Below are 57,671 nucleotides of genomic sequence, written 5' to 3' on the forward strand. Positions count from 1 at the left end.
ATCGCCGCCCACTTCGGTGTTTCGTCGAAGACAGTGAGCAGAGCGGTGAACGCGCTCGGACCGATCAGCTCGTGTCCGAATGTCGGACCTGACCCCGGGGGTTAGTGGCCGCCGCCGAGGTAGGCAGCGATCACCTTGGGATCCGTTTTCAGGCTCTCGGCCGGGCCGTGGACGGAGATGCTGCCGTTTTCCAGCACGTAGCCGTAGTCGGCCACGTTCAGCGCGGCGGCGGCGAATTGCTCGACCAGCAGCATCGTCACGCCCTCGGACTTCAGCCGCATAATGATGCGGAAGACCTCCTCGACCAATATCGGCGCCAATCCCATCGACGGCTCGTCGAGCAGCACCACGTCCGGGTTGAGCATGATGGCGCGCGCCATCGCCAGCATTTGCTGCTCGCCGCCGGACAGGGTGCCGGCCAGCTGCCCTTGCCGCTCCTTCAGGCGCGGGAACAGCTCCAGCGCCTTTTCCAGGTCATGTTTGATGAAGCCCTTGGGCCGGGCGCCGGTGAAGCGAGGGAAGGCGCCGAGCAGCAGGTTGTCCGTCACCGTCATCGAGGCGAACACGCGCCGCCCCTCCGGCGAATGCGCCAGGCCGGCGCGGGCGATCCGGTGCGAGTCGAAACCGGTGATGTCCTTGCCGTCCAGCGTGACCTTGCCGCCCTTCGGTTTGATCATGCCGGAGATGGCGCGCATGGTGGTGGTTTTGCCGGCGCCGTTGGAGCCGATCAGGGTCACCAGCTTGCCCTTGGGGACGTCCAGCGAGATGCCGTGCAGGACTTCGACTTTGCCGTAGGCGGCGTGCAGATTGGAGATCGATAGCATGTCTGTCCTCGATTAGTGTACGACCGGTGCCGCCGGCGCCGCCGTGCCGCCGTGTTCTTCGCTGCTGCCGCCCAGGTAGGCCTCGATCACTTTCGGATCGCTTTGCACCGCCGCCGGCGCGCCCTCGGCGATCTTCTGGCCGAAGTCCAGCACCGTGACGGTGTCGGACAGCGCCATCACCACGTCCATGTGGTGCTCGATCAGAATGATGGTGATGCCGTGGTCGCGGATCTTGCGGATGATCGCCATCAGCTCCTTGATGTCCGGCGCGGTCAGGCCGGCGGCCGGTTCGTCCAGCAGCAGCAGGCGCGGACTGAGTCCGAGCGCGCGGCCGATCTCCAGCAGCCGCTGTTTGCCGTAAGGGAGGTTGCGCGCTTCCTCGTTGGCCATCGGCGTCAGGCCGACAAACTCCAATATGCTGGCGGCGCGGTCGCGCGCGGCGCGCTCCTCGCGCTTGTAGCGCGGCGTTTGCAGCATCACATCCAGCACATTCGACTTGAAGGTGTTGTGCAGCCCTACCAGCACGTTCTCGGTGGCCGTCATCTCGCCGAACAGCTGCACGTTCTGGAAGGTGCGCGCGACCCCGCCCAGTGCGATCTGCGACGGCGTGCGGCCCGAGATCACCGCGCCGGAGAACTTCACCTGCCCGGCGGTCGGCTTGTAGATCCCGGTCAGCACGTTCATCATCGTGCTCTTGCCCGAGCCATTGGGGCCGATCAAGCCGTGCACCGAGCCCTGGATCACATGCATGTCGACCTGGTTGAGCGCTTTGAGGCCGCCGAACTGCATCAGGATCTGATTCACGTCGAGCAGCGTTTCGCCGGCGTTGCCGCCCTTGGCGCGCGCGAACGCTTCCGCGCCGCTGGCCTCCACCGCCTTGGCGTGCACCGCTCCCCTGCCCAGCAAGCTTTTGAGGAAGCCGACGATGCCGTCCTGCAGATAGTAGACGACGAACAGCGTCATCAAGCCGAAGATGGTCAGGCGCCAGTCGACGATGTTCTCCAGTTTGAACGAGAAGGCGGCCATGCCGATCGTCGCCACCAGCGGCACCAGCACGCCGCGCAGGGTGGCACGCTTCTTCGCCAGCATGAACGCCGAACCGATCACCCCCAGCACGGCGGCGATGACGGCGATCTTGCGGAACAATTCGATGTCCGCCAAAAGGCTGGGCAGCATGACGACGATCAGCGCGCCGATCAGCGCCCCCGAGCGGGTCTTGCGGCCGCCCATGATCACGGCCAGCAGGAACAGGATGGTCAGTTCGAAGTTGTAGGTATTGGGCGAGATGTACTCCTCCGAGTACGCGTACAGGCTGCCCGCCAGCCCTGCGAATCCGGCGCTGATGATGAAGGCGTAGACCTTGTAGCGGTAGACCGAAACGCCCATGCAGTCCGAGGCGATCGGGCTGTCGCGCAGCGCTTCGAAGGCGCGGCCAAGGTTGGACTTCAATATCCGGTGCACGACGATCAGCGAGACCACCATCAGCGCGGCGCACATGTAGTAATACTCGACTTCATCCAGCTTGTGGCCGAAGATCTCAGGCTTGGACAGCTTTAGTCCCATGGGCCCTTCGGTCAGGAAGGTCATCTCGTTGATCAGGATCTGGATGATGGTGCCGAAGGCCAGCGTCACCATCGCCAGATAAGGTCCCGTCACGCGCAAGGCCGGCAGCGCCAGCACGGCGCCGAACAGCGCCGCTCCCAGCACGCTGGCGGGAATCGCGATCCAGAACGGCGCGCCCAGTTTGAACACCAGCACCCCGGTGACATAGGAGCCGATGCCGAACAAGCCGGCGTGGCCGAGCGACACCTGCCCGGTGTAGCCGACCACGATATCGAGCCCGAACAGCAGGATCGCGTAAATCAAAATGGTTTCAAACAGATGGATGTAGTACGGGTTGGGGATCAGCACCGGATACAGCGCCAGCACCGCCAGACCCACCACGCTTGCCGCGACGATCGTCTTGTTCATGGGTCAGACCTTTTTAATGGCGGCTTTGCCGAACAGGCCGGACGGCTTGATCGCGAGTACAAGGAGCAGCAGCAGCAATCCCGGCACGTCCTTGTAGCCGGTCGAGATGTAGTAGCCGGCCGTCGTTTCCGTGATACCCAACAGGAGGCCGCCGACGATGGCGCCGACACCGGAGGTCAGCCCGCCGATGATGGCGACGGCGAAGGCCTTGAGGCCGAGCGAGGCGCCCATGGTGGCGCCGGTCAGGGTCAGCGGCGCCACCAGCACGCCGGCGAAGGCGGCGGTGGCCGACGACAGCGCGTACGAGAAGGTGATCACCATGCTGGTGTTGATGCCCATCAGCCCGGCCGCGTCGCGGTCGTTGGAGGTGGCGACGACGGCTTTGCCGTAGATCGATTTGCGGTTGAAGATTTCGACCGCCGCCATGATGGCCAGCGCGCCGACGATCACCGCCACCTGCATCGGCTGCACGTTGGCGCCGAAGATCTGGAACGGTGTGGAGCTGAGCGGCGACGGGAACGTGAGGTCGTCCTTGCCCCAGATGTTCTCCGCGACGTTCTTGAAGATGATGGCCAGCGCGATGGTCGACATGATCCAGCCGAATTCCGACTTGATCTTGATTGCCGGCCGCACGCCTATCCATTCGACGAACATGCCTTGCAGGGCGCCGAAGATGATCACCAGGGGGATCATCAGCAGATAACTCATATAAGGACCGCCGTGGATGGTGCCGACCAGGCTAAGGCCGACCAGCGCGCCGAGCATCAGCGATTCACCCTGGCCGAAGTTGAGCGTGCCGGAGGTGGCGAACGTGAGCTGGTAGCCGAACGCGATGACGGCATAGATCATGCCGAGCGCGATGCCGCTGAAGACGAGTTGTAACAGGATTTCCATGATGTCCACCACGGTGAGAACACGAGAAAAAGGCCAGCCTTGAACGCTCAAGACTGGCCGGTGACGATGCGTCGCCTTAATTACCTCACTTGACCGGAATGACTTTGCCGTCCTTGACCTCACCGAAGACGGTGATGTCGGCGGTGATGGCCTCGTGGTTATCCTTGCTGAATGGCTTGCTGTACGACGTGACGACGCCGTCGATCTTCTCGTTGAGGTTTTCCAGCGCGGCCTTGATCTTGGGTCCTTCGGTGGAATTGGCCTGCTTGATGGCGGCGGCCAGCAGGAAGATCGAATCGTAGCCCTGGGCGGCCGACACCGGCGACGGCATGCGCCCGCCCGGTGGATTGTAGGCCTTCACGTAGGCGTCGATGAAGGCTTTGCGCTTGGGCGTGGTGGCCTCCTGGATGAAGGTTTGCGGCATGCGGGTGCCGTTGCCGTTCTTGCCGGCGTTGTCGATGAAGTTCCCCATCGACAGCGTCCAGCTGCCGATCATCGGTACTTTCCAGTTCAGCTTTTCCATGCCGTTGGCGATCTGCGCCAGCTCCGGGCCGATGCCGTAGGTGAGCACCACTTCGGCGCCGGCCTGCTTGGCCTTGAGCAGCTGGGCCGTCATGTCGACGTCCTTGATATTGTATTTTTCGGTGGCGACGGCCTTCATGCCCTTTTTATCGAGCGCCTTCTCCAGATCCTCGCGGCCCAGCTGGCCGTAGTTGGTGGAGTCGGCCAGGATGGCGACCTTCTTGAACTTGCGGTTGTCGACCGCCTCCTGAATGATCATCTGCGACTGGATTTGATCGTTGGCGGCGTTGCGGAAGATGTAGTTCTCGGGCTTGTCGGCGAACTGCTTGGTGATGATCGAGCCGGTGGCGACGTTGTTCATGACCGGGATCTTGGCTTCCTGGTAGAAGCGCTGCGACGCCAGCGCCACACCGGTGTTGATGTAGCCGACGGTGGCGACCACCTTCTCCTTGTTGATCAGTTCCTGGGCGATCTGCACGCCGCGTTCCGGTTTGGCTTCGTCGTCACGCTCGACGATCTGCAACTGGCGGCCCAGCACCCCGCCCTTGGCGTTGATGTCGGCCACGGCCAGCTTGACGCCGTCGCGCATGGAGACGCCCATCGGCGCCGAGCCGCCGGTGAACGGACCGGCCACGCCGATCTTGATGGGGTCCGCCGCCATGGCGGAAGAAGAGAAACCGAGTACCAATGCAGCGGCCAGCAAATTCAGTTTGAAATCCATTTGTCATCTCCTGTTACAACGTTTTTATAGTAGTCGTACGCTGGAAAACGGGCTGGAAAGTTGCCCCCATCGATGAGGCATTGTAGGGGAGACAACGGGGGCCAGCAACAGATACATGTGCGGCATTGCAGCACGCGCGCCGCGATGCGCGGGGCACGCCGCGTGTAAGCAAGCAGTAAGGAAGGATGGGAAGAAGGTGACGGCGAAAAGCGATAGACAGGCCGCACCGCCGGATGCTACATGCCGCCGGTAGACTTCTGCTTCAAGGCGCGGTTGGCGAACCGCATCTGGGTCTCGGCCAGCGCTTCGTTACGCTCGAAGCCCATGGAGCCGTCGCGCAGGCCGATGGCCATCGCCATCACCGCGTCCGGATACTCGAGATCGGCGGCCTTTTCGATCAGACGGCGCGCGGCCTGCTCGTCGCGTTTGACGCCATCGCCACTCAGATACAGATTCGCCAGCGCGAACATCGCCGCCGGCATCTGGCGGTTGGCGGCGAACTGCAGCCAGTGCGCGGCGGCCTTGGCGTCGCGCGGGACGGACATGCCGTTCTGGTACATCATGCCAAGATAATAAGCGGCTTGCGGATCGCCGGCCTTGGCCGCGCCGGAGAACAGCGAGAACGCCTTCGACAGGTCGACACCGGCGCCCTGGCCGCCGCGCAGGTACGACCGCGCCTCGTCGACCGGAGCGGCGCACGCCGGGCCCGCGCCCGCCACCAGCAAAGTCAGGACAGCACAAATTTTTCGCATGACAGGCACCATGGGTCCTCCGCTCATTTCGACAAGTCGATGGCGTACAGGGCAAAGCCCTTGCCGCCGCCATCATCCGGTTTAATCTGCGAGACCGACGTCACGCCGGCCTCCCTCGCCAATTCGATCATATTCGGCGGCGCGTGGAACACCACCGCTCCATTGGTCGCCACCGGGACGAAACGCCAGCTGCGCGTCGACCCGTTGCGCGCGCGGGTCAGGGTCTTGACCTGCTTGATATAAGAGATCAGCACATCGCGGCTGCTGTCCGGCGCCGAGATTACCGTCTTGCCGCCATCGAGGCCGGGGAAATTGCCGCCGCCGCTGGCGCGGTAGTTGTTGGTCGCGACCAGGAATTCCTGCGACGGTGCGACCGGCGCACCTTTATAGTGCAGCGCGACGATGCGCTGGCCGGCCGGCTTGGTCACGTCGATCCGGTAACTGACATCGGCGCTGGTCAGCATGTCGAAGTTAAAGCTCGAGAACGAGGAATTGACCAGCTCCTGCTGCGCGCCGCTGGCGGGATCGATGCGGTTGAAGCGCTCGGCGGCTTTCTCCAGCCATGCTTTGAGTCCCGCGCCGTCCAGCTTCACCGCGTGCAGCGCGTTCGGATACAGATACAGGTCGGCCGCGTTGTTAAGCGCCACGCCGCCCGCCTTGACGTCGGTGTAGTCGCCCACGCCCGCCGCGCCGGCCTTGAACGGCGACGCCATCGACAGCACCGGCAAGCCCGCGTACTTTGGCATGCTGGCCTTGACGTAGTTCACCACATAATCGGTCTGCGCCTGGTTCACCAGCTCGATGGCGCTGACGTCGCCGACATCGGCGAAATAGGACGACATGCGGAAGTCGCTGGTCCCGATCGGCGCCTTCACGTAACGGATGGTGGCCTCGTGCTCGGCGGCGATCAGCGCGCCGACCGCCGGATCGGCGGCGACGTAGCTGCGGTCGGCGTTGCGCGTGCCGCGCGCTTCGACCGTGGTGCGGGTCTTATCGACGATCCAGGCCTTGCCGTCATACTTCAACCGCAGGCCGATCACGCCCAGATGCTTGCCCCACAGGCTGGCCATCACGGCCGGCACGCCTTGCACGGTACCCGCCGCCTTGTCCACGCCGGGCAGATTGAACGAATCGGCGGTGCTGGCCGCGTCGGGGAACTGCTGGTGCGCATGGCCGATCAGCATCGCGTCGACGCCCGGCACCTGCGCCAGGTAGTAATTGGCGTTTTCCATCTCCGGCGTGTACGGCGCGCCATCAAGGCCGCCGTGCGAGATCGCCACCACCAGATCGGCGCCCTGCGCGCGCATTTGCGGAATGTACTTCAGCGCCGTTTCGCGCACGCCTTCGGCATAGACTTTACCTTCCAGCCAATGCTGGTCCCACGACAGGATGCCCGGCGGCGCGAAGCCGATGATGCCGACCTTGATGGTGGCGGTCACCGGTTTGCCGTCCGGGCCTGTGGCGGCGATTTGGCGCGTGAGGATGCTGTACGGCGCGAACAACGGCTGTTTGGTGCGGGCGCTGTAGATATTGGCCAGCACGATCGGGAAGGCGGGACCGGCGCAGCGCGGCGCGTCGGCGGCGACACCGTCGACATCGAAATGGCTGCCGGTGACCTGGTTCAGGTACGCCAGGCCGTAATTGAATTCGTGGTTGCCGATGCCGGCGCCGTCGACGCCCAGCAGATTCATGGCCTTGTAGATCGCCGGCGGCTGGTCGCAGCCGACCGGAGAGACCAGCGCCTGATAGTCGGCCAGCGCCGTGCCTTGCAGGGCGTCGCCGTTATCGAGCAGCAGGTTGTTGGGGAATTCGGCGCGCGCCTGCTTGATCAAGGTGGCGGTGCGCTCCAGCCCTATCGATGGATCGGCCTTGAGCTTGTAGTAATCGTAACCGAGCACGTTCGCGTGCAGGTCCGTCGTCTCCAGCAGCGCCAAAGTCGCCTCGGTGCCCGCCGGCGTCGAGCCGGAATGCGGCAGGCTGGCGCAGCCGGTCAGCAAAATGGGCAGGACGAGGGACGCGCGCATAGATGTCAATGGTTGGACTGGCAGTGTTTTGGGCCGGAATTCGGATGCAAAGCGGGACGCGGACTGCATTTCCTTACGTCAACAAAAGCCACCGAATGGGTGCATATTTTATACTGCCTGTGACTGAAATGTCAGTATTTTACAACTTGACCTCGACTGCCGGCATGCAAGAGCCGTGCCCACAAGCATTTTACGAGGCGCTTTTCCGGGACGCGGACAGACAGGCGCCCGGCAACACCCCTCATCCGGTATAATCCAAGGTTTGATTTCAGCCTAGAAAAGAAGAAAACATGGAAGCCGAACGCATCAACGCCCTCTCCGCCCTGCTCGCCGATCTGACCACGCGCGAAGCCGAACTACGGAGGTATCTTTGACTTCGATAAAAAGTCAGAGAAACTCGAACAAGTAAACGAAGAACTGGAAGACCCGACGGTCTGGAACGACCCGAAAAAGGCCCAGGATCTCGGTAAAGAGAAAAAGTCGCTGGAGGCGATCGTCAGCGCGCTGACCAAGGCCGACACCGACCTCAAAGACATGAGCGACCTGTTCGCCATGGCCAAGGAGGAAGGCGACGACGACACGCTCGAAGCGCTGATCGCCGACGCCGAGGACGTGCGCAAGGTCATCGAAGGCATGGAGTTCCGCCGGATGTTCAACAATCCGATGGACCCGAACAACTGCTTCATCGATATCCAGGCCGGCGCCGGCGGCACCGAAGCCCAGGACTGGGCCTCGATGCTGCTGCGCCAGTACCTGCGCTATTCGGAACGCAAAGGCTTCAAGGTCGAAATCATGGAGCAGTCCGACGGCGAGGTGGCCGGCATCAAGACCGCCACCATCAAGGTCGAAGGCGACTACGCCTATGGCTTCCTGCGCACCGAGACCGGCGTGCACCGCCTGGTGCGCAAATCGCCGTTCGACTCGGCCAACGGCCGCCACACGTCGTTCACGTCCTTGTTCGTCTATCCGGAAGTGGATGACTCGATCGATATCGAGATCAATCCGGCCGACCTGCGCATCGACACCTACCGCGCGTCCGGCGCCGGTGGTCAGCACATTAACAAGACCGATTCCGCCGTCCGTCTGACGCACGGCCCTTCCGGTATCGTGGTGCAGTGCCAGAACGACCGCTCGCAGCACCGCAACAAGGCCGAGGCGATGGAAATGCTGAAGGCGAAGCTGTACGAGATGGAGCTGCGCAAGCGCATGAGCGAGCAGCAGAAACTGGAAGACTCCAAGACCGACGTCGGCTGGGGTCATCAGATCCGTTCCTACGTGCTCGATCAGTCGCGCATCAAGGATTTGCGCACCAACTTCGAGACCGGTAACACCAAGGGCGTGCTGGACGGCGACCTGGACGACTTCATCTCTGCTTCGCTCAAACAAGGCGTTTGAATTTAATGACATCAATGACATTATCATCATCGCGCGCGTTCATCTTCGATATGGACGGCACCATCGTCGACAACATGGCCTTCCACACCAAATCGTGGCTGGCCTTCTTCGAGCGTCGCGGCCACACGCTGGACCCGGATGCGTTTTTCCGTGACACGGCCGGCCGCCAGGGCCATGAAATCATGCGCACCTACCTGGGCAACCACCTGACCAAGGAAGAAAGCGCGGCGCTCGATTTTGAGAAGGAATCGCTGTACCGCGATCTGTACGCGCCGCACCTGGCCGTGACCAAGGGTTTCGACCTGTTTATCGCCAGCGCCAAAAGCGCCGGCATCAAGCTGGCCGTGGCCACCGCCGCGCCGAACGAGAACATCGCCTTCACGCTCGACGGCCTGGATCTGCGCAAGCAGTTCGACGCCATCGCCGGCGCGGCCGATGTCGCGCGCGGCAAACCGAATCCGGACGTGTTCCTGCTGGCCGCCGAGCGCGCAGGCGCCCTGCCCGCCAACAGCATCGTCTTCGAGGACGCGCCGCTGGGCGTGGAGGCGGCCCGCCGCGCCGGCATGCGCGCGGTGGTGCTCACCACCACCCTGCCGGCCGAAGCCTTCGCCGAATACGACAACGTCATCGCCGTGGCGCGCGACTTCAGCGAGCTCGATATCGAGGCGCTGTTCGCCTCCGAGCCGTATGTGGACACTGCGGCCACCAACTAATCATCACCTCAACCTAGAAACAGACCATGACTACGGATCTTCAAGAACAAGCAGGATCGGCCACGCCGCCCGACGAAAACAAGATCATCGCCGAGCGCCGCGCCAAGCTGGCCGCGCTGCGCGAACAGGGTATCGCCTTCCCGAACGACTTCAAACCCGAGCACAAGGCGGCCGACCTGCACGCCCAATACGGCGAGAAGTCGCGCGAAGAGCTGGAAGCCAATCCGGTCTCCGTCGTCCTGGCAGGCCGCATGATGCTCAAGCGCGAAGCCGGCAAGAAGGCCGCTTTCGCCACCTTGCAGGATTCGTCCGGCGCCAAGGCCGATGGCCGCATCCAGATCTACGCGACACTGGACCTGACCGGCGAAGCCGCGATGGCCGCGCTGCACCACTACGACCTGGGCGACATCCTGGGCGTGGTCGGCACGCTGTTCAAGACCAAGACCGATGAACTGACCATCAAGGTCAGCGAACTGCGTCTGATCACCAAGTCGCTGCGTCCGCTGCCGGACAAATTCCACGGCCTGGCCGACCAGGAAACCAAGTACCGCCAGCGCTACGTCGATCTGATCATGAACGAGGAAACGCGCCGCACCTTCAAGGCGCGCACCGCCGCGATTTCGTCGATGCGCCGCTTTATGGAAAAGAACGAATTCATGGAGGTGGAAACGCCGATGTTGCACGCCATTCCGGGCGGCGCGGCGGCCAAGCCATTCATCACCCACCACAACGCGCTGGACATGCAGATGTTCCTGCGTATCGCGCCGGAGCTGTACCTGAAGCGCCTGGTGGTGGGCGGCTTCGACCGCGTGTTCGAGATCAACCGCAACTTCCGTAACGAAGGCGTGTCGATCCGTCACAATCCTGAATTCACGATGATGGAGTTCTACGCGGCCTACACCGACTACAAGTGGATCATGAACTTCACCGAGGAGATCATTCGCCAGGCCGCCATCGACGCCCACGGCACCGCCACCCTGACCTACGGCGGCAAGGAACTGGACTTGGCCAAGGCCTTCCACCGCCTGACCATCGTCGAAGCGATCAACAAGTACGCGCCGGGCTACACGCCGGAGCAGCTGAAGGACGCTGAGTTCATCAAGAAGGAACTGTTGAAATTCGGCGTCAAGCCGTTCGCCACCGCCGGCCTGGGCGCGCTGCAACTGGCGCTGTTCGAAGAAACCGCCGAAGCGCAGCTGTGGGAACCGACCTTCATCATCGACTACCCGGCCGAAGTATCGCCGCTGGCGCGCGCCTCCGACACGGAAGCGGGCATCACCGAGCGCTTCGAGTTGTTCATGGTTGGCCGCGAGATCGCCAACGGCTTCTCGGAGTTGAACGACGCCGAAGACCAGTCGGCCCGCTTCCTGGCCCAGGTGGCCGCCAAGGACGCCGGCGATGAAGAGGCGATGTTCTATGACGCCGACTACATCCGCGCGCTGGAATACGGCATGCCGCCGGCCGGCGGTTGCGGCATCGGCATCGATCGCTTGATGATGATCATCACCGACTCGCCGAACATCCGCGACGTGCTGCTGTTCCCGCACCTGCGCCGCGAAGAGTAATCGCTCCGCAAAAACCGCCTCCGGGCGGTTTTTTTTCGCCTGCACGCTTGCGAAACCCGCACTGCCGGGCGGGGTCGTACCCCACGGGTACGACCCCTAAAAGGTAACACACGCGTATCGCTAAAAGCCGGCGGGTTTTGCGCCATTACGTGCGGTGGGAGCGTTACTAAATGATAGGCGCGCGGCAGAAATTGCCGGGCAGGCCTAGAATGGGCCAATATCGTCGCAAGGAGCCCATCATGCACCTCACGCTGCAAAACCAGACCGCCGTCGTCACCGGCGCCAATTCCGGACTTGGACGCGGCATCGCGCTGGCATTCGCCAAGGCCGGCGCCAACGTCGTCGTCAACTATCACAGCCACAAGGACCAGGCCGACGAAGTGGTCGCCCTGATCGCCGCAGACGGCGGACAGGCCATCGCGGTGCAGGCGGACGTCGGCGAGGAGCCGGACGTGCTGGCCCTGTTCGACGCCGCCGTCAAGCGCTTCGGCGCCGTCGATATCGTCGTGGCCAACTCCGGCCGCCAGGACGACGCGCCCAGCGCCGACATGACCTTGGCCCAATGGGAAGGCGTCCTGAAAACCAACCTGACCGGCCAGTTCCTGTGCATGCGCGAGGCGGTGCGCCTGTTCCGAAAACAGGGCCAGCGCGAGGTCTCCCGTGCGCTCGGCAAGATCATCTGCATGAGTTCAGTCCACCAGCGCATACCGTGGGCCGGCCATGTCAACTACGCGGCATCCAAGGGCGGCGTGCACCTGTTGATGGAGACGATGGCGCAGGAAGTGGCGCCCGAAAAAATCCGCATCAACGCCATCGCGCCGGGCGCCATCAAGACTCCGATCAACGCCGAGGTGACCGCCGGCGGCGGCAGCCCGGAACTGCTTAAACTGATCCCGTATGGCCGCGTGGGCAAGCCGGAGGATGTCGCCAACGCGGCGCTGTTCCTGGCCTCCGACCTGGCGGACTACGTGGTCGGCAGCACGCTGTTCGTCGACGGCGGCATGTCGCTGTACCCGGGCTTCGAGGACAACGGCTGATGGCCGCCGGCGCCAAGGGCAAATCGGCCGCCAAAGTCAAACCAAAAACCAGGGAACGCGCCGAACGTGACATCGCCGACCACGGCGTGATCGGCAACCTTGGCACCATCGCGCTGGTGGCCTGTGACGGCGCCATCGACTACATGTGCTGGCCGAACCTCGACAGTCCCAGCATCTTCGCCGCGCTGCTCGATGCGGAAAAAGGCGGCGTGTTCGAACTGACGCCGGAGATCGACGATCCGCGCATCGTGCAAATGTACCTGCCCGACACCAACGTACTGCTGACCCGCTGGATGGGCAGCGATGCCAGCGCCGAAATCACAGACCTGATGATCGACACGGCCGACGTCGGCGAGGCCCCTACCCGGCTGGTGCGGCGCGTGACCGCCACCCGTGGCACGGTCACCATCCGCATGCGCTGCGCGCCGCGCTACGACTACGCGCGCGTGGTGCCGTCGGTCGCGATCAAAAAGGGAAGCGTGATCTTTTCGGGCAAAGGCAATCCATCGATTCGCCTGAGCGGCGACGCCGATTTCGTCAAGGGCGACGGCGAGGCCAGCGCCAACGTGGTGCTGCGCGCCGGCCAGAGCGTGACCTTCATGCTCGACGAGCCGGATGAAGACCTGGCCGACGCCGACCTAATCGGCCAGCTGATCGACGCCACCATCGTCCGCTGGCGCGCGTGGGCGGCGCAATCGACGTACAAGGGCCGCTGGCGTGACGCCGTCACCCGCTCGGCGCTGGTGCTCAAGCTATTGACCTCGCGCCGCCATGGTTCCATCGCCGCCGCAGCGACCTTCGCGCTGCCGGAGGCCAAAGGCGGTGTGCGCAACTGGGACTACCGCGCCGCGTGGATACGCGACTCGTCGTTCTCGATCTACGCGTTGATGCGGCTCGGCTATCACAACGAAGCCAAGGACTTCTACCGCTGGCTGGGCGACCGCGCGCTCCACTCCAGCAAAGGCGGGCAGCTGCAGGTGATGTATGCGCTCGACGGCGGAGAGATCGCGCCGGAGAGGTCGCTGGATCACCTGTCCGGCTATGGCGGCGCGGCGCCGGTCCGCATCGGCAACGACGCCGTCACCCAACTGCAGCTCGATATCTACGGCGAGTTGATGGACTCGATCTACCTCAGTAACAAGTACGGCGAAGCGATTTCGCACGACCGCTGGCTGGGTGCGTGCCGAGTGATCGACTATGTGTGCCGACACTGGAACGAGGCCGACGCTGGGATTTGGGAGGTGCGCGGCCCGCCAAGCCATCACCTGCACTCGCGCTTGATGTGCTGGGTGGCGATCGACCGGGCGATACGGCTGGCCAGCAAACGCTCGCTGGCGGCGCCGTTCACGCGCTGGATCAAAGTGCGCAACGCGATCCACGACGACATCTGGTCCAATTTCTGGAACGAGAAGCTCGGGCATTTCGTCGAGGAGCGCGGCGGGAAGGACTTGGACGCGGCGTTGTTGTTGATGCCTTTGGTGCGATTCGTCGGCGCCACCGATCCGCGCTGGCTGGCGACACTGGACGCGATCGGCAAGCGGCTTACCGATGACGGCATGGTCTATCGCTACAAGCGCGACGACGGCCTGCCGGGCAAGGAAGGCGCGTTCTCGGCGTGTTCGTTCTGGTATGTGGAATGCCTGGCGCGCGCCGGGCGGATGGACGAGGCACGGATGATCTTCGAAAAGCTGCTCAAGTACGCGAATCACCTGCAGTTGTACGCGGAGGAATTCGACGAGCGCGCCAAGTTGACCGGCAATTTCCCGCAGGGGTTCACGCATCTCGCCCTGGTCAGCGCCGCGTTCTATATCGATCGCGAAATGGAGGGGCGCGGCCAACGGGATTGGCCGGCGTGAAGAACCCCGAACCGTAAAAGGGGTCGTACCCCGTACGGGGTACGACCCCACCACCAGGCACACGCGACATCACGCGCGCAAGCTGTTGGGTTTACTGGATCACGCGATAGCACGGCGTGTAAGCCTTGCCCGCCAACTTCATCCGGCTTTGCTCGACGAATGACGCCAGCAGCGCGTCCATCGGCCCCATGATCTCCTTGTCGCCGTGGATCTCGAAGTGGCCGAACTTTTCGATCGCGCGGATGCCTTCGTCCTTGACGTTACCCGCGACCACACCCGAAAACGCCCGGCGCAGATTCGCTGCCAGCAGATGCACTTCCTGGTTCTTGTGCAGACTCAGATTGCGCATGTTCTCGTGCGTCGGCGCGAACGGCTTCTGGAACTCGCGGTCGATCTTCAGACCCCAGTTGTAGTAATAGGCGTCGCTGCGGCTCTTGCGGAACTCGCGCACCTGCTTGATCCCGGCCTGCATCTCGCGCGCCACCAGTTCCGGATCGTCGATGATGATCTTGTAGCGCTGCTGCGCCTCCGGCCCCAAGGTATCGAGGATGAACTGGTTGATCTGCACGAAGTACTCTCGCGACGTCTCCGGTCCGGTGAACACCAGCGGGAATGGAATCTCCGCGTTATCGGGATGCAGCAGGATGCCCAGGATGTAGAGTATCTCCTCGGCGGTGCCGGCGCCGCCCGGGAACACGACGATGCCGTGACCCGTGCGCACAAACGCCTCCAGGCGCTTTTCGATGTCCGGCATGATCACCAGTTCATTGACGATCGGGTTCGGCGATTCGGCGGCGATGATGCCCGGCTCCGTGATGCCCAGGTAGCGGCCGTGGGACAGGCGCTGTTTTGCATGGCCGATGGTGGCGCCCTTCATGGGGCCTTTCATCGCGCCCGGGCCGCAGCCGGTGCAGATGTCCAGGTCGCGCAGGCCCATTTGATAGCCCACTTCCTTCGAATAGTTATACTCGGCGCGGTTGATCGAGTGTCCGCCCCAGCACACCACCAGGTTCGGATTGAGCATCGGCTTGAGGACGCCGGCGTTGCGCAGGATGTGGAAGACCGCGTCGGTGATGTCCTCGGTGCGGTTCATGTCGAACTTCTGCGTATCGGTCACCTCGTTGCTGACGAAGACGATATCGCGCAGCACCGCGAACAGGTGTTCGTGAATGCCCTTGATCATTTTGCCGTCGACGAAGGCGATCGCCGGCGCGCCCTTGATATCGAGCTTGATGCCGCGCTCGCGCTGCACGATGCTGATCGAGAAGGACTCGTAACGCTCCAGCAGCTCCTTGCCATCGTCGATGGTGCTGCCGCAATTGAGCACGGCCAGTGCGCAGTTGCGGAAGACGTTATATAGGCCGCCCTGGCTAGTGTCGAGCAGCTTGTTCACTTCCGCCTTCGAAAGGATCTCCAGCTGTCCTTCGGGCGAAATCAAAGTATCGATAACGTCATGTTCCATGTTGCGTAAATCCTTATTCAGATTCGATGTCACGTAGTAGGCCTGCAATGCCAATATACGACAACTCGGCAATCTGTGGGGGCGGAGATTGTGCGCCGCATATAAACTTCGCCGTTTCGGGATTTATTATCACAAATGTCACGATCTTGCAGCGAGCGCTACAAAAAGTGCGTCACGCCGCGTTTGTAGATTAAAATGGCGCCCAATTTGGCCCCCCACAAGGGGGCTGGAGACACTTTTCATCGATCATAAATTAGGAGAAGCCGCATGAGCGGTGCTACCACCACCAACACGGAAGTCGCTATTCCCGAGTTCAAACAGATCATGGGCCACCCCGCCCCGCTCTGGATGTTGTTCATGACCGAATTCTGGGAGCGTTTCGCTTTCTACGGCATCCGTTGGGCGCTCGTGCTCTACGTCGTCGCACAATTCTATAACGGCGATTCGTCCGGCGAATCGGCCGCCAATCTGGTCTACGGCTCCTACCTCGCGCTGGTCTACGCCGCCGCGCTGTTCGGCGGCTATGTCGCCGACCGCGTGCTGGGATACCAGCGTTCCATCCTGGTCGGCGCGGCCTTCATGGCCGCCGGCCTGTTCATGATCGCCTTCCCCGACGAGACGGTGTTCAAGTTCGGCCTGGCCACCATCATCGTCGGCAACGGCATGTTCAAGCCGAACATCTCGACCATGGTCGGTAAGCTGTATTCGACCGGCGACACCCGCCGCGACTCGGGCTTCACCATTTTCTACATGGGCATCAACGCCGGCGCGATGGTCGCCCCGGTATTGACCGAGTGGCTCGCCACGGCGATCTTCGGCACCAACGGCATGCCCGCTTACAAAGTGGTGTTCATTTCGGCCGGCGCCGGCATGCTGATTAGCCTGGTGTGGTTCTTCATCGGCCGCCGCAACCTGCAGGGCATCGGCGCGCCAGATGCGCAAACCAGCGATCCGAAACGCCTGCTGTATGTGATCATCGGCTCGCTGTGCGTGATCCCGGTGGTCTACATGCTGCTCGCGGCAGGCGCCAAGAGCCTGCAGGCCGTGCTGACGGTGCTGTTCATCCTGCTGGCGGTCATGCTGATGGTCGAAGGCATCAAAAACGGCAAGGTCGCGCGCGACCGCGTCATCGCCATGCTGCTGATCTTCTTCTTCAATATCATGTTCTGGATGTTCTTCGAACAGGCGGGCAGCTCGTTCACCTTCCTGGCCGAGAAAATCGTCGACCGCGAAATGTTCAACTGGACCTTCCCGGTGGCCTGGTTCCAGACCGTGAACTCGCTGGCGATTATCGCCTTCGCGCCGCTGATCGCCTTTATCTGGGTCGCCATGCGCAACAAGAACCCGTCGATTCCGCGCAAGTTCGGTCTGGGCCTGCTGTTCAACGGCGCCGCCTTCGGCCTGCTGATGTACGCGCTGTCGATGCTGGTCGATATCGACAACAAGATCCCGTTCTGGACCCTGTTCATGGTCTACGTGCTGCAATCGATCGGTGAGCTGTGCCTGTCGCCGATCGGCCTCTCCATGGTGACCAAGCTGGCGCCTACGCGCCTGGTCGGCCTGGGCATGGGCGGCTGGTTCCTGTCGACCGGTATCGGCAACAACCTGTCGGGCATCTTCGCGTCGGCGGTGTCCGGCGAAAGCGGCATGTCGGTGACGTCGGCGCTGTCCGGGTACACCTTCGGCTTCTACTCGCTGATGGCCGGCGGCGTGCTGCTGTTCCTGATCGCGCCGCTGATTCAAAAGCTGATGCACGGCGTGAAATAAGCCGCACGCCCCTTTAACCCGCTCCCGCCACGGAGCGCGATGCCGCCCAGGTAACACCGGGCGGCATTTTTTTTGCTCTTCATCGTTTTTACCACGTTATTGCGCCGCGTCATGCTTTCCCCGAATAACGGTGCTACATTCCATTACCGAGCGCTTGCTTTGTTTTCGATCATGGCGCCGGCCACAGCTTCTCATTTCCTAAAAAATAACAAACGGAGACAAAATGAAGAATCACTTCTGGAAATACGTATCAATCGCCCTTATCGCCATCACCGCCCTGCCCGCGCCGTCCTGGGCGGCCGGCTACACGCAGACCAAGTACCCCATCGTGCTGGTGCACGGCTTTTTGGGCTTCGAAAGCGTCGGCCCCCTTGAGTACTTTTACGGCGTCACCTCCGCCTTGCGCAGCGGCGGCGCCAATGTGTATGTGACAACCGTCTCGGCCGCCAACAGCACCGAGGTGCGCGGTGAGCAGATGCTCACCCAGGTCAAGCAAATCCTGGCGGTGACCGGCGCCGCCAAGGTCAATCTGATCGGCCATAGCCACGGCGGCCCGACGGCGCGCTACGTCGCCTCGGTCAGGCCGGACCTGGTGGCCTCCGTGACCAGCGTGGGCGGCGTGAACAAGGGCTCGGTGGTGGCCGACGTGCTGATGGGTAATGCTCCCGGCGCCAGCACTGTGGTGCTGGGCGCGGTCGCGGAGCTGATGAGCCTCGTCTCCAATAACACCGGCAAGCCGCAGGACGCCACAGCGGCCATGATGTCGCTCACCACGGCCGGCTCGCTCGCGTTCAACAGCCGCCATCCGGAAGGCGTGCCGTTGTCGGCCTGCGGCGAAGGCGCCTACCAGGCGCGCGGCGTCTACTACTTCTCATGGAGCGGCGGCAAACAGATCACCAATCTGCTTGATCCGCTCGATGCGCCGCTGGCGCTGACCGCGTTGGCCTTTAACGGCGAGAAGAACGATGGCTTGGTCGGCAGCTGCTCCAGCCATCTTGGCCGCGTGATCCGCGACGACTACGCGATGAACCACCTCGACGAGATCAACCAGACGGCCGGCCTCGTCAGCCTGTTCGAAACCAGTCCGGTGACGGTGTTCCGCCAGCAGGCCAACCGCCTGCAGGGCCTGGGCCTCTAGGAGCGCGGCATGCACACGAACGTGAAGAGAGCCGGGCTGGCCGCCCTGCTGCTGGCCGGCTGCGCGCTGTATTTCAGCCGGGGCGCAGAGGCGCCGCCGGTGCAAATCAGCGAAAACGGTTCCGGCCCGGGCCCCGGCCACCTCGCGTTCGTGCCGTCGATGGAAGGCACGCGCCCGGACGGCGACGTCAAGACGCTGGCCGGCGACCAGTTGGTGGTCGACGCGGAACTCGGGCATTTGTTCGACTACTATCTGGCGGGGCTGGGCGAGAAGGACCTGGACGCGATCCGAACAGAGATCGAACGGGAGCTCGATCGACGCCTCAAGCCAGGGCCGGCGCGGCAGGCCAAACAGCTGCTATCAAGTTACCTCGCCTACAAACAGGCGCTGGCGGGCATCGAAGCGACGCTGGCGCCGTCGGGCAACGTGGCGCAATCGGCGCGCGCGCGGCTGGCGGCGATGCGCGGTTTGCGTTCGACGTATTTCACGCCGGAGCAAAGCGCGGGTCTGTTCGGCGCGACCGATATCGCGGACGACGACGCGGTGGCGCGGCTGGAGGTGGCTGTCGACAAGACCTTGAGCGCGGAGCAGAAACAGGCCAAAGTGGCGGAGCTGGACCGGCGCGTGCCGGCGGCGTTGCGCGAGGAGCGCGAGGCGCCGGCCAGAATCATAAGGCTGGAGGAATCGGTGGCGCGGCTGCGGGCCGGCGGCGCGGGCGACAATGAAATCTACAGCGTGCGCGCGGCGGCGTTCTCGCCGGAGGCAGCCGCCCGTTTGGCCGACGTCGACCGCGACGAGGCGGCGTGGAAAGCCCGCATCGGCGCCTATCAAACTCAGCGCGCGGCGTTGACGGCGCAACCCGCACAGCAAAAGGACGCCGCCTTAAAACAACTGCGCGACCAGAGTTTCACCGTTGAGGAGCAACGCCGCCTGGGTGCCTATGAATGACTAAGCGTAGCTCTAAATCACGTAGGGCGGATTAGCGAAGCGTAATCGGCCATGTATGCGCCGCCAGCGACGCATACATGATCAGGTGCGCTGCATGGGATTGGCGTTCAACCAGTCCTGCAACTTGTCGGCGGTATCCGCCGGCAGATGCAAACCGAGTTTCGAGCGCCGCCATAGAATATCCTGTGCCGTGCGCGCCCACTCGTAACGGCGCAGGTATTCGACCTCCGTCGCGAACAACCCCGGCGCGATCTGCTCGCCCATGTCCGCCACATCGTTGCGATCGCACAGCAGCGTATGAATCCGCGTGCCATACGCGCGCGCATAGCGCAGCACCAGCAGCGGCGGCAGCCACGCATAGCGCGCCTGCATGGAGCGCACCCACGCGTCGAATTGCAGCACCGATTTGTTCTGCGGCTCGGCGCCGTACACGTCCCCTCCCGGCAGGCAGGCGTTGTGCGTCCATCCGCCGTGGCGGTTATCCAGCGACTTGGCGATCAAATCGACCGCCTCCTCGGCCAGCTTGCGGAAGGTGGTGATCTTGCCGCCGAAAACACTGAGCATCGGCGGCCCGTCGCTATCGACCTCCAGCCGGTAATCGCGCGTGACGGCCTTGGCGTCGGCGCCATCCTCCACCAACGGCCGCACGCCCGAGTAGGTCCACACCACATCGGCCGGCACGATAGGCTTGACGAAATACTGGCTGGCCAACTCGCACAGATACGCGATTTCGTCCTCGCCGATGGCGACCTGGTTGGCGTCGCCGTGGTAATCGAGGTCGGTGGTGCCGATCAGCGTGAAATCGCGCTCATACGGAATGGCGAAGACGATCCGCCCGTCCGGATGCTGGAAGATATAGGCATTGTCATGCTCGAAGATGCGCTTGACGACGATATGGCTGCCCTTGATCAGGCGCAGGTTGCCGCCGCCCTCCTTGGGCAGCGCCGCGTGCAGCAGGTCGGCGGTCCAGGGGCCGGCGGCGTTGACCACGTAGCGGGCGTTGACGCGGATATTGCCGCAACTGGGCTTGTACAGGGTCGCCTCCCAGTCGGCCGCCTTGCGCACCAGCGAATTACACACCGCCTGCGTCAGGATGGTGGCGCCCTTCTCGCAGGCGTCGATGGCGTTCAGCACCACCAGCCGCGAGTCGTCCACCCAGCCATCCGAATAGATAAACCCGCGCTGGAACTCCGGTTTGAGCGGCTTGCCGGCCGCGTGGCAGCGCAGGTTGACGCCGGACGACGCGGGCAGCAGCTCGCGCTTGGCCAGCAGGTCGTAGAGCATCAAGCCCGCCCGGATCAACAGCGCCGGACGCTGTCCTTTCGCATGCGGCATCACGAAACGCATTGGCCACATGATGTGCGGGGCGGCGCGCAGCAGCGTTTCGCGCTCGATCAGCGCCTTGCGCACCAGGTTGAATTCGTAGTATTCCAGATAACGCAGGCCGCCGTGTATCAGCTTCGTCGACGCCGACGAAGTATGCGACGCCAGGTCGTCCTTCTCGCACAAGACCACCGAAAGTCCCCGCCCCGCCGCGTCGCGCGCGATGCCGGCGCCATTGATGCCGCCGCCCACTATCAGGACATCGCAATCGAGTGTGTGCTGCGGTTCCGCCATGTCTTCCCCGGTTGTATAGCCAAATTAACGAGATACCCTCTAAGTTACTCTACGTTACGTGAAATTTGCCATTCCTCATAGGGTACGACACCCATTCCACCCAAAAAAGCCACGTTCCGTTAAGGGAGATCAAATTCGGAGCGCAAATTTGATGGTCTATAATCGGGCCAACAGTTACCTCATGAGATCAAGCTTTGACCGCTTCCCCTACCGCACTGCCCAAATGGATGACCCGCCGTAACGCCATCCGAGGTTTTATCGTCGCCGGCGCGGCCGCCCTGATCGCCGGCGGCCTGCTGCTGGCCTACCTGTTGCTGATCGTGGCCCCCAATCTGCCCGCGCTCGACGCCGTGACCGACTACCGGCCCAAGATCCCGCTGCGCATCTACACCGCCGATAACGCCCTGATCGGCGAATTCGGCGAGGAACACCGCGATTTCGTGCCGATCAAGGACATGCCGGAACTGATGAAGAAAGCGGTGCTGGCCATCGAGGACAAGCGTTTCTATGATCATAATGGCATCGACTGGCGCCGCGCGCTGGGCGCCGCGCGCGCCAATGTCGGTGGCGGGTCCCGCCGCCAGGGCGGCTCCACCATCACCATGCAGGTGGCGCGGAACTTCTTCCTCACTCGCGACAAATTCTACGGCCGCAAGCTCAACGAGGTCATGCTGGCCCTGAAGATCGAGGCGGCGCTGAGCAAGGACGAGATCCTGGAACTGTACATGAACCAGATCTACCTGGGCCAGCGCTCGTATGGCTTTGGCAGCGCGGCGCAGACCTACTTCGGCAAATCGCTCAAGGACCTCGATGTTGCAGAAATGGCCATGCTGGCCGGCCTGCCGCAAAATCCGGCCCGCCACAACCCGGCGGTCAATCCGAAACGCGCCAAACAACGCCAGCGCGTGGTGCTCACGTCGATGCGCGACCTCGAATACATCACCGAGGACCAGTACCAGAAGGCGCTGCACCAGACCTTGCGCGTGAGTACCCGCGGCCAGCAGTTCGACACCCACGCCGAATACGTGGCCGAACTCGCGCGCCAGGCCGTCTACGCCCAGTTCAAGGAAGACTCGTACACCAAGGGCATCAGCGTCTACACCACCATTCTCAAGGCGGACCAGGACGCGGCCTATGAATCGGTGCGCCGCAATGTGCTCAACTACGACCAGCGCCACGGCTATCGCGGCCCGGAGGCCTTCATCACCTTGCCGGCCGACGAAGAGGAACGCGACGACGCCATCGAGGAAGCGCTGCAGAAGCGCCCGAGCAGCGACCGCCTGATTCCGGCCGTCGTGCTGGAGGCGGGTCCGAAGTCGGTCAAGGTGCAGAACCCCGCCGGCGAGGAAATCACCATCACCGGCGACGGCCTGCGCCTGGCCGCCAACGCCCTCACCGACAAGGCCAAGGACGCCGTGCGCCTGCGTCCCGGCGCGGTGATCCGCATCATGCAGGGCAATAAGAGCGCCTGGTCGATCTCGCAGGTGCCGCTGGTGGCGGCGGCTTTCGTGTCCATCGACGCCGTCAGCGGCGGCTACCACGCCCTGGTGGGCGGCTTCGATTACAACCTGCAGAAGTTCAACCACGTCACGCAGGCGTGGCGCCAGCCCGGTTCCGCGATCAAGCCGTTCGTCTATTCGGCGTCGCTGGAAAAAGGCTTTTCTCCGGCCACGCTGCTGAACGACGCGCCGCTCGAACTGACCAGCGCCGAAACGGGCAACGAGCCGTGGAGCCCACGCAACGACGACGGCAAATTCGACGGCCCGATCACCATGCGCTACGCGCTGGCCGAGTCCAAGAACGTGGTGTCGGTGCGCATCCTGCGCTCGATCACGGTGCCTTACGCGCACAACTACCTGGGCAAGTTCGGTTTCGACCTGGCCAAGCATCCGAAGAACCTGACCATGGCGCTGGGTACCGGCTCGGTCACGCCGGCGCAGATGGCCGGCGCCTACTCGGTGTTCGCCAATGGCGGCTACGCGGTCGAACCGTACCTGATCGCCAAAATCGTCGACGGCGAGGGCAAGATCATCAGCGAAACCAAGCCGCGCACCACCCTGCCCGACGACGCCCGCGTGATCGATCCGCGCAACGCCTTCGTCACCGACAGCATGATGCGCGAAGTCACGCGTACCGGCACCGGCGGCGCGGTGGCGCGCCTGGGCCGTCACGACATGGCCGGCAAGACCGGCACCTCCAGCGAAGCGGTCGATGGCTGGTTCGCCGGCTACGGCGGCGGCATCGTGGCGGTATCGTGGATGGGTTACGACGATTCGAAATCGTTGGGCGGCAAGGAGTTCGGCGCGACTGTGGCGCTGCCGATCTGGATCGATTACATGAAGGTGGCGATGAAGGACCGTCCGGCGCAGGACCGCCCGGTCCCGGCGGGCATGACCCAGGTCAGCGGCGAGTGGCTGTACGACGAATTCACCGGCGACGCGGCGCGCACCACGCTGGATATCGAGGAAACGCCCCCAGGCGCCGAGAACATGGTGCCGATGTCGACGGGCGCGGAGAACATCGCGCCGGTGCCGGTGCCGGTGCCAGCGCCGCCGCCGCGCGGCCAATAGGCCCGGCGATACGGCAGGTCAGGCCGACAGATAGCCGCGCATCATCCGCACGGCGCTGTCGGCGAACATGTCGGGGGTGACATTGGCTGCGCGGTACTTCCAGCGCTTGACGTACCAGTCCTGGAAGGTGGCCATGATGTGGGCCGCGACCAGGTCCGCGCTGCCCGGCGGACGGCCGGGAATGCGCGCGATGACGTCGGCGAACAGCGACTGCACGTACAGCTCCGACGCCTTGGCGGTGTGCCGGTGCTGCGCCTGCAGCACCCGCGAATCCATGAAGACGAAATAAAACCACGGCTGCAAGATCTCTGACACGTAGATCGACGCGCGGATCAGCGCCTCGAGCTTGTCGAGCGGCTCGACCAGGTCGTCGAACAGGCGCGGCATCTCGTGGGTCGCGTGGCGCACCACGTCCTCGATCATCTCCGCCAGTTGATCCTTGTTGCTGATATAGCCATACAGGCCGCCCATCGACAGGCCCGTCTCGTGGCACAGGTCGCGCAGGTTCATCGCGCGGAAACCGACCTCGTTGGCCAGCTTGAAGGTGGCGTTGAAGATCCGTTCGAGGTTTTCCAGCGCCGGCTTGCGGCGCTTTACCGTGATGCGCTCGGCATTGCGGTCCAGCAGATAAGACCAGATGTTGACGCCGTCGAGCGGCGTCATGCTCTGGAATTGTTCCAAGTCGAATTGTGCCCGCAAGATAGTCTCTGATGTGGTTTTATTAATAACGTATTCGTTCATCTTAGCACAGGCCTCCCGCGCCCCCTCCCTACAAATTGCTGCTCTACCCATATTTCACTTGTTTTTCGGACACAATAACAGCAAAATTCCACCTTCACTCCACCCCGACGATCCGGCCTCCTTGCAACTCCTCCGCCCCCTTCCCGTCCGTCGCCTCTTGATCGCGGTCATGTCGGCGGTGCTGCCTCAACTGCCGGGGCCGGCGCTGGCGCAGAACACCGCCAACGTCGACGAGCTGGCCGATCTGGTGCTGGGCATCGTCCAATACACCCGCTGGCCGGGCGCGCCCGAACCGATCACGCTGTGCCTGGGCGACAACGACGCCGGCGCCGCCGCGCTGGCCGCGTCCTTCGCCGCCATGACGCCGGCGCCGCCGCTCAAAGTCGCCATGCGCCGCATGGAGCCGGCGCTGGCCGCCGAGCTGTTCGGCTGCCAGGCGGTGCTGTTCCCGGACATGCCCACGGCCACCCAGCAAGGACTGTTGTTAAAATTGAATAAACGCCCCATCCTGACCCTGGGCCGGGGCGAGAATTTTTGTTCCTACTCCGGCCAGATCTGCCTCATTGACGGGGCGAAGGGACTGCGCTTTCGCGCCAACCTCGACGCCATCGCCTTCAGCGGCCTGCGCCTCAATCCGCGCATGTTGCAGCTGGGTGTGCGCGACGGAGCGGCGCGATGACGCCGGCACCGCAAAGCATTGCCGCGCTGGTGCGGCGCGGCCAATGGCGCAGCGTGCTGGTGGCGCTGGGCTGCGCGACCGCCCTGATGGGCGGCGTGGCGCTGTATAGCCTGCAGCAGCAGGCCACCCATGCGCTGTCGCTGGCGGCGCGCTCGCTGGCCTACGCCGGCGAGCCGGCGCTGCGTTTCAAGGACACCGACGCCCTGATGGAGCTGGTCAAACCGCTGGCCGACAGCGAGCAACTGGCCACGGTCGAGGTGCTGGACCGGCGCGGCGACGTGCTGCTGCACTACCGCCGTCCGCCGGCCGGCCAGCACGACGCGCTGGCGCGCCGGGTCGCCGCGTGGCTGCTGCCGATGTCGGTGTCGGCCCCTGTCGCCGCCGGCGCGCGGCCGCTGGGCGAGGTGCGCCTCAGTTCCGACGGCCGCGTCCTGCTCAATTCGCTGGCCGGCCTGCTGGCGGCGGTACTGTCGTCGCTGGCACTGAGCACGGTGGCGGCGTGGTGGTGGTCGCACCGGCTGGCGCGGCTGATCGTCGAACCGGTATCCGCGCTGGTGCGCCTGACCAAGGAGTTGCGCGAACACCGCCGCTTCGACTCGCGGGCCGACATCGGCACGGTGGTGGAAATCAATACGCTGGCCGAGGATTTCAACCACCTGCTGACGGAGCTGCAATCGCACCAGCACGAAATCGCCGAGCGCCATGAGGAACTGAGCAGCGCCAACCTGCGCCTGCGCCATACCAGCCTGCATGACGGCCTGACCGGCCTGCCCAACCGCCGCTATCTGGTCGAGCACCTGCGCGAGATGCTGGCGCGCTGCCGCAGCATGGACGAACGCGCCGCCGTGCTGTTCATCGACATGGATCGCTTCAAGCAGGTCAACGATTCGATGGGTCACGCCGTCGGCGACGTCCTGCTCGAAACGCTGGCGCAGCGTCTGCGCGCCTCGGTGCGGGAAACGGACTTCGTGGCGCGCCAGGGCGGCGACGAGTTCGTCGTGCTGCTGTATCCCATCGGCCACTCGAACGACGTGCTGTCGTCGATCTCGCGCATCCGGCAATCGTTGCTGCAGCCGCTAAGGCTGGAAGACGGCCAGATCCTGCCGCTGGGCGTGACCATCGGCGGCGCCATCTACCCGGACCACGGCGACAGCATCGACGCCCTGGTCAGCTCGGCGGACTCGGCCATGTACGTGGCCAAAAGCCGCGCGCGCGGCAGCGACGCACTTTTTCAACCACAAGTTATAGATTAATCGACACCATGACCGCATTCCACCGCCGGGCTTCGGCAACCCTGTTCAACCTCGTGGCCGTGGCGCTCGCCGCCGGCCTGCTGGGCGCCTGCGCCACCCCCAAACCGGTTGAGCCGGCCGCGCCCGTCATCAGTGCGCGCCAGGCGGCGCTGCAGTCGCTGGGCTTCAAGCCGACCACGCGCGGCTGGGAAAAAAGCCTGAGCACCGACGGCGGCGGCGAGGTCGGCGCACGCGTCACGTTCGGCTTCGACAGCGACAAGCTGACCGACGAGGGAATGAAGGACATCGCCGCCACGGCCGCCGTGCTGTTGTCGGTCGGCGTCAGCGAGCTCGATGTCGAAGGCCACACCGACAACCGGGGCGCAGCAGCCTACAACAAGGCGCTGTCGGAGCGCCGCGCGGCGGCGGCCGCGCAAGTCTTCGTCACGGCGGGTTTCAAGGAAAGTAATATCCGCCGCGTCGGCTACGGCGACGCGCGACCGATCGACGACAACGCCACCGAGGCCGGGCGCGCGCAGAACCGCCGCGTGACCATCATCGTCAGCGCGTTGTGATAGCTGCTCAATCGACGTAGCGGGCGATGAAGTAGACGCCGGTCATCAGCAGCGTGGCGAAGCCGTACAGTTTCCACATGTAGGACGCGTGCATTTTATATAGTTCAATCCGCTGCTCGACCAACGCGTCCTTGAATTCCTCGCGCTGCTTGGCCAGCGCGATGTTGAATTCCAGCTTCTGCTCGTGGAGCAACCCCATGATCCGCTCCGTGGATGCATGGATCTCATTGCGCAATGAAGCAACGTCCTCTTTTGTCGCAAAGCTGGTTCGTATCACCGCCACATCCACCTCCACCGCCGACATGCGTTTCTCGACCACTGCGAGACGTACTTCGACACGTCCATCATAGGCGCCACGGGACGCGTTTTCAATCGGATTTTCGTCGTTGTTGGCAGGCATGATCGCTCCTCGTTGGGCGGGCGGAACGACCAAGTTAACACACGCTACCCGCGCTTCGATTGAGGCGCATCAGACAAAAAAAAGCAGCCACGGGGGCTGCTTCACTGTACCGCTACGCCACGAGGTGGCTTGCTTATTGTTCGAATCACACACAATATGCGGGTCGGCGGATTGCACGTCAACAGTTATCGCACACAGTGTGGCGCGCCGGGAACAATCGCAACCGGCGCATCAGCGCGACAAGTTAACCGGCGGTCACGCAGTTCCGCCCCGCCCGCTTGGCCGCATACAGGGCCGCGTCCCCAGCCGAAATCAGCCGAATCAGGTCGTAACCATGCTGGTCCGAGCACGCCACGCCAAGGCTGGCGGTGAAACGCACCGTCACATCGCCCATCGACGCCACGGTCTGCTCGATGCCGGCCCGCAAACGCTCGGCCAGCCGCAACGCGTCGGGCAGGTTCAAATCGTCCAGCACCAGAACGAACTCCTCGCCGCCGAAGCGCGCCAGCACGTCGTGCGGACGCAACTCCAGCCTCAGCAATGCCGACAGATGGCGCAACACCTCGTCGCCAACCAGATGGCCATGGCTATCGTTGATCGCCTTGAAATGATCGACGTCGATCATCACCACCGCCAGGCTGCGTCCGCCGCGCTGGGCCCGCAGCCCCACCCGCTTGCCCTGCAACTCCAGGCCGGCGCGGTTGAGCGTGCCGGTCAAGGTGTCAAGCGTCGACAGCCTGCGCAGGCGCTCGGCGTAGCGCCACATCACCATCACGATGAGCCCGAACGAGATGCAGATTTGCGCCAGCGGAATCACCAATGCCGTCACGCCCATCATCAGCGCGTTGGCCGGATCGGACAAATCGGTATCGAGCAGCATGCGCGTGCCGCGCAGCAGCAGCGCGCCCCCGAGCGCGATGAACCCGGTCACGCCGATGCAAGTGCCTGTTCCGTTGCGGCGCCATCCGCCATGCCGCGCGATGGCGGCGGCGCACCACAAATTGAGCACGCCGAAATAGAAACCGCTGAACACCAGCCGCGCGCCACGGCTGGGCTCGACCAGGGTGTAGTAACAAGGAACCAGCAGCGCGATGCCGGTGATCACCGCGATCATCGGCCACGACAAGGTGGCAGCGCCATACACACGCAGGCCGCGCAGCACCAACGCCAGCCCGAAGGCGACGATGCCGTAGCCGGCGACGCTGGTGAGCAACGGCGGCAAGGTCTCCACCAGGGTCATGACCACGCCCGCCGACACGCAGACATTGCCCACCGCCCACCAGCGCAGTTCGGGCGGGCTGTCCGCGTAGTTCGCGGACGCGGCCACGAGCGCCGTGGTCAGCAGGGTCACGCACAAGTGAACCAGTAACAGGGTTTCGAGATGGAGCACGCCGGATGTCCGCGATGAGCGCGGGTTGGTCAAAAACAGCGCAGTATAGAACCAATCGACAGTTGCTGCGATGAAATTTCTGATAGGTCCGCCGTTGACCGCATGAATCGGGTAGAGTGGCAGTTCTAGCAACCCGGCACAGCAACCTTTCCACTGTAACCATGGCTTACCCAATTGAGCACAAACTGGTCATCGGCATCGCGTCCAGCGCGCTGTTCGACCTGACCGAATCCCACAAGATCTACCTGGAAGGCGGCGCCGAGGAATACCGAAAGTATCAGGAGCAGCATATCGACGTGATACTGGGCAAGGGTGTGGCTTTTCCGTTCATCCGCCGCTTCCTCGGCATCAACAAGCACTACGCGCAATCGTCGCCGGTCGAGGTGGTGCTGCTATCGCGCAACTCGCCCGAAACCGGCCTGCGCGTGATGAATTCGATCGCCCACTATAACCTCGACATCTCGCGCGCCTGCTTCGTCACCGGCAAGTCCCCATACACCTACCTGCCCGCCTTCAATACCTCACTGTTTCTTAGCGCCAACGAGGAAGACGTGCGCAACGCGCTCGATGCCAATTATCCAGCTGGCCTGGTGCTGCCCTCGCGCACCGAGGACGACGATGACGACACCGAGCTGCGCGTGGCCTTCGACTTCGACGGCGTGATCGCCGACGACGAATCCGAAACCGTCTTCAAGCGCAACAACGACGTCGACGAATTCCACGCCCACGAACGCGAACGGGTGGCGATCCCGCACCAGCCAGGGCCGCTGGCCGACCTGTTCCAGAAGCTGTCGCTGATGCAGCGGCTGGAGGAGCGCGCGCAGCGGCGCGACCCGGGCTACAAAAAGATCCTGCGCATCGCCATCATCACGGCGCGCAGCGCGCCCTCGCACGAGCGCGTCGTCACCACGCTCAAAAGCTGGGGCGTGTCCGCCAACGAGACGTTTTTTCTGGGCGGTATGGAGAAATCGCGGGTGCTGGCCATCTTCAAGCCGCACATCTTCTTCGACGACCAGCTTAGTCATTTGAAGTCGGTCGGCGGTAACATCCCGATGGTGCACGTGCCGTTCGGCGTGGCCAACCGGCCGCTGATCCCGGCTTGAACCCGCACGGCGGCATGCCGGGGTCGGACCCCAGCGGGGTCCGACCCCATTGGGTGCGGGTTGGGGGCTTGCGCTCAGTCGAGCGCCCCACCGCCCTGCGACGCATCGTCTATAATGTCGGCATCGGCGTTGCCACGGCGGCGCCCTCTGACCGTTGACTAACCACCCGTAACCGTTAAATCTGCGTCGCCCCTATTGTGCCCTTAGTCTTAGCCAAATCGATTCCCAAACCAGGTAACCGCTTCGCCCTGCCCACCTTGCACGGCTCGTCGGATGCCTACGCGCTCGCGCTCACCGCGCTCGAACTGAAGTCGCAGGGCCAGATGCTGGCCGTGATCGTCGCCAACGCCAGCGACGCCCAACGCCTGCTCGACGAGATTCCATGGTTCGGCGGCGACAAGCTGCGCTGCCACCTGCTGCCGGACTGGGAAACGCTGCCCTACGACGCCTTCTCGCCGCACCAGGACCTGGTGTCCGAGCGCCTGGCCACCTTGCACGAAATCTCCAGCGGCCAGTGCGACGTGATGCTGGTGCCGGCCACCACGGCGCTGGTGCGCATGGCGCCGCCGTCGTTCCTGGCGGGGTACACCTTCTTCTTCAAAAAAGGCGAGTCGCTCGACGAGGGGCGCCTCAAGTCGCAACTGACCCTGGCCGGCTACACCCACGTGACGCAGGTGATGTCGCCCGGCGAATACTCGGTGCGCGGCGGCCTGATCGACCTGTTCCCGATGGGATCGGCGCTGCCGTACCGCCTCGACCTGTTCGGCGACACCATCGAAACCATCCGCACCTTCGACGCCGACACCCAGCGCTCGCTGTACCCGGTCAACGAGGTGCGCCTGCTGCCGGGCCGCGAGTTCCCGATGGACGAAGCGGCGCGCACCACCTTCCGCAGCCGCTGGCGCGAACAGTTCGAGGGCGATCCTTCGCGCTCGGTGGTCTACAAGGACATCAGCAGCGGCATCGCCTCGGCCGGCATCGAATATTATCTGCCGCTGTTTTTCGAAGACACGGCCACCTTGTTCGACTACCTGCCGCAAGGCGCCGCGCTGGCACTGGTGGGCGACATCGACGCCGCCATCAAGCGCTTCTGGACCGACACCGGCTCGCGCTACCGTTTCCTGAAGGCCGACCGCGAACGCCCGATCCTGTCGCCGGAGGCACTGTTCCTGTCGGACGAGCAGTTCTTCACCCTGGCCAAGCCATATGCGCGGCTGGCGATCTCCAAAGATGCGGACAGCGGCGCCTCCGAGCTGTCGGCGCCGGTGCCCAACATCGCCGTCAACCGCCACAGCGACGACCCGCTGACCAACCTGCGCGCCTACCTGCTGCAAGCGGGCCGCCGCGTGATGATTTGCGCCGAATCGAACGGCCGCCGCGAAACGCTGCAGCAGTACTTCACCGAATACGACCTGGCGTTGACGCCCGTCGAGGGCTTCGAGGGCTTCGCCACCTCGGACGCCAAACTGGCCCTGGGCGTGGCGCCGTTGCACGCCGGCTTCGAGCTGTCGACGCCGAACGAGAATTTGATCTTCATCACCGAGACCGAGCTGTATGCGGGCTCGGGCCGCCGCGTCGGCAAGAAGAAGCAGGAAGCCGTCACCCAGGTCGAGTCGATGGTGCGCGACCTGTCGGAGCTGAAAATCGGCGATCCGGTGGTCCACATCAACCACGGCATCGGGCGCTACATGGGCCTGACCAGCATGGACCTGGGCGAAGGCGAAACCGAATTCCTGCACCTGGAATACGCCAAGGACACCAAGCTGTATGTGCCGGTGTCGCAGCTGCACGTGATCTCGCGCTACTCCGGCGCCTCGCCGGAGGACGCGCCGCTGCATTCGCTCGGCTCGGGCCAATGGGAAAAGGCCAAGCGCAAGGCCGCCGAGCAGGTGCGCGACACCGCCGCCGAGCTATTGAACCTGTACGCCCGCCGCGCGCTGCGCGAAGGCCACGCGTTCGAATATTCCGCGCACGACTACGAGCGCTTCGCCGACAGCTTCGGCTTCGACGAAACGCCGGACCAGCAGGAAGCGATCAACAACGTCATCAAGGATATGACGTCGGGCAAGCCGATGGACCGGCTGGTGTGCGGCGACGTCGGCTTCGGCAAGACCGAGGTCGCCCTGCGCGCCGCCTTCATCGCCGTCATGGGCGGCCGGCAGGTCGCCATCCTGGCGCCGACCACGCTGCTGGCGGAACAGCACGCGCAAACCTTCGCCGACCGCTTCGCCGACTGGCCGGTGCGCATCGCCGAAATGTCGCGCTTCCGCACCGGCAAGGAGATCACGCAGGCGATCAAGGGCATGGCCGACGGCACGCTGGACATCGTCATCGGCACCCACAAGCTGCTGTCGGACGACGTCAAGTTCACCCGACTGGGCCTGGTCATCATCGACGAGGAGCACCGCTTCGGCGTGCGTCAGAAGGAGGCGCTCAAGTCCTTGCGCGCCGAGGTCGACGTGCTGACCCTGACCGCGACGCCGATTCCGCGCACCCTGGGCATGGCGCTCGAAGGCCTGCGCGACTTCTCGGTCATCGCCACGGCGCCGCAAAAGCGGCTGGCGATCAAGACCTTCGTGCGCAGCGAGGGCGAGTCGATCATCCGCGAAGCCTGCCTGCGCGAACTGAAACGCGGCGGCCAGGTGTACTTCCTGCACAACGAGGTCGAGACCATCCAGAACCGCATGGCGATGCTCACCGAACTGCTGCCGGAGGCCCGCATCGCCGTCGCCCACGGCCAGATGCACGAACGCGACCTGGAAAAGGTCATGCGCGACTTCGTGGCCCAGCGCTTCAACATCCTGCTGTGCACCACGATTATCGAAACCGGTATCGACGTGCCGACCGCGAACACCATCATCATGCACCGCGCCGACAAGTTCGGCCTGGCGCAGCTGCACCAACTGCGCGGGCGCGTGGGCCGTTCGCACCACCAGGCGTACGCCTACCTGCTGGTGACGGACGTGCAGTCGCTGACCAAACAGGCGCAGCGCCGCCTCGACGCCATCCAGCAGATGGAAGAACTGGGCAGCGGCTTCTATCTTGCGATGCACGACTTGGAGATCCGCGGCGCCGGCGAGGTGCTGGGCGACAGCCAGTCCGGCGAGATGACCGAGATCGGCTTCCAGCTGTATTCGGACATGCTCAACGAAGCGGTGCGCTCGCTCAAGGCCGGCAAGGAGCCCGACCTGGCCGCGCCGCTGGCCACCACCACCGAGATCAACCTGCACGTGCCGGCGCTGCTGCCGGCCGGCTTCTGTGGCGACGTGCACGAACGCTTGTCCATTTATAAGCGCATGGCCAACTGTAACGTGCAGGAGAAGATCGACGACATGCAGGAAGAGATGATCGACCGCTTCGGCAAGCTGCCGGACGCCGTCAAGGCGCTGATCGAAACGCACCGCCTGCGCATCGCCGCCAAGACGGTGGGCATCATCAAGATCGACGCGCATGGCGAGGCGGCCACCCTGCAGTTCATGGCCAAGCCGCCGATCGATCCAATGCGCATCATCGAGCTGATACAAAAAAACCGCCAGATCAAGCTCAATGGCCAGGACAAACTCAAGATCACCGCCAACATGCCGGATCTCGCCGCGCGCGTGGCTCAGATCAAAGGCGCCATCAAACAGTTGACCGCCTGAGGCAGGCATCGTACCTTTGATGCATTAGCCCAAACAACGCTAAATTTTATGAAAAACGCAAAAGACACCATGAACCTGGTTTTACAGGGGCTCGACGATTGTAAAGCCCGACTCGAACGCATCGCCGCCCTCACCGCACCGAAAACCGTCACCTGGATCAACGAGCGCGCGCTGCGCTGCGAAGGCATCACCTTTTCGCCGGCGCTGCGCCAGACCATCGAGGTGGCCGCCCAGGCAGCGCAACTCGACGCCACGTACTCGATCGGCATGCACAAGATGAGCGACTTCAAACTGGTCGCCATGGATATGGATTCGACGTTGATCACCATCGAGTGCATCGACGAAATCGCCGACATGCAGGGTTTAAAGCCGCAAGTGTCCGAGATCACCGAGGCGGCCATGCGCGGCGAACTCGATTTCGCCGAAAGCCTCAAGCGCCGCGTCGCGCTGCTCGAAGGGCTGGACGCGTCGGCGCTGGAGCGCGTCTACGACGAACGGCTGCAATTGTCGCCTGGCGCGGAAAACATGCTCGCGACGGTGCGGCAGGCCGGCCTGAAAACGTTGCTGGTGTCGGGCGGTTTCACCTTCTTCACCGAACGCCTGAAAACGCGCCTGGGCCTCGACTACACCAACGCCAACGAACTGGAAGTGGCCGACGGCAGGCTGACCGGCAAAGTACTCGGCACCATCGTAGACGCCGAGGAAAAGAAGCGCACCGTGGAACGCGTCTGCGCGGAACTGGGCATCACGCCGTCGCAGGCGATCGTTATGGGCGACGGCGCCAACGACCTGAAAATGATGGGCATCTCGGGCATGTCGGTGGCGTTCCGCGCCAAGCCGGTGGTGCGCGAGCAAGCCAACGTCGCGCTCAACTTCGTCGGCCTGGACGGCATCCTGCCCCTGTTAACCTGACTGTTGGCACGCCGCCCCGGCATCCCCCGGGGCGGCGCGCCAATGCGGTGCCAAATTAGCGTGGATGTTGGTCGCCGCCACCGCGCCCTGCCCCATCGCCACGCTAATCTGGTTCAATCCCTTGACCACGTCGCCGACCGCGTACAGCCCCGGCACGCTGGTGCGCTGATATTCATCGACCAGCAACTCGCCGCATTCCGGCTCCATTTGCGCGCCCAATGCCGTCGCCAGCTCCGAGCGCGCCGCCTCGCCCAGCATCGGATACAGAACATCGAAGTGATGCTCGGCGCCGTCGCCGGTGTGCAGCACGGGCGTCATCCGCGCCGTCATACCCACCCCTTTGACCGGCGCCTGCACATAGCGCACGCCCGCCTGCTGCAGGCGAATACGCTGCTCGGCGTCCAGCGGCGTGGCGTCGTCTCGCTCGAACAACGTCACATCGGCCGAGAAGGTCCGCATGAAAACAGCATGGCCGACCGGATTGGCGGGCGACGTGATCACCGCGATCTTCTTGTCCAACACGTCGTAGCCATCGCAAACGGGACATAGACGCACAGCGCCGCTGCGCACCGCCTCGCGCCAGTTTTCTATTGGCAGGCCGGCGTCGGCCACGCCGGTGGCCAGGATCACCATGCGCGCGTGCACCCGCGTGTCGTTGAAATCGGCGGCAAAGCCCTCACCATCGTTCGCGAGGCGGGTCACCTCGCCCGAGGTCACGTGGGTATCGTAGCGCGCCAGTTGATCGCGCAAACGCTGCTGCAACTGGTGTCCCGGTATGCCTTCCGGGAAGCCGCCGTAGTTGTGCGTGACCGGGATCAGCGACAGGCGGCTGTGGCCCTTATCGATAATCACGACGTTACGCTGGAAGCGACGCAGGTAGATCGCGGCCTGAAGCCCGCCAGGGCCGCCGCCGACAATCAGGACATCGCAGGAAAATGGGCCGCCGGGGCTGATCGCATTCATGGTGACAGTATCCAACGGACAGGCCGGGCGTCAAATCGGAGCGCGGCCCACATCGGCGTGGGATTTAACCGACATCACGCCGGCAGCAACGAATACATCGCCGCCGGTATCGCCACGCCGCGTATGACCAGGCGGTTGTGCAGGATGCCTTCGAAGCGCGCGCCTGCCTTCTCGGCCACCTTGCGGCTGCGCTCATTTTGCTCGGCGGCGACGATCTCCAGCCGTGTCAGGCCAAGTTTGGAGAAACCATAGGCGGCCATCAGGCGCGCCGCGCGCGGCGCGATCCTCTCGCCCTGGCGCGATTGCCGCACCCAGAAACCCAGGTTGGCAAAATCATGTTCGCGATTGATATGGTTGATGCCGATGCCGCCGAGGTAATCGCCGCCATCGGCGTCGAAGATCCCCACGCTGAAGGCGCTGCCCTCGGCGCGATCGGCGTCGCAGGTTTGCACCCAGTGCTCGGCGTCTTCGAGCTTGAAGGAAGCGTCGCACCACGGCAGCCAGACGCCGACGGTCGCCACCGATTCCAGCGCGGCCCGCGTCAACGCCGGCGCGTCCGCCAGCAGCAGCGGACGCAGACAAAGGCCGTCGCCGGTCAGCACCGCCATGCTACTTCGCCCGCAGCAGTGCGATCAGGCCGTCCGAGGCGTCCTCGATATAGTCGAGCACCAGATCGAAACCGCGCCCGCCGCCGTAGTAGGGATCGGGGACGACATCCGATCCGCTGCGGCTGGCGTGCGCCATGAACAGCCCCAGTTTATGCCGGTGTTGCGGCGGGCAGGCCGCCTCCAGCAAGCGCAGATTGTCGTGGTCCATCGCCAGCACATGGTCGAAGGCCTCGAAATCCGCAGCCGCCACCTTGCGCGACCGCTGGGCCGACAAGTCGTAGCCGCGCTTGGCGGCGAACTCCATCGAGCGCGTGTCCGGCGGTTCGCCGACGTGGTAGCCGTGGGTGCCGGCGGAGTCGATGACGAACCGCCCGCCCAGGCCGGCGGCCTCCACGCGATGACGGAACACGCCTTCCGCCGTGGGCGAACGGCAGATATTACCCATGCAAACGAACAGCACCGAAACAGCTTTACTCATGACGACACTCGGAAAAAACCACAGAAGCGGCTACTTTACGCCAGCCGCGAAGGGAATGCCATCGCATTGCTATAATTAACATATGACCAACACTTCCCCTCCCTCGCCGCGCGCCGAATACACGCGGCGCATGAACCGCGTGCTCAACTATATTGACCAACACTTGGACCAGCCGCTCGACCTGCGGCATCTGGCCGAGGTGGCGAACTTCTCGCCCTACCATTTTCACCGCGTGTTCGCCGCGTGGATGGGCGAAACCCTGGGCGACTACGCGCGCCGCCGGCGGCTGGAGAAGGCGGCCTTTCAGCTCAGCTGCAAGCCGGCCGTATCGGTGCTGGAAACGGCGCTGGCCACCGGCTTCGGCTCGGGCGAAGCGTTCTCGCGCGCCTTCAAGCTCAAGTTCGGCTGCACGCCGACCGAATGGCGCGTGGACACGCGCCAACGCCTGGCGGCGCAGGCGCTGCCGACCGGCGGCGGCCCTGCGGACAGCAATCTGGATCAGGTCCTCCGCAAGTTCGATCAGACACCGCAAGGCCGCATCGACGACGATGACGTCTCCAGCAACGACCAAGGAGATTTCCACATGAACTCGCAGATGAACGTGAACGTCATCGACCTGCCCGCCGCGCGTGTGGCCTACCATCGCTACATCGGCCCATACGGGCCCGGCATCGGCACGTTCTGGCGTGCCACGGTTGCGCCATGGATACAGTCGCACGGCATGGGACAGCAGACCTGCTACGGTGTCGGCCTCGACGATCCCAGCATCACGCCGCCCGACAAGTGCCGTTACGACGCCTGTGTTGTGGTGCCGGACAACTTCGCCGCCGCAGGCTCGGCCGACATCGCCACCCTGCCCGGCGGCCGGTACGCCGTTGCCCGCTTCGAAGGCCCGCCGACCGGCATCGCCGACGCCTGGACTTGGCTCACGCGCAACTGGCTGCCCGAAAGCGGCCTGCAATGCGACGACCGGCCATGCTTCGAAATGTTCAGGCAAGACACCGTGACCAATCCTCAAAACGGCCGGATGGTGTGCGATATCTGCATCCCGGTACGGCCCCTGTAACCCCCGGGACACCGGCCGGCAAGTGTGCGGCGCCGCACGTTTGCCGGCTTCGCCGGGACTTTTCACGTAATTTCTACGCCCAAGCCGAAATCACGTTGCTATACTCTGTATCAGATACATCAACTTTAAAGGAAATACCATGTCGCAGGAATTGGTTCTGGATAGCCGGGTCGGCTCCGCTAAGACCACCGCATGGTGGCTCTACGTGGTCCATGCCGTGAGCTTCGTCTTTTCGCTGGGCTTGTTCTCCGTGATCCCGCTGATCATTAACTACGTGCAACGTCCGGGCACCGAGGGCACCTTCGTGCACAGTCACCACACGTGGATGATCCGCTCGTTCTGGTGGTACGCGGTCTGGATGGCCTTTGGGTGGCTGCTCATGGTCACCATCATCGGTATTCCGATCGCCTGGCTGGTTTTGATCGGCGCCTGGGTCTGGAAAGCCTACCGTCTGATCATCGGCTTCATCCGCCTGAACGAAAACTCGGCGGCGCCGATCTAGTCTTCCAGCAGGCGCTTCGCCTGCCGCAGGCCTTCGACGATCACCTCGTAGGCCTGCTTGCGCGTGGCCTCGTCCGGCGCGCGCAGCACATACGACGGATGGTACACCGTCACCACCCAACGGCCGTCGTGCTGAACCGGCGCGTCCATCACCGACTTCATCGTTACGCTGCCGTCCTGCAGCACCGACTTCAGCGCCGTGCTGCCGAGCGCCACCACCACCTCCGGGCGCACGCGCGCCAGCTCTTCCTCCAGCCACAGATGGCAAGCGGAGATTTCCTTTTGCGCCGGCGTCTTGTGCAGGCGGCGTTTGCCGCGCAGCTCCCATTTGAAGTGTTTGACCGCGTTGGTCAGGTAGATACTGTCGCGCTCCATGCCAGCCTGCGCCATGGCTTTTTCCAGCACCGCCCCGGCCGGGCCGACGAACGGCAAGCCCTGCAAATCCTCCTGGTCGCCCGGCTGCTCGCCGACCAGCATGATGCGCGCCCGCTTGGGCCCGACACCGGGCACCGCCTGCGTGGCGTTTTCCCACAGGTCGCAGCGGCGGCATTGGTCGAGCGTGGTCGGCTGCTCGCGCTGCGGTTGCGCGCGTTCCGGCGCGATCGGGATCGTGGTCGCGCCGCCGCGCCGGCCCACGGCGCCGGTCTGGCCGGTGCGCCGCTCGCCATTGGCCGCCGCGCTGACCATCGCCGGCACGATCGCCCCTTCAGGCAGATTCTTCCAGAAACGCGACGGGATATGGCTGCGCAGCAGATCGGCGTTCAGGCGCGCCGGGTTGAAGATGCTGCGGTAGTATGTCAGCCACAAGGCCTCGCCGGCGTCCTCGATATCGGCGGCGCTGCGCATCAGCGACGGCGCCTCGTGCAGGTGCTCGCCGTCCCACAGCACGGCGGCTGCCGGCGTGGCGATCATCCACGTGACGTTGCCCATGCGCCGGGCGAAATGCCGCGCGACCTGCGGCAGCACCTCGTGGGTGGGTTCGAACCAGGCGACAAAGCGCGGCGCGCCATCCTCCTCCTTGCGCTCGCGAAAACGTACGTATGCGTGCATGTCATGCTCCTCCCGATGAACAGCCTTGACCATCCCGTGCAGCCGCGCGCCATCCGGATCGGCCGGCGAGATCACATCGCGCTCGCCCAGGTGCCAGCGCCACACCACCTTGTGCAGAAAGGACCAGCGGTCCGGGGCGCTGAAACAGGCTGCGCTGACGAGTAGCTCCATCAACTGGCGCGGCAGCCGAAGGGGACTTGTCAGCTTGACCCCGTCTACCTTTGCCGGAACGCAAGTGCCACCGCTTAGGGGTCGTACCCCTTCCGGGGTACGACCCCGCCCGGCCATGCGGGTTGGCGGCATGCAATCCTCATCCACCGGTGCGGTGGAGAATAAATCACCACCCCCGGGCTGCGATAACCATTCTACGAATTCAGGCGCGACGTGGCGCGCGATTAGCTCGCGTGCCGCGTCGCGCCACTCGTCGAACGACCGGACCACCCGCCGCATCATGCCGCCTGCAACTCCGGCCACAAATTCATCTGCTGGGGCGCGTCGGCCATGGCGCGGCGCAGGTGCTCGGACGGGCCGGCGTCGTTGGACGGAAAATAGTCGGCCGTGATGATAAAGGGCGAAATCTTCTTCATACTGCAGCGCAGCCGCGACAGATCGGCGTAGCGGATTTGCCGCAGCCGCCGCAGATCGATCAGCCGCTGCGCGTTGCGCAAGCCGATGCCCGGGATGCGCGCGATCATATGCGGCTCCGCGCGGTTCAAGTCCATCGGAAAATGCTCGCGATGCTCGAGCGCCCACGCCAGCTTGGGATCGATGTCGAGCGCCAGGTTGCCGGTCGCCGGCAGCAGCTCCTTGACCTGGAAGCCGTAACTGCGCAGCAGGAAATCGGCCTGGTACAAACGATGCTCGCGCAGCATCGGCGGCGGCGCCAACGGCACGCTTTTCGGGCTTTGCGGAATCGGGCTGAAGGCCGAGTAGTACACGCGTTTGAGCTTGTAGCTGCCGTACAGCGTCTCGGCCGTGGTCAATATCTGCTGGTCGTCGCTGGCGTCGGCGCCGACGATCATCTGCGTGCTTTGCCCGGCCGGCGCGAAGCGCGGCGACTTCGGCTCCTCGGCCTTTTCATCGAGCTTGCGGCGGATGGAACCCATCGCCAGCTTGATCGTGTGAACGCTTTTTTCCGGCGCCAGCTTCTGCACACTGTCCTGCGTCGGCAGCTCGATATTGACGCTCAAGCGGTCGGCATAGCGGCCGGCCGCGGCGATCAACGCCGGGTCGGCGTCCGGGATGGTCTTCAGATGGATATAGCCGCGAAACTGGTGCACCTCGCGCAGTTCGCGCGCCACCTGCACCAACTGTTCCATAGTGTAGTCGGCCGACTGGATGATGCCGGAACTGAGAAACAGCCCGTCGATGTAATTGCGAAGGTAGAAATCGGTGGTCAGTTTGACCACCTCGGCGACCGTGAAACGGGCACGCGGCACGTTCGAGGTGCGGCGGTTGACGCAGTACTGGCAGTCGTACAGACAGTAATTGGTCAGCAGAACCTTCAGCAGCGACACGCAGCGACCATCCGGCGTATAGCTGTGGCAGATGCCCATGCCGGTGGTCGCGCCGAAACCATCCTTGCCGATCGAGTTGCGCTTCGGCGCCCCGCTGCTGGCGCAGGAGGCGTCGTACTTGGCCGCATCGGCCAGGATCTCCAGCTTATCCGTCAACTCCATGCTTGCCTCGATCTGTCGATGCTGTATAAAAACACAGTATAACAATGATCGAGGTCAAAAGGGGCTTGCGTGCGCGCTTGTCCAAACTTTGACCCGGTATTTACGTAGGGCGGATTAGGCGGAACGCCGTAATCGGCCATCGATGCGCCGCCGACGGCGCACGCGTGGCCGATTACGCTTCGCTAATCCGCCCTACGTGATTTAGAAAACTATCGCTTTTAACGCATCAATCAGCGCCGCACACTCCTCGTCGGTGCCGATTGAAATCCGCAGGAACTGGTCGATGCGCGGCTGTTTAAAATGCCGCACCAGGATGGCCCGCTCGCGCAGCGCCGCCGCGATGGCCGCGCCGTCGTGTCCCGGATGACGGGCGAAGACGAAGTTGGCATGCGACGGCAGCACCTCGAACCCCAGCTCCACCATGCGCGCCGTCAACCAGGCGCGCGTGGCGATGATGGCTTGCGACGTCTGCTCCATATACGCGGTGTCCTCGATCGCCGCCACCGCGCCGGCCTGCGCCACCTGGCCCAGCGGATAACAGTTAAAACTGTTCTTCACCCGCTCAAGCCCGGCGATCAGGTCCGGATGGCCGACCGCGAAGCCGACCCGCAGCCCCGCCAGCGAACGGGATTTGGACAAGGTCTGCACCACCAGCAGATTGTCGTAGCGGTCCAGCAGCGCGATCGCGCTGTCGGCGCCGAAGTCCACATAGGCTTCGTCGATCACGACCACCTGGTCCGGATGCGCGGCCAGCAGCGCATCGATCCGGTCCAGCGGCAACGCGATGCCGGTCGGCGCGTTCGGATTGGCGATGATGATCGCGCCGCACGGCTGCGCGTAGTCGGCGACGTCGATCTGGAATTGCGCGTTCAGCGGCACCTGGCGCGCTTCGATGCCGTACAGGCTGCAATAGGTCGGATAAAAACTGTAGCTGATGTCCGGGCAAAGCAGCGGCTTGTCGTGCTTGAGCAGCGCGTGGAAGGTATGCGCCAGCACCTCGTCCGAGCTGTTGCCGACGAAGACGTGCGCGCGCGTCATGCCGAAGCGCTTGGCCACGGCATCCTTGACCGCCGTGCTGGCGGGATCGGAATACAGCCGCAGCGAGTCGCCCACGGCCGCCTGCATCGCCGCCACCGCCTTTGGCGACGGACCGTAGGGATTCTCGTTGGTGTTCAATTTAATCAGGTTGGGCATGCGAACCTGCTCGCCCGGCGTGTACGGCGTCAGTTCATGAACGATGTCACTCCAAAAACGGCTCACAGCATTGCTCCCATCGCGCGTTCGATATCCGCGATCAAATCGTTGACGTCTTCGAGGCCGACGTTGAAGCGCACAAGAATACCCCGGTCGTTCCAGTCCTTGCGCATGTGTTGTATTCGATACGGCATCACCAGGCTGTTGGCGCCGCCCCAGCTGTAACCGATCTTGAACAGTTCCAGCGCATCGACGAAGCGGTCGGTCTGTTCTTCCGTGAAGCGAGGATCGAACAACACCGAGAACAAGCCGCCCGCTCCGCTGAAATCGCGCTTCCAGATGTCATGGCCCGGGCAGTCGGTGAAGGCCGGATGCAGCACCTTGGTGATCTCGGGACGCGCCTGCAGCCACGCCGCCAGCTTGCGCGCGGCCGCGTCGTGGGCGTCGAAGCGCAGGCGCATCGTCGGCAGGCCGCGCAGCACGAGATAGGCGTCGTCCGCGCCCACGCCCATGCCGAGCCGCATGTGCGCCAGGCTCAAACGCTCGCTGAGCGCGGCGTCGCGCGTGATGACGGCGCCCATCAGCACATCCGAGCCGCCGGACTGGTACTTGGTCAGCGCCTGCATGATGATGTCGACGCCCAGGTCGAAACCGCGCAGCGCCAGGCCGGCCGACCAGGTATTGTCCAGCGCGACCAGCACGCCGCGCGCATGCGCCGCCGCGCAAATGGCCGGCAGGTCCGGCACCTCCATCGACACCGATCCCGGCGCCTCGGTCCAGATCAGCTTTGTGTTGGGCTGGATCAGCGCGGCGATGCCGGCGCCGATCAGCGGATCGTAGTAGCGCGCGGTGATGCCGAAATCGGCCGACAGCCAGCGTCCCAGTTCCCGATTCGGGTTGTAGACGTTATCGGGCAGCAGCACATCGTCGCCCGCCTTGAGCAGCGCGAAATCGACCATCGCGATGGCCGCCAGGCCGCTCGGCGCCAGCAGGCAATGCGTGCCGTCTTCGATTTCAGCCAGCCGCGCCTCCAGGGTGAAGGTGGTCGGCGTGCCATGCAGGCCGTAGGTATAGGCGTTCTTCTCTTTCCAGTCGCCGGAGCGCATGGCGGCGACATTCTCGAACAGCACCGTCGACGCGTGATGGATCGCGCTGGGGAACGCGGCGAAACCTTCCGGCGCCTGGTAGTCGGAGTGGATCAATGCCGTTTGCGGGGATTTTTTTGTGGCCATCGTTGTAAGCTAACTTTCTGCGTGCCGCCAACCCGCACTGCGGCCAAATGGGGTCGGACCCCTTGGGGTCCGACCCCGGCGTCCGGGTTGCGGTTAACGCTCAATAAAAAAAAGGCGGACCACAGCGGGTCCGCCTTCATGCTGATTACTGCGCCTCGCCCCACAGGTCGTGGGCGTCGGAGGTGGTGATCTTGACGTCGATGAACTGGCCGACCACCAGTTTCTTGTGTGGCTCGTACGGCGGTTTGACGTAGACGACGCCGTCGATTTCCGGCGCGTCGGCGCTGGAGCGGCCGATGCCGCCACTGCGGTTGACTTCATCGATCAACACGCGCACCGTCTTGCCGACCTTGGCCTTCAGGCGGTTCTTCGAAATCTCTTCCTGCAGCAGCATCACGCGGCCACGGCGCTCTTCGCGCAGTTCTTCGGGCACCGGGTTGGCCAGTTGGTTGGCGGTGGCGCCTTCGACCGGCGAGTAGGCGAAGCACCCCAGGCGGTCGATCTGCGCTTCCTTGAGGAAGTCCAGCAGGTACTCGAATTCGGCGTCGGTCTCGCCCGGGAAGCCGGCGATGAAGGTCGAGCGGATCGTCAGGTCCGGATTCATCTTGCGCCATGCCTGGATGCGGTCGAGGTTTTTCTCGCCGCTGGCCGGACGCTTCATGCGCTTCAACACGTCTGGATGCGCGTGCTGCATCGGGATATCCAGGTAAGGCAGGATATGGCCGTCGCCCATCATCGGAATGACCTGGTCGACGTGCGGGTAAGGATAGACGTAGTGCAAACGCACCCAGGCGCCGTACGACTTGGCCAGCTCGCCCAACGCTTCGGTCAGTTGCGTCATGTGCGTTTTGAGCGGACGGCCGTTCCAGAAGCCGGTGCGGAACTTGACGTCGACGCCGTAGGCCGAGGTGTCCTGCGAGATGACCAGCAGTTCCTTCACGCCCGACTTGAACAGGTTTTCCGCCTCCAGCATCAGGTCCGCGATGGGACGCGACACCAGGTCGCCGCGCATCGAAGGGATGATGCAGAAGCTGCAGCGGTGGTTGCAGCCTTCCGAGATTTTCAGGTAGGCGTAGTGCTTCGGCGTCAGCTTGATGCCCTGCGCCGGCACCAGGTCGATGAACGGCTCGTGCGGCTTGGGCAGGTGGAAGTGGACCGAGTCCATCACCTCGGCCAGCGCGTGCGGGCCGGTCACGGCCAGCACCTTCGGGTGCACCTTCATGATGATGTCGTCGCCGGCGGCGTCTTTTTTCGCGCCCAGGCAGCCGGTGACGATCACCCGGCCGTTTTCGGCCAGCGCTTCGCCGATGGCGTCGAGCGATTCCTGCACGGCGGCGTCGATGAAGCCGCAGGTGTTGACGATCACCAGATCGGCGCCATCATACGACTTGGCCGTCTCGTAGCCTTCGGCACGCAGCTGGGTGAGGATCTGTTCGGAGTCGACCAGCGCCTTGGGGCAGCCGAGCGAGACGAAGCCGACCTTCGGTGCGGCACCCGTCACGGAGGTGCTGGCGGCGGCGGGCTTGGTGATGCGGGAGAGTGGTTGCGATTGCATGATAGGTTGCCTGGGGTTGCTAAATGCGCCATGAAAATTACGAGCAATCGACGATTATACCCTATTCTCATAGGGAGATCATGCTAGGATAGCGCTTCACCAATATACATTGACTAAGCTCGGGAGAACACGTGGCAACGCTGAAAGACGTCGCAATGCTGGCCGGTGTGGGCATGTCGACGGCATCGCGCGCCATTTCGGGCGCCGGTCCGGTGTCCGCCGAGTCGATGAAGAAGGTCCAGGCGGCGATCGAGCAGCTCAACTTTCGCCCCTCCTCCATCGGCCGCTCGCTGTCTGCGCAGTCGCTGGGCATCATCGGCATCTACGTGCCGTCGTTCTTCGGCGCGTACTACGGCACCATCCTCAAACAGACCGACATCGAACTGCGCGCCGTGCGCCGCCACGTGGTGGTGGCCACCGGCTGCGGCGACGGCACGCCGCGCGACGAGGCGATCGAAGCGGTCAAGTTCCTGATCGGCCGCGATTGCGACGGCATCGTCGTGCTGGGGCACGACCTGCACGACGAGGACATGCTGGCGTTGCGCAAAATGCATCCCAAGCTGGCTTTCCTCAACCGCCACAACGCGCAGCTGGAGGAAGCCTCGTTCTGTCCCGACCACCGCCACGGCGGCGCGCTGGCGGCGCGCACCCTGTTCGACGCCGGGCACCGCCAACTGGCTGTGATCTCCGGCCCGGCCGGCACTTCGGACAACCAGGCCCGCATCGAGGGCTTCTTCGAAGAGCTGGAGCGCCATGGCATCGGGCGCTTCGCTGTGCAACTGATCGAATCGGATTTCTCCCGTGAAGGCGGTTTCAGCGCCACGCGTCGCCTGATCGAGGCGCGCCGCGCCGGCGAGGAAAGCCATCGGTTCACCGGCCTGTTCTGCGCCAACGACGAGATGGCGGTCGGCGCGATGGCGGCCTTCCACCGCGCCGGCATCAACGTCCCGGACGAGGTCTCCATCGTCGGCTACGATGACGACTATTCGGCCGAATACTCGTCGCCCGGCTTGACGTCGGTGCACATACCGATGCAGCAGCTGACCCAGAACGCCGTGCGCTGGCTACTCAATCAATGCTACGGCACCAAGCACGCCATCGCGCGCGATTTTCCTGTCACCGTGTCGAAGCGCGGCTCGGTCGCCAACCGCGCCTGAACCTTGGCGAGCCGGGAGCCGCGCCCGATGCCGTGGTACTCGAATCCGTACGCGTCCATCGCCTCCGGCTCGAACAGATTGCGCCCATCGAAGATGACCGGCTGTTTCAGCGCCGCCTTGATCTTGCCGAAATCGGGGCTTCGAAACGCCTTCCACTCGGTGACGATCGCCAGCGCGTCGGCGCCGGCCAGGGCGTCGAGCGGCGCGGCGGCGAAGCGTACCCGTGCCAGTTCATCGGCGCGCAGATCCAGCGCCAACGTCCGCGCGGCCTCGGCCATCGCGACCGGGTCGTACACGGCCACGGTCGCGCCCGCGCGCAGCAACTGGCGCAGCAGCACGCGCGCCGGCGCCTCCCGCATGTCGTCGGTGTTCGGTTTGAACGCCAGTCCCCACACCGCGAAATGCATGCCGTCCAGATCGTCGCCGTAGCACCCGAGGATCTTGCGGCCCAGCAGCTGCTGCTGGTGCTCATTGACCGCCTCCACCGCGCGCAGGATCAACAGCTCCTGGCCGAAGCGCCCGGCGGTGCGCGCGAGCGCCCGCACGTCCTTGGGAAAGCACGAGCCGCCGTAGCCGGCGCCGGCGTACAGGAAGCCGTGGCCGATACGCGGATCGGAGCCGATGCCGCGCCGCACCGCCTCGATATCGACGCCGACGCAATCGGCCAGGTTGGCCAGTTCGTTCATCAACGAGATGCGCGTGGCCAGCATGGCGTTGGCGGCATATTTGGTGAACTCCGCCGAGCGCACATCCATCCAGTGGGTGCGTTCGTGATTGCGGTTGAAAGGCTTGTAGAGCGCGCGCAGCAGGTCACGCGCGCGCTCGCCGTCGGGCGTGCCGTCGCAGCCGATGACGATGCGGTCGGGCCGCATGAAATCCTCGACCGCCGCGCCCTCCTTGAGGAACTCGGGGTTGGAGACGACCGAGAAAGCGGCATCGGACGCGCGCCTGCCCAGCTCCTCGCGCAGCACGGCGGCCACGCGCTCGCCGGTGCCGACCGGCACGGTCGACTTGTCGACCACCACCTTGAAGCCGCGCATGTGGCGACCGATCGCGCGCGCGGCGGCCAGCACGTGCCGCAGGTCGGCGGCGCCGTCCTCGTCGCCCGGCGTGCCTACCGCGATGAACTGCAAGTCGCCGTGCTCCACGGCGGCGGCGACGTCGGTACTAAAGTGCAGCCGTCCGGCGTCGCGGTTGCGTTCGACGATCTCTTCCAGCCCCGGTTCGTGGATCGGCATGCCGCCGCCGTTGAGCAGCGCGATCTTGCCCGCGTCGAGGTCCAGGCAGACGACATCGTTGCCCAGTTCGGCCAGGCAGGCGCCCGTCACCAGGCCGACGTAGCCCGTTCCGATGATGGTGATTTTCATGCCGGCGCCCCGCTTGGTTGGAACGAATCGAGAAATTGCGACATTGGATACTCCTCAAAATAAACGGAAGGAAAGGCCACGCTACGGCGCCCCGTCCTGCATGATCACGCGCCCGGACCGTCCGGGCAGCTCGCCCCAGCCCAGCGGCGACGTCGGCAGCGGCCCGTGCCGGACTTTTTCGTAGTAGTCGGCCATTGCGCCGAACCGGTAGCCCTGCGCGCGCCAGCCGAGCAGCAACTGCTCGAACACCGGCGCCAGCTTTTGTCCCTCCAATTCGGCGTGCAGCGTGTAGACATGGTCGCGCGGGGCGCCTGCGGTCAGCGACAACAGGTGCGCCGCGACGTTGTCCGCCGTGATCGTCCTGCCGTCGATCGCGCGCCCGAGCAGTTCGTCGAGCGTGGGCAGCGTCGTGGGCAACTGGACGCAGTCGATCAAACGGGCGCCGTCCACCACCCGGTGCGGTCCGCTGGCCGGGTCGCGCAGCGCGCCCCGGTCGTCCAGCGCCGCGCGCCCGTCCGAGACGTAGCGGTAGCCGGCCGCCTCGTGTTCGGCGAAGGCGGCGGCGTTCATCTGCCAGCCGGCCGCGCCGTGCGTGCGCGTGGCCACGCCGAACACGTCGACATAGCGGCGCGCGGCCTTGCGCATCATCTCGCGCGTCCAGTCGGCGCCGCGCGCGGCCACGTTGTCCTGCCAGCGCACGTGGTCCCAGGTGTGGATGCCGCATTCGAAACCGGCGTCGCGCACCGCGCGCAGCTGCGCCGCGCAGCGCCGGCCGATGTCGGGACCGGGCAGCAAGGTGCCGTACATCAGCGTCTTCAAGCCGTAGTGCTCCACCACCGACGTGCGCGCGACCTTGTTGAAAAAACCGGGTCGCAGCGCACGCCGCAGCGCCCAGCCGGTATGATCCGGGCCAAGCGAAAACAGGAAGGTGGCCTTGGCCCCGTGTGCGCGCAGCATACGCACCAGGTTACCCACGCCCAGACGGGTGCCGCGATAAGTGTCGACGTCAATCTTGAGCGTCAACAGCGGTGGAATGGCCGCCATCAGTCGATCAACGCCTGCGCCTGCGCGACCTGGCCGCGATAGGCGTCGAAGATGCGCCGCAGCGCGTCGGCCATGCCGGTGACCGGCTTCCAGCCCAGGTCCGCGCTGGTGTTGGTGATCTTCGGCACGCGGTTCTGCACGTCCTGGTAACCCTCGCCGTAGTAGGCGCCGGACGTGGTCTCGACGATCTTCACGCGCCGCGCCGCTTCCGCGTACTCCGGATAGTCGGCGGCCAGCGCCATCATCATGTGGGCCAGCTCCCGGATCGAATAATTGTTGACCGGATTGCCGATGTTGTAGATTTTTCCACTGGCGACGCCGTCGACGTTGGCGATGATGCGCACCAGTGCGTCGATGCCATCGTCGATGTAGGTGAAGGCGCGTTTCTGCGCGCCGCCGTCGACCAGCGAGATGGCCTCGCCGCGCACGATGTGGCCGAAGAACTGCGTCACCACCCGCGACGAGCCCTCCTTGGCGGTGTGGATCGAATCGAGTCCCGCGCCGATCCAGTTGAAGGGCCGGAACAGCGTGAAGTTCAGGCCCTCCATGCCGTAGCCCCAGATCACCCGGTCCATCAGCTGCTTGGCGTTGGAATAGATCCAGCGCGGCTTGTTGATCGGGCCGCACACCAGTTCGGAGTGTTCAGGATCGAATTCCTCGTCGTGACACATGCCGTACACCTCCGACGTCGACGGGAACACCAGGTGCTTGCCGTATTTGGCGGCCGAGCGCACGATCGGCAGGTTGGCCTCGAAATCGAGTTCGAACACGCGCAAGGGTTCCTTGACGTACGTCGACGGCGTGGCGATGGCCACCAGCGGCACGATCACGTCGCATTTCTTGACGTGGTATTCGATCCACTCCTTGTTGATCGTGATGTCACCCTCGTAGAAATGCATGCGCGACTTGTAGGCCGGGTTCTCCAGCAATGCCGTGATGCGGTCGGTGTGCATGTCCATGCCGAACACCTCCCAGTCGGTGGTTTCGAGGATGCGCTTGGACAGGTGATGGCCGATAAAGCCGTTGACGCCAAGGATGAGGACTTTTTTCATGGTTTTACTCGGGTGATGTCGATCTGCGCCGCCGAACTGGCCAGCATGGTTTGTAACTGTTGTGGCGATACTTCGGCCGCGCCGTCCAGCAAGGAGGAGATGGCGAGCATGCGGCCGTCGCCGCACACGCCGACGATCCCGCCGTCGAGCACTGCCAGGCCGGAGGCCATACCGGACGTTAGACCTCCCGGCAGCAAGCGCGCCCGCGCCAGTGTCAGGCACACGCCGCCCACCTCCGTGTGGGCGCCGGGATAAGGCGGCGCCACAGCGCGGTACAGGTTGTAGACGGTTTGCGCGTCGGCGCGCCAGTCGATGCGGCCGTCGGCCGCCGTGCGCGCGCCGAAGTAGCTGCCCTGCCGCAGGTCGTTGCGGCGGCGCGGCGCATCGCCCGCCAGCAGCGCCGGCAGCACGCCCCACAAAGTCTGCTCGGCCGCCACGGTGACCTTGGCGAACACTTCGAACGCGGTGTCGTCGGGCAGGATGGGCACCGCCGTCTGCGCCACGATGGCGCCGGCGTCAGGCTTGACGGTCATCTCGTGCAAGGTGGCGCCGGTGCGGTCGGCGCCATGCAGCACGGCCCAGTTGACCGGCGCGCGGCCGCGAAACTTCGGCAGCAGCGAGCCATGCATGTTGTAGGCCGGCGCCACCGCCAGCACGGCGGCCGGCAGCATATGGCGGTAGTAAAAACTGAACAGGAAATCCGGCCGGGCCGCGCGCACGGCGGCCAGCAGCGCCGGATCGGCGGGATCGGCGTGTACTGCGGTAGCGATGCCGTGTTCGCGGCACACCGCCCGCACCGAGCCGTACCAAATGTTCTCGGCCGGATCGTCGTCGTGCGTAACCACGAGCGCGACGTCCACGCCGCCGGCCAGCAGCACCCGCAGGCAGCGCACGCCGACCTCGTGGTAGGCGAACACCACGGCGCGCGCCGTCACCGCCCCACCCCGCGCTTTTCCGGCGGCGCGGCGTCCGCCGCCGGCTGCTCGTCGAACGCGGAAGGCTCCTGCAGAATCGTTTGCACCACGTAGCGCGGCCGCGCGCGCACCTGCTGGTAGATGCGGCCGATGTACTCGCCCAGCAGGCCAATGCCGAACAGGATCACCCCCATCAGAAAAAACACCAGCGCGAACAGGGTGAACACGCCTTCGGCTTCGGCCCCCAGCAGCACGCGGCGCCCCACCAGCCCGAGCACCAGCAGGCCGGACGCGCCGGACAACGCCATGCCCAGCATCGAAAACATCTGCAGCGGAATCAGCGAGAAGCCGGTCACCAGGTCGAAATTGAGCCGGATCAGGCTATAGAGCGAATACTTGGATTCGCCGGCCGCGCGCTCCTCGTGCTCGACCACCACCTCGGTCGGATTGCGCGAGAAGGTGTAGGCCAGCGCCGGCACGAAGGTATTGACCTCGGCGCACTGGTTGATCAGGTCGATGAGATTGCGGCCGTAAGCGCGCAGCATATTGCCCTGGTCGGTGATGCGCACGTGCGTGATGCGCTCGCGCAGACGGTTCATCGCCTTCGACGCCAGGGTGCGCCAGGCCGTGTCGCGGCGCACGCGCCGGATCGAGCCGACGTAGTCGTGTCCTTCGCGGATCTTGTCGACCAGCTTGCCGATTTCCTCGGGCGGGTTTTGCAGGTCGGCGTCGAGCGTGACCATGATCTGCCCGCGCGAGGACTGGAAGCCGGCCAGGATGGCCATATGCTGGCCGTAATTGCCGTTGAATAGCACCACCCGCGTGACTTCCGGACGCCGGCGGAACTGGTCGGCCAGCAGCGCCACCGACGCGTCGCGGCTGCCGTCGTTGACGAACACGATCTCGTAACTGCTGCCGAGCGCGTCGAGCGCCGGATACAGGCGTTCGAACAGGCGCGGCAAAGCCTCTTGCTCGTTATACACCGGTATCACGATCGACAATTCGGGGCGCGCCGCCGCGCCGGCGGACAACGGTAAAACACTGGAGACACTCATGGCCTTCCCTTCGACAACTGGTTGGATATCACTAGCCGGCGCCGGTCTTGCGCCACCACGCGCATCGGCACGCCGCGCGCCAGCAGCCCGGCATACGGCAGCGGGCCGATGATGGCCATGGCCGGCACGTCGGCGGTGGCGTCGCGCCGCCATTGGGCGACGAAATCATCGACATGGCGCAGCGCCAGTCCCGGCTCCTGCGCCAGGCCGAACGTGAACTCGTCGGCGTAGTCGACCAGCGTCACCGGCCGTTCAAGATAAAAGGTCAGCGATTGCTCGTAGCCGCCGACCGAGTACAGCCTGGTTTGCGGAGTGAGCTCGGCGCGCATCGCCGGCAGCACGCCGGTGCCGGCGCGCTCCTTGCCATAGACCTCGAAGCCGGCGACGACCAGATGGGTAGCGACGAAACCCGCGACGGCCATCGCCAACACCGCCAGGTCGCGCCGCGAGGTCCATGCGGCGCGCCAGGCGGCCGCGCCACCGGCCAGCAGGATGGCGCCGGCGCACAACAGCCATGGCTGGTATTCGCGCAACTGGGCGCCGCCGTGTCCCTTTGCCACGGCGACCGCCACGCCGACCAGCAGCAGCGCCCCCAGCAGGGCTGGCAGGCCGGCCGCCCACAGCAGCGAACGGCGCCCCGCAGCCTCCAGATGGACCGCCATGAGCAGCGCCAGCGCCGGGAACACCGGGACGATGTAGCCGGGCAGCTTGGAGCTCGAACTGCTGAAAAAAACGAAGATGAACACCACCCAGATCAGCAGCAGCAAACGTGGCTGGAACCGGCCCGGCCGGCGTTTGACACCGGCCGCCAGACCTTGGGGCAACAGCCCCAGCCAAGGCAGCACACCCGGCAGCAGCAGCGGAACGAAGTACCACCAGGCGCCCTCGCGCCGATGGCCGGTGGTCAGGAAGCGCTCGAAATGTTCGTGGATGAAGAAAAAGTGCGGCTGCTCCGGGTTGCGCAGGCCGACCAGGATGAACCACGGCGCGGCGATCGCGAAAAACACCACCAACCCTTTGCCGGTGTGCAGACGGCGCCAGATGGCGAGGTCGCGCGCAGCCACGCTGTAGAGCACCAGCACCGCGCCGGGCAGGACGATGCCGACCAGTCCCTTGGCCAGCACCGCCAGCGCCATGGCGGCCCAGGCGGCCAGCATCCAGGCGCGCCGTTCGGCGTCGCCGGCGGCGTCGCGCTGGGCGATGAGTACGCTGGCCAGGCTCAGGGTCATCATGCCGGCCAGGCTCATGTCGAGCGAATTGATCTGGCCCGCCGCCAGCCAGAACAGGCTCGACGCCAGCACCAGGCCCGCGTACACGCCGACGCGGCGCGAAAACACCACGCTTCCGGCCCTGGCGGTCATGACCACGCCGAGGATGCCGCACAAGCCGGTCCACAAGCGGGCCTGCCATTCGCCCAGGCCGAACGCGGTGAACGTCAGCGCGTTGAACCATGCCTGCAGCGGGGGCTTCTCAAAGTACTTGATGCCGTTCAAACGGGTGGTGATCCAGTCGCCGCTGGCGAACATTTCGCGTCCGATTTCCGCGTAGCGGCCCTCGTCGGGCGGCACCAGGGTGCGCACACCGAGCGCGTATAAGGTGGCCAGGATGAAGCCGGCCAGCAGCAGCCAATGCAGCAGCCTCGATTCGTGCCACGGCTCGGCGGCGTGCGCCGGCGTTTGCCGTGCCAGCGCCTCGTCCAGCCTCGCGTCTCCGCCCGCCAAGCGCTCCGGCGTCATCGGGCGAACTCCGGTCGGGCCAGGATCGCGTTGACGGCGGCGACCACGCGTTCGACATCGCCGCTCGTCATCGCATAAAACATCGGCAGGGTCACGGTCAGGCGGCCGATCCGCTCGGCGACCGGAAACATCCCCTCGGCGAAGCCGCGCGCGCGATACAGGCTGAATAAATGAATCGGCGCGTAGTGGAAGCCGGTGCCGATCCCGCGCCGCGCCATCGCCTCCATGAAGTCGGCGCGGGTGGACGGTCCCCGGTCCGGCAGGATGATCTGGAACAGATGCCAATTACTGTGGTCGAAATCGGCCAGCGGCAGGCGCGCGCCGGTGGCCGCCTCGAAGCCGTCGCCGAAGCTGTCGAAGTAATGGCGCGCCAGCGCGCGCCGGTGCGCGGTAACGGCCTCAATGTTGGCGAACTGGCCCAGGCCGATGGCCGCCATGATGTCGCTCATATTATATTTGCCGCCAAGGACATCGACATCGATGCCATCGACGCCGCTGCGCATGACGCCCTGCAAGCGGTACTTCGCGGCCAGCGCCGCCTCGGCGGCGTCGTTGAGCACCAGGCAACCGCCCTCGCCCGTCGTCAGGTTTTTGTTGGCTTGAAAACTGAACGACACCAGGTCGCCGAAGGCGCCGATCCGCCTGCCATGCCAGGTCGAGCCGAAGGCTTGCGCCGCGTCCTCCACCACACGCAGCCCATGGCGCGCGGCGATGGCGTGCAGGCGCTCCATGTCCACCGGCAGGCCGGATAAATGCACCGGGATCAGCGCGCGCGTGCGCGGCGTGATGGCGGCTTCAAGTCGATCGAGATCGATGTTGCGGGTGGCCGGATCGATGTCGGCGAACACCGGCGTCGCGCCCACGGCGAGGATGACGTTGGCGGTGGCCGGCCACGAGATCGGCGTGGTGATCACTTCGTCGCCGGGGCCGACGCCGGCCACGCGCAGGGCGATCTCCATGGTGCAGGTGCCGGAGTTGAAGGTCAATACGGGCCGACCGCCAAAATATGCGGACAGGCGCTCCTCGAACTCGCGTACTTTGGGGCCGCTGGTGATCCAGCCGGAACGCAGTACCTCGCCGACGGCGGCGATGGTGGCCTCGTCGATCGTCGGTCGCGAGAAGGGCAGGAACGTCGGCGCGGCGCCAGGCGGTGAAAGGGTTTCTGTGGAGGCCACGCTGGTCTTCGGAGTGGAAAACCCGGAGTCTACTGAAGCCGTCGTTAAGGAAACGTTAAATGCTTCAGGAAAACCCCTTGCCACGGCAGGCGGTTGGACAGTTTTATGTAACGATGCGTAACAGCGCAAAAAAAGGCCGGCATCGCTGCCGGCCCAAGACCACGGAGACTCCCCTGTGTTAAATCACCTGCGTTAGAACTTCATCGACACCCGCGCGCCTATCGTGCGCGGGTTGTTGTAGTACGCCGCCCAGATTTGCTGCGTTGGCTGGCACGGCGCGCCGACTTGGGTGCAAACTTCCACCGCGTCGTATTTGACTTCCTTGTCGGTGGCGTTGTTGACGAACAGCTCGGCCGTGTAAGCCTTGTCGCGCGGCTCGAAGCGCAAGCTCAGATCCAGGGTGGTGTAAGCCTGCTGCTGCTTGACGCCGGGATGGCCCGGCACATCGTTGTTGAAGGCGCCGGAACCGACGAACGACTCGGTCTCGTAGTGGGCCGACACACGCGGCGTGAGGCGTCCCTTGCCGATGTCGAAATCGCGCTCGTACATCAAGGTGGTGGCGAAGGTCGGCGCGTGTTTCAGCACGCTGCCGCCGACGTTGACGGTGGGCGCGGTGGTGCCGCAGGACTGGCCATTGGCGCGCGCGGCGTCGACGTCGCACGACAGGAAGTCGTCGTAGCGCGCCTTGAGCCAGGTGGCGTTGCCGCTGAAGCGATCGACGCTGGTCGGACGGAAGTTCCACTCCGCCTCGACGCCCTTGACCGAGGCCCCGGCCGCGTTGAAGTTCTGCAGCGTGTTGTTGACCACCTGCGATTCCAGCTTGTCCTTGTAGGTCATCCAGAACGCGTCCAGGTTAAGCGTCAGCTTGCGGTCGAACAGGTCGGACTTGAAGCCGATCTCGTAGCTGGTCAGCTTTTCCGGCTTGGTGGTGGCGCCGCCGTCGCCGATGGCCGGCGAATGGAAGCCGGTCGTCACCGAGGCGAAGGTCAGGATGTCCTTGGTGACCTTGTATTCCACGCGGCCCAGCCACGTGGCTTGGCCGTACGCCAGGTCGGCCGTGTTGTCGCCGTAGGTGTTGCCGCAGGTGGACTGGTTGACCACCCCGCCCGGCCCGATGTTGTGGGTGTTGATGGTACCCGTGCCCGGCGTGACCAATTGCGCGATCTGGCCCGGCGTCAGGTTGACGGTGCCGCGCGGCGGGTTGTCCGGCCAGTTCGGACAGGCCCAATTCTGGCCGCCGATATCGTACTTATGGTCCTTGGTGTAACGCGCGCCGGCGGTCAGCTTCCACAGCGGATCGATGTCGTAGCTGGCCTGTGCGAAGGCGGCCTTCGAATGCAGCTGGCGGTCGCCCTGAATGAAGGACATGGCCGACGCGTACTGGCCCACGGTCGGCTGCACGAAAATCACGTTGCCGCTGGCGATGTCCTGCTCCAGCATCGCCTGCGAAATCTGGCTGCGGTCGATGTCGAAGCGGATCTTGTTCTTCTCCTTGAAGAAGAACAGGCCGCCCACCCATTGCAGCGCGGACTCCGAATCGGAACGCACCTGCAGCTCGTTCGACAGGCTGTCGAACTGGCCCCATTCGGTGCGGTTCTCGGCCTTGAAGCCCGGGTAGAAGCCGGCATCGGCGTCGCTGGCGTTGGTGCGCTTCAAACGGCTCCAGGAACCCAGGTACTGCGTCTCGACGCCGTCGAACGGCCGCCACTGCACCTTGGCCTTGCCGGTGATGATCGATTGATCGAGCGCGCCGGGGGTGTCGATCAGCGCGGAGCGCAGGTCCTGCCCGGGCGCCGGTTCTGCCGCCAGATAGATGTTGCCGGCGCCGGTGTCGCTGTAGTAGTCGGCGATGAAGGTCGCCTTCAGGTCCGGCGTGAAGCGCCACAGCAGCGAGGCGCGCGCGCCCTTCTGGTCGCCGGCGCCGTATTTGCGCGTGCCCGGCGCCACGTTGGAGCCCTTGCGGAAATCGACGTAGCCGTCGCGCCGGTCCTGGATGGCGGCGATGCGCAGCGCGATATCGTCGCTCAGCGGAATGTTGATCATGCCCTGGGTCTGGATGCGGTGATAGTCGCCCACCGTGATGCTGGCCGAGCCGAACATCTTGTTCGGATTTGGCGCGCCGGAGATAAGGTTGACGGCACCGGCGGTCGAATTGCGGCCATTGAGCGTGCCTTGCGGTCCGCGCGCCACCTCGACGTGGCTCAGGTCATACATCAGCGCCGTCGCGCCCTGCGGACGCGCCACGTAGATGCCATCCACATAGAACGCCACCGCCGGGTCGCCCAGCTCCGTGTGGTTGGCCGAGCCGACCCCGCGCATGTACACGTGCACGCCGCCCGAGTCGCTGTGCGGTTCGACGACGAGGCTCGGCACCATCGCCGTCATCGACGCCAAGTCCTTGACCTGGTTGTTGGCCAGCGTGTCCTGGGTGTAGGCGGTGATGGCCAGCGGCGTGTCCTGCACCAGGGTGTCGCGGCGGGTCGCGGTGACGATGATTTTCTCCATATCGCCGCCGTTGGCCGCCCCAGGTTGTGCCGTGGACGCGGCCTGCTGCGCCATCGCCGCGCCGCCGGTCAGCGCCAGTTGCGCTATTTGCGCGATGCTCAGCGCCAGTATCGTTTTCTTCATTTTCGTCTTCCTCACTTCTTCCATCGGTTGAGTGGCCGTGCATCGCTCTGCCGGCGAATACGCACGAGTGGAACCGGTTCCACCGCAGCGCGCAGGGATGCGGCGGGCCATGCCGCAGTGGCCTAGCCCGAAGTACTACGCTGCGCTACGCGGCGATTGCCGTCTTAGAGCCGCTGTTCGCTGGCTCCGTCAAACAGGGAAAGTCGTTTGGTACGGATCGAGAAGCCGACGTCCTTGTCGCTATCGATCGTCTGCTGGTCCTGCACGATGCCGGCGATCTGGGTGCCGTGGAAGTCCAGCCACAACACGCGGTGCGCGCCCATGGCCTCCACCAGCGACACCTTGGCGCCGACAACCGTCTCGGCGCCGTCTGTGTTGCCGACATCGATGTCCTCCGGCCGCACGCCCAGCACGCAGTCGCGCGTGCCGACCGGCGGCTGGCCGAATGGATAGTCCGTCACATCGACGGCCAGGTGCTCGTTGCGGAACAAGGTGCGGCCGCCATGCTGCTCCAGCCGCCCCCGGAACAGGTTCATGCCGGGCGAACCGAGGAAGGTGGCGACGAACAGGTTGGCCGGCTCGTTGTAGATGTTGGCGGGCGTGTCGAACTGCTGCACCACCCCGCCCTTCATCACCGCCATGCGCTGCGCCAGGGTCATCGCCTCGACCTGGTCGTGGGTCACATAGATCATCGTCGCGCCCAGCTGCTTGTGCAGCTGTTTGAGTTCGCGCCGCAGCTCGGTGCGCAGCTTGGCGTCCAGATTGGAC

General features: G+C 64.5%; 47 protein-coding genes (2 of these 47 running past the window's edge). 19 read left to right on the forward strand and 28 right to left on the reverse strand.

Annotation, left to right across the window (positions count from 1 at the left end; genetic code table 11):
- Positions 1 to 105, forward strand: the end of a protein-coding gene (locus NHH88_20120; GenBank protein USX11999.1) for a transposase. The gene continues 771 nt to the left of window position 1, outside the view; 105 of the gene's 876 nt are visible here — the last part of the coding sequence; the start codon falls outside the window, past its left edge; it ends in the stop codon at positions 103 to 105.
- Here NHH88_20120 and NHH88_20125 read toward each other — a convergent pair.
- The 6 genes from NHH88_20125 to NHH88_20150 form a co-directional block, all read right to left on the reverse strand.
- Entirely contained in the window at positions 102 to 824 is a 723-nt protein-coding gene (locus NHH88_20125; GenBank protein ID USX12000.1) for an ABC transporter ATP-binding protein, read from the reverse strand. The two genes, NHH88_20120 and NHH88_20125, sit on opposite strands and share 4 nt — an antisense overlap.
- Before the next feature lie 12 nt (positions 825 to 836).
- The gene (locus NHH88_20130; GenBank protein ID USX12001.1) at positions 837 to 2,795 is read right to left on the reverse strand and encodes a branched-chain amino acid ABC transporter ATP-binding protein/permease; all 1,959 of its coding nucleotides are present in this window, start codon (positions 2,793 to 2,795) and stop codon (positions 837 to 839) included.
- Positions 2,796 to 2,798: 3 nt separating this feature from the next.
- The gene (locus NHH88_20135; GenBank protein USX12002.1) at positions 2,799 to 3,689 is read right to left on the reverse strand and encodes a branched-chain amino acid ABC transporter permease; all 891 of its coding nucleotides are present in this window, start codon (positions 3,687 to 3,689) and stop codon (positions 2,799 to 2,801) included.
- An 85-nt stretch (positions 3,690 to 3,774) separates the two neighbouring features.
- Positions 3,775 to 4,932 (reverse strand): ABC transporter substrate-binding protein, encoded by a 1,158-nt coding sequence (locus NHH88_20140; protein ID USX12003.1) that lies wholly within the window; start codon positions 4,930 to 4,932, stop codon positions 3,775 to 3,777.
- A 236-nt stretch (positions 4,933 to 5,168) separates the two neighbouring features.
- Positions 5,169 to 5,684 (reverse strand): sel1 repeat family protein, encoded by a 516-nt coding sequence (locus NHH88_20145; protein ID USX12004.1) that lies wholly within the window; start codon positions 5,682 to 5,684, stop codon positions 5,169 to 5,171.
- 23 nt (positions 5,685 to 5,707) lie between these two features.
- Positions 5,708 to 7,708 carry a bifunctional 2',3'-cyclic-nucleotide 2'-phosphodiesterase/3'-nucleotidase gene (locus NHH88_20150; GenBank protein USX12005.1) on the reverse strand — a complete coding sequence of 667 codons (2,001 nt, stop codon included), beginning with the start codon at positions 7,706 to 7,708 and terminating at the stop codon, positions 5,708 to 5,710.
- A gap of 290 nt (positions 7,709 to 7,998) precedes the next feature.
- On the opposite strand from NHH88_20150, the gene prfB reads away from it, so the two are divergent.
- The 5 genes from prfB (at position 7,999) to NHH88_20175 (ending at position 14,274) form a co-directional block, all read left to right on the forward strand.
- Positions 7,999 to 9,103, forward strand: a protein-coding gene (prfB, locus tag NHH88_20155; protein USX12006.1) for a peptide chain release factor 2 whose coding sequence is annotated in 2 segments (ribosomal slippage) — positions 7,999 to 8,079 and positions 8,081 to 9,103 — 1,104 coding nt in all. Because the reading frame shifts where the segments join, the coding sequence is not laid out codon by codon here.
- Between the two features lie 14 nt (positions 9,104 to 9,117).
- Positions 9,118 to 9,816, forward strand: coding sequence for an HAD family phosphatase (locus NHH88_20160; protein ID USX12007.1), 699 nt, complete (start codon positions 9,118 to 9,120; stop codon positions 9,814 to 9,816).
- Positions 9,817 to 9,842: 26 nt separating this feature from the next.
- Complete coding sequence (lysS, locus tag NHH88_20165) at positions 9,843 to 11,381, forward strand: lysine--tRNA ligase (GenBank protein ID USX12008.1); 1,539 nt, start codon at positions 9,843 to 9,845, stop codon at positions 11,379 to 11,381.
- Positions 11,382 to 11,620: 239 nt separating this feature from the next.
- The gene (locus tag NHH88_20170; protein ID USX12009.1) at positions 11,621 to 12,418 is read left to right on the forward strand and encodes an SDR family oxidoreductase; all 798 of its coding nucleotides are present in this window, start codon (positions 11,621 to 11,623) and stop codon (positions 12,416 to 12,418) included.
- Entirely contained in the window at positions 12,418 to 14,274 is a 1,857-nt protein-coding gene (locus tag NHH88_20175; protein USX12010.1) for a glycoside hydrolase family 15 protein, read from the forward strand. The genes NHH88_20170 and NHH88_20175 overlap by 1 nt, the downstream gene beginning before the upstream one ends.
- 91 nt (positions 14,275 to 14,365) lie before the next feature.
- Here the strand turns inward: NHH88_20175 and ppnN are convergent, their stop codons facing one another.
- Entirely contained in the window at positions 14,366 to 15,736 is a 1,371-nt protein-coding gene (gene ppnN / locus NHH88_20180; GenBank protein USX12011.1) for a nucleotide 5'-monophosphate nucleosidase PpnN, read from the reverse strand.
- 267 nt (positions 15,737 to 16,003) lie between these two features.
- Between ppnN and NHH88_20185 the strand changes: the two genes are divergently transcribed.
- The 3 genes from NHH88_20185 (at position 16,004) to NHH88_20195 (ending at position 19,589) form a co-directional block, all read left to right on the forward strand.
- Positions 16,004 to 17,503, forward strand: coding sequence for an oligopeptide:H+ symporter (locus NHH88_20185; GenBank protein ID USX12012.1), 1,500 nt, complete (start codon positions 16,004 to 16,006; stop codon positions 17,501 to 17,503).
- 223 nt (positions 17,504 to 17,726) lie between these two features.
- Positions 17,727 to 18,641 (forward strand): triacylglycerol lipase, encoded by a 915-nt coding sequence (locus NHH88_20190; GenBank protein USX12013.1) that lies wholly within the window; start codon positions 17,727 to 17,729, stop codon positions 18,639 to 18,641.
- Between the two features lie 9 nt (positions 18,642 to 18,650).
- On the forward strand, positions 18,651 to 19,589 hold the full coding sequence (locus NHH88_20195; GenBank protein ID USX12014.1) for a lipase chaperone: 939 nt from the start codon (positions 18,651 to 18,653) through the stop codon (positions 19,587 to 19,589).
- An 81-nt stretch (positions 19,590 to 19,670) separates the two neighbouring features.
- Here NHH88_20195 and glpD read toward each other — a convergent pair whose 3' ends face one another.
- A complete protein-coding gene (glpD, locus tag NHH88_20200) occupies positions 19,671 to 21,206 on the reverse strand; it encodes a glycerol-3-phosphate dehydrogenase (protein USX12015.1) in 1,536 nt (511 codons plus the stop codon).
- A gap of 227 nt (positions 21,207 to 21,433) precedes the next feature.
- On the opposite strand from glpD, the gene NHH88_20205 reads away from it, so the two are divergent.
- Positions 21,434 to 23,776, forward strand: a complete 2,343-nt coding sequence (locus NHH88_20205) for a PBP1A family penicillin-binding protein (protein USX17387.1) — start codon at positions 21,434 to 21,436, stop codon at positions 23,774 to 23,776.
- A gap of 18 nt (positions 23,777 to 23,794) precedes the next feature.
- Here NHH88_20205 and NHH88_20210 read toward each other — a convergent pair whose 3' ends face one another.
- Entirely contained in the window at positions 23,795 to 24,475 is a 681-nt protein-coding gene (locus tag NHH88_20210) for a TetR/AcrR family transcriptional regulator (protein USX12016.1), read from the reverse strand.
- A 211-nt stretch (positions 24,476 to 24,686) separates the two neighbouring features.
- Here NHH88_20210 and NHH88_20215 point away from each other — a divergent pair, with 211 nt between their 5' ends.
- From NHH88_20215 to NHH88_20225, 3 genes are read left to right on the forward strand one after another with little or no spacing between them, the layout of a single operon-like run.
- Complete coding sequence (locus NHH88_20215; protein ID USX12017.1) at positions 24,687 to 25,196, forward strand: YfiR family protein; 510 nt, start codon at positions 24,687 to 24,689, stop codon at positions 25,194 to 25,196.
- Positions 25,193 to 26,449: a diguanylate cyclase gene (locus tag NHH88_20220; GenBank protein ID USX12018.1), complete on the forward strand. Its 1,257-nt coding sequence runs from the start codon at positions 25,193 to 25,195 to the stop codon at positions 26,447 to 26,449. Before NHH88_20215 ends, NHH88_20220 begins: the two co-directional genes overlap by 4 nt.
- An 8-nt stretch (positions 26,450 to 26,457) precedes the next feature.
- Positions 26,458 to 27,003, forward strand: coding sequence for an OmpA family protein (locus tag NHH88_20225; protein ID USX12019.1), 546 nt, complete (start codon positions 26,458 to 26,460; stop codon positions 27,001 to 27,003).
- 7 nt (positions 27,004 to 27,010) lie between these two features.
- Here the strand turns inward: NHH88_20225 and NHH88_20230 are convergent, their stop codons facing one another.
- The gene (locus NHH88_20230; protein ID USX12020.1) at positions 27,011 to 27,403 is read right to left on the reverse strand and encodes a hypothetical protein; all 393 of its coding nucleotides are present in this window, start codon (positions 27,401 to 27,403) and stop codon (positions 27,011 to 27,013) included.
- Positions 27,404 to 27,647: 244 nt separating this feature from the next.
- On the reverse strand, positions 27,648 to 28,793 hold the full coding sequence (locus NHH88_20235; GenBank protein USX12021.1) for a GGDEF domain-containing protein: 1,146 nt from the start codon (positions 28,791 to 28,793) through the stop codon (positions 27,648 to 27,650).
- A gap of 161 nt (positions 28,794 to 28,954) precedes the next feature.
- On the opposite strand from NHH88_20235, the gene NHH88_20240 reads away from it, so the two are divergent.
- The 3 genes from NHH88_20240 (at position 28,955) to serB (ending at position 34,449) form a co-directional block, all read left to right on the forward strand.
- A complete protein-coding gene (locus tag NHH88_20240; GenBank protein USX12022.1) occupies positions 28,955 to 29,896 on the forward strand; it encodes a 5'-nucleotidase in 942 nt (313 codons plus the stop codon).
- Positions 29,897 to 30,093: 197 nt separating this feature from the next.
- Positions 30,094 to 33,537: a transcription-repair coupling factor gene (mfd, locus tag NHH88_20245; GenBank protein USX12023.1), complete on the forward strand. Its 3,444-nt coding sequence runs from the start codon at positions 30,094 to 30,096 to the stop codon at positions 33,535 to 33,537.
- A 69-nt stretch (positions 33,538 to 33,606) separates the two neighbouring features.
- Entirely contained in the window at positions 33,607 to 34,449 is an 843-nt protein-coding gene (gene serB, locus NHH88_20250; GenBank protein USX17388.1) for a phosphoserine phosphatase SerB, read from the forward strand.
- On the opposite strand, the gene NHH88_20255 is transcribed toward serB, so the two are convergent.
- The 3 genes from NHH88_20255 to NHH88_20265 form a co-directional block, all read right to left on the reverse strand.
- Complete coding sequence (locus NHH88_20255) at positions 34,441 to 35,412, reverse strand: NAD(P)/FAD-dependent oxidoreductase (protein USX12024.1); 972 nt, start codon at positions 35,410 to 35,412, stop codon at positions 34,441 to 34,443. The two genes, serB and NHH88_20255, sit on opposite strands and share 9 nt — an antisense overlap.
- 74 nt (positions 35,413 to 35,486) lie before the next feature.
- Positions 35,487 to 36,020 carry a GNAT family N-acetyltransferase gene (locus tag NHH88_20260; GenBank protein USX12025.1) on the reverse strand — a complete coding sequence of 178 codons (534 nt, stop codon included), beginning with the start codon at positions 36,018 to 36,020 and terminating at the stop codon, positions 35,487 to 35,489.
- Position 36,021: 1 nt separating this feature from the next.
- On the reverse strand, positions 36,022 to 36,498 hold the full coding sequence (locus tag NHH88_20265) for a low molecular weight phosphotyrosine protein phosphatase (protein USX12026.1): 477 nt from the start codon (positions 36,496 to 36,498) through the stop codon (positions 36,022 to 36,024).
- A gap of 82 nt (positions 36,499 to 36,580) precedes the next feature.
- Between NHH88_20265 and NHH88_20270 the strand changes: the two genes are divergently transcribed.
- Both NHH88_20270 and NHH88_20275 read left to right on the forward strand, forming a co-directional pair.
- Positions 36,581 to 37,564 (forward strand): AraC family transcriptional regulator, encoded by a 984-nt coding sequence (locus tag NHH88_20270; GenBank protein ID USX12027.1) that lies wholly within the window; start codon positions 36,581 to 36,583, stop codon positions 37,562 to 37,564.
- 139 nt (positions 37,565 to 37,703) lie between these two features.
- Positions 37,704 to 38,066: a hypothetical protein gene (locus NHH88_20275; GenBank protein ID USX12028.1), complete on the forward strand. Its 363-nt coding sequence runs from the start codon at positions 37,704 to 37,706 to the stop codon at positions 38,064 to 38,066.
- On the opposite strand, the gene NHH88_20280 is transcribed toward NHH88_20275, so the two are convergent.
- From NHH88_20280 to rimO, 5 genes are all read right to left on the reverse strand, one after another.
- A complete protein-coding gene (locus NHH88_20280) occupies positions 38,063 to 39,568 on the reverse strand; it encodes a UdgX family uracil-DNA binding protein (protein ID USX17389.1) in 1,506 nt (501 codons plus the stop codon). The genes NHH88_20275 and NHH88_20280 overlap by 4 nt on opposite strands.
- Entirely contained in the window at positions 39,565 to 40,794 is a 1,230-nt protein-coding gene (locus NHH88_20285; protein ID USX12029.1) for a putative DNA modification/repair radical SAM protein, read from the reverse strand. The genes NHH88_20280 and NHH88_20285 overlap by 4 nt, the downstream gene beginning before the upstream one ends.
- A gap of 201 nt (positions 40,795 to 40,995) precedes the next feature.
- Positions 40,996 to 42,054, reverse strand: coding sequence for a histidinol-phosphate transaminase (hisC, locus tag NHH88_20290; protein USX12030.1), 1,059 nt, complete (start codon positions 42,052 to 42,054; stop codon positions 40,996 to 40,998).
- Complete coding sequence (locus tag NHH88_20295; GenBank protein ID USX12031.1) at positions 42,051 to 43,220, reverse strand: cystathionine beta-lyase; 1,170 nt, start codon at positions 43,218 to 43,220, stop codon at positions 42,051 to 42,053. Before NHH88_20295 ends, hisC begins: the two co-directional genes overlap by 4 nt.
- A 145-nt stretch (positions 43,221 to 43,365) precedes the next feature.
- On the reverse strand, positions 43,366 to 44,775 hold the full coding sequence (gene rimO, locus NHH88_20300) for a 30S ribosomal protein S12 methylthiotransferase RimO (GenBank protein ID USX12032.1): 1,410 nt from the start codon (positions 44,773 to 44,775) through the stop codon (positions 43,366 to 43,368).
- Positions 44,776 to 44,906: 131 nt separating this feature from the next.
- On the opposite strand from rimO, the gene NHH88_20305 reads away from it, so the two are divergent.
- Positions 44,907 to 45,932, forward strand: a complete 1,026-nt coding sequence (locus NHH88_20305) for a LacI family DNA-binding transcriptional regulator (GenBank protein USX12033.1) — start codon at positions 44,907 to 44,909, stop codon at positions 45,930 to 45,932.
- Here the strand turns inward: NHH88_20305 and NHH88_20310 are convergent.
- The 9 genes from NHH88_20310 to NHH88_20350 form a co-directional block, all read right to left on the reverse strand.
- A complete protein-coding gene (locus NHH88_20310) occupies positions 45,854 to 47,299 on the reverse strand; it encodes a UDP-glucose/GDP-mannose dehydrogenase family protein (protein USX12034.1) in 1,446 nt (481 codons plus the stop codon). The genes NHH88_20305 and NHH88_20310 overlap by 79 nt on opposite strands.
- An 81-nt stretch (positions 47,300 to 47,380) precedes the next feature.
- Positions 47,381 to 48,343 carry a polysaccharide deacetylase family protein gene (locus tag NHH88_20315; protein ID USX12035.1) on the reverse strand — a complete coding sequence of 321 codons (963 nt, stop codon included), beginning with the start codon at positions 48,341 to 48,343 and terminating at the stop codon, positions 47,381 to 47,383.
- Positions 48,343 to 49,395, reverse strand: coding sequence for a bifunctional UDP-4-keto-pentose/UDP-xylose synthase (locus tag NHH88_20320; GenBank protein ID USX12036.1), 1,053 nt, complete (start codon positions 49,393 to 49,395; stop codon positions 48,343 to 48,345). The genes NHH88_20315 and NHH88_20320 overlap by 1 nt, the downstream gene beginning before the upstream one ends.
- Positions 49,392 to 50,330: a formyltransferase gene (locus tag NHH88_20325; protein USX12037.1), complete on the reverse strand. Its 939-nt coding sequence runs from the start codon at positions 50,328 to 50,330 to the stop codon at positions 49,392 to 49,394. The genes NHH88_20320 and NHH88_20325 overlap by 4 nt, the downstream gene beginning before the upstream one ends.
- Positions 50,327 to 51,364 (reverse strand): glycosyltransferase, encoded by a 1,038-nt coding sequence (locus NHH88_20330; GenBank protein USX12038.1) that lies wholly within the window; start codon positions 51,362 to 51,364, stop codon positions 50,327 to 50,329. Before NHH88_20330 ends, NHH88_20325 begins: the two co-directional genes overlap by 4 nt.
- Positions 51,361 to 53,100: a glycosyltransferase family 39 protein gene (locus NHH88_20335; GenBank protein ID USX12039.1), complete on the reverse strand. Its 1,740-nt coding sequence runs from the start codon at positions 53,098 to 53,100 to the stop codon at positions 51,361 to 51,363. The genes NHH88_20330 and NHH88_20335 overlap by 4 nt, the downstream gene beginning before the upstream one ends.
- On the reverse strand, positions 53,097 to 54,275 hold the full coding sequence (locus NHH88_20340; GenBank protein ID USX12040.1) for a DegT/DnrJ/EryC1/StrS aminotransferase family protein: 1,179 nt from the start codon (positions 54,273 to 54,275) through the stop codon (positions 53,097 to 53,099). The genes NHH88_20335 and NHH88_20340 overlap by 4 nt, the downstream gene beginning before the upstream one ends.
- Positions 54,276 to 54,467: 192 nt before the next feature.
- Positions 54,468 to 56,903: a TonB-dependent receptor gene (locus NHH88_20345; protein ID USX12041.1), complete on the reverse strand. Its 2,436-nt coding sequence runs from the start codon at positions 56,901 to 56,903 to the stop codon at positions 54,468 to 54,470.
- A gap of 164 nt (positions 56,904 to 57,067) precedes the next feature.
- Positions 57,068 to 57,671: the 3' portion of an ABC transporter ATP-binding protein gene (locus NHH88_20350; protein ID USX12042.1), read on the reverse strand. Its footprint extends 482 nt past the window's final position; the window shows 604 of its 1,086 coding nt (coding positions 483-1,086); its start codon lies off the right edge, out of view; it ends in the stop codon at positions 57,068 to 57,070.

The organism is Oxalobacteraceae bacterium OTU3CAMAD1, assembly GCA_024123915.1.
GTDB lineage: Bacteria > Pseudomonadota > Gammaproteobacteria > Burkholderiales > Burkholderiaceae_D > Rugamonas.

Coding starts and splice junctions, on each gene's coding strand:
- NHH88_20185 (USX12012.1), top strand. CDS start 16,004: ATGAGCGGTGCTACCACCACCAACACGGAAGTCGCTATTCCCGAGTTC.
- ppnN (USX12011.1), bottom strand. CDS start 15,736: ATGGAACATGACGTTATCGATACTTTGATTTCGCCCGAAGGACAGCTG.
- NHH88_20225 (USX12019.1), top strand. CDS start 26,458: ATGACCGCATTCCACCGCCGGGCTTCGGCAACCCTGTTCAACCTCGTG.
- NHH88_20230 (USX12020.1), bottom strand. CDS start 27,403: ATGCCTGCCAACAACGACGAAAATCCGATTGAAAACGCGTCCCGTGGC.
- NHH88_20255 (USX12024.1), bottom strand. CDS start 35,412: ATGAATGCGATCAGCCCCGGCGGCCCATTTTCCTGCGATGTCCTGATT.
- rimO (USX12032.1), bottom strand. CDS start 44,775: ATGCAATCGCAACCACTCTCCCGCATCACCAAGCCCGCCGCCGCCAGC.
- NHH88_20280 (USX17389.1), bottom strand. CDS start 39,568: ATGATGCGGCGGGTGGTCCGGTCGTTCGACGAGTGGCGCGACGCGGCA.
- NHH88_20175 (USX12010.1), top strand. CDS start 12,418: ATGGCCGCCGGCGCCAAGGGCAAATCGGCCGCCAAAGTCAAACCAAAA.
- NHH88_20190 (USX12013.1), top strand. CDS start 17,727: ATGAAGAATCACTTCTGGAAATACGTATCAATCGCCCTTATCGCCATC.
- NHH88_20160 (USX12007.1), top strand. CDS start 9,118: ATGACATTATCATCATCGCGCGCGTTCATCTTCGATATGGACGGCACC.
- NHH88_20315 (USX12035.1), bottom strand. CDS start 48,343: ATGGCGGCCATTCCACCGCTGTTGACGCTCAAGATTGACGTCGACACT.
- glpD (USX12015.1), bottom strand. CDS start 21,206: ATGGCGGAACCGCAGCACACACTCGATTGCGATGTCCTGATAGTGGGC.
- NHH88_20335 (USX12039.1), bottom strand. CDS start 53,100: ATGACGCCGGAGCGCTTGGCGGGCGGAGACGCGAGGCTGGACGAGGCG.
- NHH88_20240 (USX12022.1), top strand. CDS start 28,955: ATGGCTTACCCAATTGAGCACAAACTGGTCATCGGCATCGCGTCCAGC.
- NHH88_20145 (USX12004.1), bottom strand. CDS start 5,684: ATGCGAAAAATTTGTGCTGTCCTGACTTTGCTGGTGGCGGGCGCGGGC.
- NHH88_20310 (USX12034.1), bottom strand. CDS start 47,299: ATGAAAATCACCATCATCGGAACGGGCTACGTCGGCCTGGTGACGGGC.
- NHH88_20205 (USX17387.1), top strand. CDS start 21,434: ATGACCCGCCGTAACGCCATCCGAGGTTTTATCGTCGCCGGCGCGGCC.
- serB (USX17388.1), top strand. CDS start 33,607: ATGAACCTGGTTTTACAGGGGCTCGACGATTGTAAAGCCCGACTCGAA.
- NHH88_20275 (USX12028.1), top strand. CDS start 37,704: ATGTCGCAGGAATTGGTTCTGGATAGCCGGGTCGGCTCCGCTAAGACC.
- NHH88_20295 (USX12031.1), bottom strand. CDS start 43,220: ATGGCCACAAAAAAATCCCCGCAAACGGCATTGATCCACTCCGACTAC.
- NHH88_20130 (USX12001.1), bottom strand. CDS start 2,795: ATGAACAAGACGATCGTCGCGGCAAGCGTGGTGGGTCTGGCGGTGCTG.
- NHH88_20270 (USX12027.1), top strand. CDS start 36,581: ATGACCAACACTTCCCCTCCCTCGCCGCGCGCCGAATACACGCGGCGC.
- NHH88_20195 (USX12014.1), top strand. CDS start 18,651: ATGCACACGAACGTGAAGAGAGCCGGGCTGGCCGCCCTGCTGCTGGCC.
- NHH88_20150 (USX12005.1), bottom strand. CDS start 7,708: ATGCGCGCGTCCCTCGTCCTGCCCATTTTGCTGACCGGCTGCGCCAGC.
- NHH88_20215 (USX12017.1), top strand. CDS start 24,687: ATGTCGGCGGTGCTGCCTCAACTGCCGGGGCCGGCGCTGGCGCAGAAC.
- NHH88_20260 (USX12025.1), bottom strand. CDS start 36,020: ATGGCGGTGCTGACCGGCGACGGCCTTTGTCTGCGTCCGCTGCTGCTG.
- NHH88_20170 (USX12009.1), top strand. CDS start 11,621: ATGCACCTCACGCTGCAAAACCAGACCGCCGTCGTCACCGGCGCCAAT.
- NHH88_20220 (USX12018.1), top strand. CDS start 25,193: ATGACGCCGGCACCGCAAAGCATTGCCGCGCTGGTGCGGCGCGGCCAA.
- NHH88_20125 (USX12000.1), bottom strand. CDS start 824: ATGCTATCGATCTCCAATCTGCACGCCGCCTACGGCAAAGTCGAAGTC.
- NHH88_20285 (USX12029.1), bottom strand. CDS start 40,794: ATGGAGTTGACGGATAAGCTGGAGATCCTGGCCGATGCGGCCAAGTAC.
- NHH88_20320 (USX12036.1), bottom strand. CDS start 49,395: ATGAAAAAAGTCCTCATCCTTGGCGTCAACGGCTTTATCGGCCATCAC.
- NHH88_20140 (USX12003.1), bottom strand. CDS start 4,932: ATGGATTTCAAACTGAATTTGCTGGCCGCTGCATTGGTACTCGGTTTC.
- NHH88_20345 (USX12041.1), bottom strand. CDS start 56,903: ATGAAGAAAACGATACTGGCGCTGAGCATCGCGCAAATAGCGCAACTG.
- NHH88_20135 (USX12002.1), bottom strand. CDS start 3,689: ATGGAAATCCTGTTACAACTCGTCTTCAGCGGCATCGCGCTCGGCATG.
- NHH88_20330 (USX12038.1), bottom strand. CDS start 51,364: ATGAGTGTCTCCAGTGTTTTACCGTTGTCCGCCGGCGCGGCGGCGCGC.
- lysS (USX12008.1), top strand. CDS start 9,843: ATGACTACGGATCTTCAAGAACAAGCAGGATCGGCCACGCCGCCCGAC.
- NHH88_20265 (USX12026.1), bottom strand. CDS start 36,498: ATGAGTAAAGCTGTTTCGGTGCTGTTCGTTTGCATGGGTAATATCTGC.